The organism is Streptomyces sp. NPDC020299 (assembly GCF_044387825.1).
Lineage (GTDB): Bacteria > Actinomycetota > Actinomycetes > Streptomycetales > Streptomycetaceae > Streptomyces.
On the sequence record NZ_JBIRWL010000014.1, the window covers coordinates 1 to 55108 of the forward strand.

Consider the following 55108-nt stretch of genomic DNA (forward strand, 5'->3'; position numbering starts at 1 on the left):
CCCCCACGGACGCCGCCCTGGCCGCCGACCTCGCGCTGCCGATCGAGGAGCTGGAGCTCACGGTCCGCTCGTACAACTGCCTCAAGCGTGAGGGCATCCACTCCGTGGGTGAACTCGTCGCCCGCTCCGAGGCCGACCTGCTGGACATCCGCAACTTCGGTGCGAAGTCCATCGACGAGGTCAAGGCTAAGCTGGCCGGCATGGGTCTGGCCCTCAAGGACAGCCCGCCCGGATTCGATCCCACGGCCGCTGCCGACGCCTTCGGCGCCGACGACGACGCGGACGCGGGTTTCGTGGAGACCGAGCAGTACTGATCGGTTCCACCTCCGGGGGTCTCGCGTAGACCCCCGGATCTCCGACAGGCGACCGCCTGCTCGGATACTGACCCCGGTACCTGATACGGCCGGGGCAGACACACAGGAGAAGAACTATGCCGAAGCCCACCAAGGGTGCCCGTCTGGGCGGCAGCGCCGCGCACGAGAAGCTGCTCCTCGCGAACCTCGCGAAGGCGCTCTTCGAGCACGGCCGTATCACCACCACCGAGGCGAAGGCCCGCCGCCTGCGCCCGTACGCCGAGCGTCTGGTCACCAAGGCGAAGAAGGGCGACCTTCACAACCGCCGTCAGGTGCTCCAGGTCATCACGGACAAGAGCGTCGTCCACACGCTCTTCACCGAGATCGGCCCGCGCTACGAGAACCGTCCGGGTGGCTACACCCGCATCACCAAGATCGGTAACCGCCGTGGCGACAACGCGCCCATGGCTGTCATCGAGCTGGTCGAGGCACTGACGGTGGCGCAGCAGGCGACCGGCGAGGCCGAGGCCGCCACCAAGCGTGCGGTCAAGGAAGCCGACGAGGCCAAGGTCGAGGAGACCAAGGTCGAGGACGCCGCTCCGGCCGACGAGGCTCCTGAGGAGTCCAAGGACGCCTGAGGCTCTGCCTCGCAGTAGTAGTAGAACGGGCCCACCCCCCAGGGGGCGGGCCCGTTCCGCGTTTCCTGAGAGGATCCAGGAGTGAGTGACGAAGTACAGCCCGGTTGCGTCCGTGTCCGCCTCGATCTGTCCTACGACGGCTCGGAGTTCTCCGGCTGGGCCAAGCAGGCCGGAGGCCGGCGGACCGTGCAGGGGGAGATCGAGGACGCCCTGCGCACGGTCACGCGGTCCAGGGAGACGTACGAGCTGACCGTGGCCGGGCGGACGGACGCCGGTGTGCATGCCCGGGGGCAGGTCGCCCACGTCGATCTGCCGGAGGCGGTCTGGCGTGAGCACCACGAGAAGCTGCTCAAGCGGCTCGCCGGCCGCCTGCCCAGGGACGTACGGGTGTGGGCCCTGAGGGAGGCGCCCAGCGGCTTCAACGCACGCTTCTCCGCGGTCTGGCGGCGTTACGCCTACCGCGTCACCGACAACCCCGGCGGCGTCGACCCGCTGCTGCGGGGCCACGTCCTCTGGCACGACTGGCCGCTGGACGTCGACGCCATGAACGAGGCCGCCCGGCACCTCCTCGGTGAGCACGACTTCGCCGCGTACTGCAAGAAGCGCGAGGGCGCGACCACGATCCGTACGCTCCAGGAGCTGTGGCTGGAAAAGGGTGCCGACGGGATCATCACCGCGACCGTCCGGGCGGACGCCTTCTGCCACAACATGGTGCGCTCGCTCATCGGGGCGCTGCTGTTCGTGGGGGACGGGCACCGCCCGCCGGACTGGCCGGGGAAGGTGCTCGCGGCCGGGGTGCGGGACTCGGCGGTGCATGTCGTGCGGCCGCACGGGCTGACCTTGGAGGAGGTCGGCTATCCCGCGGACGAGCTGCTGGCCGCGCGGAGCAGGGAGGCGCGGAACAAGCGGTCGCTGCCTGGCACGGCAGGCTGCGCAACCTGTTAGTCACCCGGCGCCGCCCTCGAACAGGGTGTCGGCCGAGGATGCGTCGTGCGGCCCCGATATCGTCCTGCACTGACCGATTGGGGACGGCCGAGGGGTACTCGACGCGGACCGCAGGACCGCGACGGGCCGGCGGTTCCGGGCGCTGGGCACACCGGCGCCGCGAGGGGAGAAGGCATGACGGGGCAGGGCAACGGCACACCGATCACCGTGGTGATGCCGACGTACAACGAGGCGGCGAACGTGCCGCGGATGGCCGAGGCGGTGCTCGGGCTGCCGCTGGACGGGCTGCAGCTGAAGATCGTCGACGACTCCAGCCCGGACGGCACCGGGCGGATCGCGGAGGAACTGGCGGAGAAGTACAACGCGGACGGGTCCGGCCGGCGCCGGATGAGCGTGCTGCACCGCACCGAGAAGGACGGGCTCGGGCGGGCCTACACCGCGGGCATGACCGCCGCGCTGGAGGAGGGTGCCGAGTACGTCGTCCAGATGGACGCCGACGGCAGCCACCCGGTGGAGGCCGTGCCGCGCATGCTGGAGGCGGCCGTGAACTCCGGGGCGGGCCTGGTCGTCGGCAGCCGGTACGTCGAGGGCGGCTCGCTGGACGAGGACTGGGGCGCGCACCGCGTCCTGCTCTCCCGCTTCGCCAACCGCTACGCGCGCACCATCCTCGGCAGCCCCATCCACGACATCACCGCCGGCTTCAACCTGTGGTCGGCCGGCACCCTGCGTGACGTGGATCTCGCCTCGCTGGACAGCGCGGGCTACAGCTTCCAGGTGGAGCTGAAGTACAAGGCCGTACGGGCGGGCCACCGCGCCGTCGAGATCCCGATCCGCTTCGAGGAGCGCACGGAGGGGGTCTCGAAGATGACCCTGCGTACGCAGCTGGAGTCGGCGGTGGTGCCGATCAGGCTGCGCCTGAAGCGGCGGCCCTAGTCCGCTGACCGGCTACTGGTTCGCCGCCGCGGAGGCCTGTGCCTCACCCCGGCGGCGGATCTGCCGGAAGGTGAACTCGGCCAGGTCGTCACCGGTGCGGAAGACCTTGGTGTCCTTCGTGGTCACGTTCTTGCCGTTGGTGAAACCTGCGATCGTGAAGTAGGCGTAGCGGCCCAGGGTATTGGTCGTCGAGCGGCAGACCGCGGCGTCGCAGAAGGTCTTGATCCCCTTGCCCGACAGCGACTTCACGATGCTCTTCTTGTCGGCCTCGCCCTTGGCCTTGACGGCCTTGGCCTCGGTGTCGAAGACGGCAACGCCGACGGTCACCGCGACACCGTCCTTGGTGTAGCTCACCCGCAGCAGGCGGGTGCAGCCGTTGGCCGTGAGCACCTTGGGGAGGGTGTTGCCGGCGGCCGAGGCGCAGTTCGTGGTGTCGGCCGTGGCGCCCTTCTTGTACACGGTCTCGCCCATGGTCAGCTGGGTGCCCGGGAAGAGCGTCTCCGCGCTGAGCGGAGCCTTGTCCTTCTTCGCGCTGGCTATGAAGTCCTTCGGGTCCAGCGGTGGCGGCGCGCTGGTGGGATCGAAGGACGGCGCCTGCGCGGAGTCGCTGGGGAGCGAGGCGCTTGCGGGCAGGTTGGAGGGCTGGCCCGAGGCGTTGTTGTCCTTGTTCGCCGATACGACGCTCATCGCGACGGCGGTGCCTATCGCCACCGTGGCGACGACGCCGCCGCCGATGTACAGCACCTTGCGCCGCTTGTTCCGCGCTTCCGAGGCGTCGGCGAGCGCGGCCCAGTCCGGGCCCTGGCCGTCACCGCCGTCGTTCCAAGGCTGCTGCGAGTTCGGTTTCCAGGGATCCCACTGGGACTGGGGTCCCCCCTGCCCATAGCTCATGGGGCGCATCTTAGACGGGGGGCGGGGGGTGCTGGTGCGCGTCTACTAGGTGCGATAGGGCACCTTTCGGTGCAACCCCACCCACGCCAGGCCCGGCCAATCGGGAAGTCGCCCCGCCCTGGGGCTCCGCCCCAGACCCCGCCAGGGGCCTGCGCCCCTGGACCCCGGGGTTTCCCACCCACCCACCCATGACGGCCAACTGGGAGGTTGCCGCCCCCTGGGGCTCCGCCCCAGACCCCGGCGGGGACTGCGTCCCCTGCGCTCCCAGGGGGCTCGTCCCCCACCCCGTAGGCCTCTTCAGCCCCGGTCGGCATTACCCAGCCCGTCCGGCGTTTGAGGACGAGGCCCGTTCAGGGCCGATGCGGGGGTCTGGGGGCGGCAGCCCCCAGGGGTGCGGGCGCCTACACTGGGCGTAAGAACCGGCGGAGCCCAGCGGCAGCGAGCCCGTTTTGACCGGGGCGTGGCGCCGCGGGTATCCTGCCTGTTCGTTGTGTATTGGCTTGCTCATTCTCACGGGACGGGCCCTTACACCGGTCCACCGGGCCGATGACCAGCGACCCCACGTACGCGGTATGCGTCGCCGCCGTGCGGTCCAGGCTGTCGTGATCGTTTCGGTGACCTGTTCAGGACCATTCACTCGAAGCGAAGGCTACGAACCGTGCGTACGTACAGCCCCAAGCCCGGCGATGTGACGCGCCAGTGGCACGTCATCGACGCTCAGGACGTTGTCCTGGGTCGTCTCGCCACCACCGCCGCGTCCCTTCTGCGGGGCAAGCACAAGCCGATCTACGCGCCCCACGTCGACACCGGTGACTTCGTCATCATCATCAACGCCGACAAGGTGCACCTGTCCGGCAACAAGCGGACGCAGAAGATGGCGTACCGCCACTCCGGCTACCCGGGTGGTCTGCGTTCCGTCCGTTACGACGAGCTGCTCGACAAGAACCCTGAGAAGGCAGTCGAGAAGGCCGTCAAGGGCATGCTCCCCAAGAACTCCCTGGGCCGTCAGATGCTCTCGAAGCTGAAGGTCTACAAGGGTGACCAGCACCCGCACGCTGCCCAGCAGCCGGTGCCGTTCGAGATCACCCAGGTCGCGCAGTAAGTCCGGCCACCCCCTAAGACCGAAGAGAATCTGAGGAGAATCGTGGCCGAGACCACTGCCGAGCAGCCGCTCGAAGAGCTTGACATCGACAGCTACACCAGCGAGTCCGAGGTTCCGGTGGAGGGTGAGTACACCTCCGAGTCCCTCGCCTCCCGCTTCGGTGAGCCCCAGCCCGCCGCCGGCCTGGGCCGCCGCAAGAACGCCATCGCCCGCGTCCGGATCGTTCCGGGCACCGGCAAGTGGAAGATCAACGGTCGCACCCTCGAGGACTACTTCCCGAACAAGGTGCACCAGCAGGAAGTCAACGAGCCCTTCAAGGTGCTCGAGCTCGAGGGCCGCTACGACGTCATCGCCCGCATCGCCGGTGGCGGTGTCTCCGGCCAGGCCGGTGCGCTCCGTCTCGGTGTCGCCCGCGCGCTGAACGAGGCCGACGTCGACAACAACCGCGGCCCGCTGAAGAAGGCCGGCTTCCTCAAGCGCGACGACCGTGCGGTCGAGCGCAAGAAGGCCGGTCTGAAGAAGGCCCGCAAGGCCCCGCAGTACAGCAAGCGCTAATCTCAGCTGCCTGCTCGTACTCCGAACGCCCCGGCGGCACGCCACTGTGCCGTCGGGGCGTTCGTTTATCGGAGCGCAACGGCGTATAACGACACAAGCCGCTCAATGGCTAGTGTGATGGGATGTTCAGGCGGCGACCGCCATCGCAACTGACGCTTCCTCAGGAGGACAAGTGGGACGACTCTTCGGTACGGACGGCGTGCGCGGTGTCGCCAACGCGGACCTGACGGCCGAGATGGCGCTCGGCCTCTCCGTCGCCGCGGCGCACGTGCTGGCCGAGGCGGGCACCTTCGAGGGTCACAGGCCCAAGGCAGTGGTCGGTCGGGACCCGCGCGCGTCGGGGGAGTTCCTGGAGGCCGCCGTGGTCGCGGGCCTCGCGAGCGCGGGCGTGGACGTCCTGCGTGTCGGCGTGCTGCCGACGCCCGCGGTGGCGTACCTGACCGGCGCGCTCGGCGCCGACCTCGGTGTCATGCTCTCCGCCAGCCACAACGCCATGCCCGACAACGGCATCAAGTTCTTCGCCCGCGGCGGCCACAAGCTCGCCGACGAGCTGGAGGACCGGATCGAGTCCGTCTACGAGTCCCACCGGCACGGCGAGCCCTGGGAGCGGCCCACCGGCGCGGGCGTCGGGCGTGTGCGCTCGTACGACGAGGGTTTCGAGCAGTACGTCGGTCATCTGCTCGGCGTGCTTCCGAACCGGCTCGACGGGCTGAAGATCGTCCTCGACGAGGCGCACGGCGCGGCCGCCGGTGTCTCGCCCGAGGCCTTCTCGCGGGCCGGTGCCGAGGTCGTCACGATCGGCGCCGAGCCGGACGGCCTCAACATCAACGACGGCTGCGGCTCCACCCACCTCGACAAGCTGAAGGCCGCCGTGATCGAGCACGGCGCCGGCCTCGGCATCGCCCACGACGGCGACGCCGACCGCTGCCTCGCCGTGGACCACACCGGCGAAGAGGTCGACGGCGACCAGATCCTGGCCGTGCTCGCGCTGGCGATGCGGGAGCGTTCCGCACTGCGCTCCGACACCGTCGTCGCGACCGTGATGTCGAATCTGGGCTTCAAGCTGGCCATGGAGCGCGAGGGCATCCACCTCGTGCAGACCGCCGTCGGCGACCGGTACGTCCTGGAGGAGATGAAGCAGCACGACTTCGCCCTCGGCGGCGAGCAGTCCGGCCACGTCATCATCCTCGACCACGCCACCACCGGCGACGGCACGCTGACCGGCCTGCTGCTCGCCGCCCGCATCGCCCAGACCGGCCGTACCCTCCGGGATCTCGCCTCGGTCATGGAGCGGCTGCCGCAGGTGCTGATCAACGTCCGCGACGTCGACAAGTCCCGGGTGAGGACCTCCGCCGACCTCGCCGCCGCGGTGACCGAGGCCGAGCGTGAGCTGGGCTCGACCGGCCGGGTGCTGCTGCGGCCGTCCGGCACCGAGCCGCTGGTGCGCGTGATGGTGGAGGCCGCCGACCTCGACCAGGCCCGCTCGGTCGCCGGCCGCCTCGCCGACGCGGTGAAATCGGCGCTCGGCTAGCCGGGTTTCGGGGCGCGCTCGCGCTGCCTGGCCCAGAACCACTTCTGGGCCAGCAGGGTGAGCGTGCCCGCCAGGACGATGCCCAGCAGGTTCAGCAGGAGCTGCACGGTCGAGCCCCAGGCCTGGTGGTACTCGCTGAAGGCGAAGGCCACGGCCGCGTTCGCGGCGGCCGGGACGGTGGTCACCGAGATCGCCACGCCCACCAGGGCCCCCGACTTCGCCGAGGTCAGCGACAGGGTGCCGGCGGCTCCGGCGAGGACGGCCACGACGAACGAGAAGGCGTCCGGCCGGTAGATGAAGTTGGTGTTGGGCCGCTCGGCCTCCAGCTGCACCTTGGTGAACAGGCCGACGCCGTCCATGAAGTACGTGAAGCCGACGGTCACCAGCATCGCGAAGGCGAAGCCCGCCAGCAGCGCGGTCAGTGAGCGCACCGCCAGGCGCGGGGCGCGCCGTACGAGGGCCGTGCAGATCCCCGCGAGCGGGCCGAACTCCGGGCCCACCGCCATCGCGCCCACGATCAGGATCGCGTTGTCGAGCACCACGCCACAGGCCGCGATCATCGTGGCCAGGGTTATGAAGGCGACGTAGGTCACCGACAGCGTCGACTCCTCGTGCGTCGCCTCGGTCAGGTGCTCCCACAGCACCGCGTCCGCGCCCTCGCCGGGCGCCTCCGCCTCGGCCTTGTCGGCCCGCCTGGACAGCGACAGGTCGATGTTCTCCAGGGCGATGGAGCCGGTGCTGTCGATGCCGAGCCGCTGCAGCCCGGTCAGCAGTTCGTCGCCCGCCTCCCGGGCCACGTCGCACATCACGATGTCCCCGGCCGGATTGCGGGCGGCGCCCGGGACGACGGCGAGATGCGTGGTGCCGACCGTCCTCTCGATCAGGCGCACCACGTCGTCCGTCTTCCCGGCCGGTGTGATCAGACGCAGATGCAGCATGCCCGCAGGGTAGCGGGCCGGTTCTGGGCTTCCGCGGTCTGGGCATGGTATTTGGTGGCATGCTTGCCTGATGCCCTGTCAGTAGTGAAGTGAAGTAGGGAGACTGGATGAAAATTGTCTATGTGGATGAACCTAGTTATCTCCCGGAATTCGCGGTGACCGCTTTACAGGAGCTGGGGGATTTCAAGGTCTACCGCGACCGTCCGACGGGCAAGGAGATCGTCGAGCGGCTGGAGGGCGCCGCCGTGGCGATCGTCGAATGGTCGCATCTACCGCGTGAAGTGCTCGCCGCGTGCCCGTCGCTGAAACATGTGGTGCTGGTGACGACGGGGTACAGCCGGGTCGACGTCGACGCCGCGGCCGAACTGGGCATCGGCGTCAGCAACACGCCCGGTTACTCCCGCCAGTCCGTGGCCGAGCATGTCATGGGACTGTTCCTGGTCTGCGCCAAACGGCTCGTGGACGCCGCGGCCATCGGGCGCGGACCTGGCTCGACCTACCTCGATCACGCCGTCGGCAGGGAGCTGTACGGCGCGACCCTGGGTGTGGTCGGCGTGGGCAGCATCGGCAGCTGGGTGGCCAGGCTGGGACAGGGTTTCGGGATGACGGTGCTGGGCTTCAACCGTTCTCCGGTGGAACTGGAAGGGGTCGAGCAGGTCCCCTTGGAGGAGCTGGCCCGGCGGAGCGACTTCATCGCGCTGTGCCTGCCGGACGGTCCGCAGACCAGCGGTCTGATCTCGGCCGACGCGGTCCGCTCCATGCCGCGAGGCGCCATCCTGGTCAACATCGCAGGCAACGGCTGCCTTGATCAGGCCGCGGTCGCGGAGGCGTTGACCACCGGCGCACTGGGCGGAGTCGGTCTGGACGAACTCCCGGAGGACGAGGCGCTACGGCAGGCTCCCCACCTCGTCGTCACTCCTGGAACGGCCTGGTACACGCAGAACGCGCTCGACCGCAACATCGAGATGGTGGTCGACACCGTGCGCAGCTGTGTCGCCGGGCGGCAACGTTTTCTCGTGAATCGGCCCTGACCGGCTGGGAAGACCCAGCGGTTTTACGCGACCGCTGGGTCTCGAAACGCGGAAAGCCCCGACCAGTCACCGGATTCCACGGCGTCGGCCAAAAGCCCTGCGAGGGTGGGCGCGCAGACAATTCCGTTTCTGAAGAGCCCGTTGAACACCACGGCGTTGGCGGCGTGCGGAAGAGGATGTACCACGGGCAGGCCGGTGACGGAGCGGGGGCGGAGGCCCACGGCCACCCCGGTGAATCTCAGTTCGGGCGGAACACCGAGGTGAGCGCAGACTCTGCCCAGGATCGACGCCAGCCCGGCGATCGTGGCGGTGGGCGCCCTCTCGCCCCACTCACGGGTCGCCCCGATGAGGACGCTGTCGTCATCGCGCTGGATCAGGTCCAGGTCCGCCACGTACACCATGTGCCGCAGCCACGGGCCGGGCATCTCGGCAAGGATCACCTGCCCGCGCATGGCCTCGATCCGGGGCACCGGTCCGTCGCCCGTGTCGAAGGCCGTGGCTCCGGTCGCCAGGACGACGAGGTCCGCACCGAGGGCCTGCCCGGTGGCCAGCATGACGCCGCGGCACACGCCGGCCCTGATGACCAGGGACCGCACCGGCGTTTCCAGCATCACCGTGCCACCGGAACGGGAGAGGGCGGACACCAGGGCCGACGTGAGGCTCGCTCCGTCCGCATGCAGCACCCCTGGATAGGCAATGCCGCCCGCACCCCCCAGAAGCCGGGGCTCGCACGCGGTCATCTCCTCGGGGCCGAGCGCGTGCCCGAGGAAACCGAGGGCCGTGTACGCGGCCGACTCCGCGGAGAGGCGGGCGAGTTCCTCCTGGTCCACGGCCACGTCCAGCAGCGTGCGCTCGGTGAGGCTCAACCGGTCACCTGACGCCTCCGTGATCTCCGCGGCGTACGCCGGATAGGAGCGCCACGCGCTGAAGGAGACGTCGACCATCTCCGGCGGATAGCTGCCAGGACACAAGGGGTAGACCAGTCCCAGCGTCGCCCTGGTGCAGCCGGCGCCGGGCGCGCCCGCACTCTCGCACACCGTCACGCTCCACCCGCGTTTCGCCAGTTCCCAGGCCGCGCTCAGGCCGGCGATACCGCCGCCCACGACTACGGCAGCTTTCACGTGCGCCTCCGGCATCGAGTGATCAGCGGTCGCCCCCGTCACCGGAGCGGTAGATGTCGAAGGTCGTGTCGCCACTGAGCATGTAGTAGGGAAAACGCTCCGCGACCACCGCCCCCGAACAGTGATCGAGCAGGAGGGGGCATATCCGGCCGCCGGTCTGCGCGAAGAAGACGAGGGGCACCTCACCGGCGTCGGCTGCCGTGACGACCTCGCCCACGGTCTCGGTGGTCGTCGTCATCCCGGTCACGACCGCCGCATCCGCCTGTGCGAGGAGCCGGGGGGTCTCCGTTCCGTGGTGCACCCTGACTCCGTGGATGTCCGCGCCGACGACCTGGGGATCGAGGTCCGAAGCCAGCACGGAGTGGCCCCGTTCGGTCAGTACCTCGACCATCGCGGCGGTCACTCCGACGAGCAGGACACGCGCCGGACGACGGGGTGAGAGGACGCGATCCACCTCCGCCGCGACCAACTCGGCCCTGACCCTTCCCTTGCGGTGGGTCGTGCCACGCGCGGTGACCGAATGACTGGGCTCCATGCGGAGGGCGCCCGCGGCGGCGTCCAGGGCCGCTATGTCCACGCACACATGGCCCGAACGCAGGGTGCGGGCGTCCGCGCCGATCGCCCGGCCGTCCAGATGCCTGTCGTGGTGCGGGCAGAAGGCGGACCCCCAGCCCATCGCGGTCTCGACCAGGATGAACTTGTCCACGTAGTCGGAGTCCTCGCCGGCCGGGGCACGCGTGATCACGCCACGGGTCTCCGCCGTGACGGTGAAGGACTCCGTTGGCATGGCCGCGCTGAACTCGGCCACCCGCTCCCGCACCCGCCGCAGCGGGGACGCCGGGCCTTGCCCGCTCCGCTCAGGTCGAGGCATCCGTCGCACCGGCCAAGGTCATGCGCAGCAGCTCGGGCACGCGCTGGAAGTGAGCCGGCTCCCGCGCCAGGGCGATGCGCAGCCGGCGGGCGCCGTGGGCCGGATCGTCCCAGTGGAACGGGGCTCCGGGCAGCACGGCCAGTCCGAGCGAAGCCCACCGCTCACACATGGCGGACGCGTCGTGGTCGTGCAGCGTCAGCCAGGCCACGCTCAGACTGCCTTCGCCCACGCTCACGATGTCCGCCAGCCCGGCGAGGCCCCGCGTGAGGGTCGCACGGTTGCCGTCCGCGATCCGCGCGGCTGTGAGACGGCGCTGAGCCGCGCCTCCGTGCCGGGCCAGGTCGGCCGACATGACGTGCGTCAGTGCGAGGAGCGTGAAGGGGGACACATTGAGCAGCAGCTCGTTGCTCAGTGCGGTCAGCCGGGGAACGAGATCGTCGCTGGCGCAGGTGAAGCCCACCTTCAGCTCCGACAGCGGATACACCTTCCCGGTGTCCTCGATGAACACGAAGCGGAGCCCCGGCACCCGGTGGGCCCGCGCATGCTGGTCCCAGGTGTGCAGGGAGGCGTAGAGACGGAAGCTGAAATCGCACATGAGGAGACGCCCGTCCCGGCCGCACTCGGTCATGAGCCGGGTGAGTTCCTCGTCGGTGGGGCAGTAGCCGCTGGGGTTGTTCGGTGTGACCACGAACAGCGCGTCGCACTGCCGCAGCAGTGCCTGGCGTTCTGGGCCGTGGCCCCAGAGGAGCTGTTCCCGCACCGGTACGAGGGTGAGGCCTGCCCGCCGGAACAGGAGCGGTATGTTGTCGAACGTCGGAGTCACCAGACCCACTCGTTCGACCCCCAGTTCCTTGAGCATCTTCGCGACTATTTCGATCGAAACCGAGCTCGAGTAATGAAACTGAACGGGGACGGCTCCCATGGACTGGCCGGACAACGCACTCATCGTCTCCAGGAAAACGCGCTCCGACGTGCTCTGGTCAAGCGATTCCAAATGCTGTGCCATCTCCGCGATACGGGCGAACTCCGCGGGGAAACGTGCGGCGAGATCGAAATGTGCATGACCATCTGCGACGTTTATCGGTTTCCTTAATCCGAGCCATTCCCAATCGGTGAGGGTCCAGTCCTTCTGCGGTGTCGCCCGGTCTATGTCGTCACTCAATTTATCCTCTCAATGGCTTTGATGAGCGCTCGTTTGCCGCGTGTGCGTGTGGCGCAGATGACTCCGACGAACATGGCCAGCAGAATGACGGCGGGTCCTCCCGTGAACACCCAGGAAAGCTCGTGGACTTTGGTGGAGAGGACTCCGGCGAGACCGAGCATGGTCACGATCGCCGCGGAGAAGGAGCCCAGCTGGATCCAGGGGAACGAGCGGTTGTGCGACCGCATCCGCTGTATCAGGGCGACACGCTCCAGAGAGCCCACGACGGTGCGCTGGTCGAGATCGAACGAAGCGTCGTCGAGGCTCTGGGCTTTGTCGTACCAGGACTGGAGGGCGAACATCTGGAAGACGATGATGATGCTGGCCGCTCCGTAGAGGGAGCCGATGAGCTGTAGCGCGTCTCCTTGGGGTACGGGCCCCGACCCGGATCCGTACATGTCACACCTGGTCCTCGGCCAGCAGGCCGCGCAGTCGCTCGACGTCGACCGTGGCCAGCCGGACCTCCTGCTGCTCGCCCTGCCCCAGGAACGAGGGCACGGAGGACAGATGCCCGCTGACCAGCCGCAACGCCTCCTCCAGCAGGGCACGGTCGGCGGCCCCGATCCGGAACACCTGCCGGGCCGCGTCGCCCCGCAACGCCGCCCTCGTCAGCACGCTGCGGAGCAGCAGAAGGGCCGGGGCCGGGGGAGGGCTTCCCTCCGTGCGGTCGGCCAGCAGTTCCTCGGCGCGGCGGCGAACGATCCGGTAGGGGTCGTGCGTGAGGTCCGCGACGGCGTCCCAGTGTGCGGAGCCGCATCTCACCAGAGCCTCGACGGCCTTCAGCCGCACGACCGGGTCGGCATGTGTGATGAAGGTCGACAGGAAGGGGACGGATTCCCGCTGACCGAGAAGCCCCAGGCACAGCAGACCGTCCTCCAGTACGTACGGCTCCGACTGGTGGGTCAGGAATGCGACGATCACGTCGTGCCAGGCCGAGGCACCCAGCACGCCCAGCGAGTACAGGATGTTGCCCTTGGCGTAACGGCCGCTCTCGTCACCGGTCTCGTTCCGCAGTGCCGCCACGTATTCCCCGGTGACCGAATCGACGACCGACGGGTGGCGTGGCATCATGCGTTTCGCCAGCGTCTGCAGCGACCAGGAGACGGAGTCGCGGTACTTGAATCCATGGTCTTTGAGCAGGCCGACCAGGGGAGGGACGTCGGCCATGTCACCCATCTCGGCGACGGCATTCGCGGCGAACGCCCTGGAACGACAGGGGTAGTCCGGGTCCTGCATGAGATTGCGCAGCAGAGGAAGAGTGGTGTCGCTGCGGATGTCCTTGAGTGCCGCGACTGCCTGATCCTGGATCCTCTCGGGCCATTCGGGAAGCCGGGCGGCTATGTGCCCGGATGCCTGCGCCCGGAGCATGCTCGACGCGTACCGGTACTTGGCGAGCGAGTACAGGGCGTTGGTCACGACGTCCGGTTCGCTGGACGCCGCCGCCTCCAGTAGTTCGTCCAGGGACACGTTGGTGATTTCCCGTGGAACGACCACGGCGTACTTGTCGGTGAAATAGAGAGCGTCCTGGCGCAGCCGCTCCGGGAACTCGGCGCCCAGCCGTCCCATCACCGTCCTGGTCGCCCGCATGAGGTCGTAGTCGAACGGGCGGTCCCAGTTCTTGAACGCGTCCAGGCTGCTCATCAGCAACTCTCCCACGTCGTCCGTGGGCGTGTCCCAGCGGTCCTGGACGCACCGGGCGGCCAGGAGGAGCAGTTCCTGCCTCCTGGAGACGAATGCCAGGTCGATCACCGACCTCGTGGTGAGCCCGGACTCCTCTTCCCGGCCCGCGAGGAACACCACGGCCGGCCACGAGTGCTGGTGCTCGTCCAGGGCCCACTCGTCCATGGAGAAGTCCGGGTCGGATCCCCTGAGGTAGTCCAGGTGGCGGCCCGCGAAGGCGTCACGGAAGGTCAGATGCATGAAAGCGACCTGGTAACCGCCGCGGCCCGGGAGTGAGGCGTGCTTGAGCGGCACATGGTTGGACAGGTAGTTGGCCAGTTCGGCGGCGGACGGACGTGTCGTGCCACCCCACCAGCCGGCCCACACGTCCTGGACCAGCACCTCGGAGAGCCAGTTGGCCAGTTGCGCCATGGGGACCGCGGAGAGTCCCAGACGCAGCATCCGGCAGGCCACCAGAGCGAGGATCCGGGTGCCGAGACCCGCGCTCATCACCTCCTCCAGCGCCCCGCCGACCGGCCTCTTGCCGCGTTCACGCTCGTCCAGCAGCTCAAGGAAGTCGTCGTACAGCTGAGCAGCGGACACGATGTGGAACACGCGCTCCCGTCCGGCCCTGAGCAGTTGCTCGGTCATGCCCAGCATCAGCGGATTGGTACAGAGGTCCACCAGTTCCGCCGCGAGGTCACCGGGGCGTGCCTCGATGGAGCTGTCCGCGACGGCACGGGACAGCACGCCGTAGACCTGCCGTGGACGCAGGGGCAGGACTCGCGCCGACGCGAAGTGCATGGCCGTCCAGGCCGGGAGCTGGGCCAGTCGGCAGCTCGCGACGATCCGTGCCGCGGGGAACTGCCTGGAGAAGTCGACGATCTCCTCGAAGGCTTCGTCGATCTTCCCGCCCCGGCTCTCGTCGAGCGCGTCCAGAACCACCCAGCACCGCTGCTGCAGCAGCACGATGGAAGCGGACTCCGGCGCCAGACCCCAGCCGGCCAGTTGGTCGAGCAGCGGGCGGCCGCGTGACCACAGGCCCATCCGGAGGTGGAAGACCGTCTCGCCCCGCTCCAGCATGCCCCGGGCGAGTTCTTCGAGGAGCGTCGTCTTGCCCGAACCGGGATCTCCGGTGACCACCAGCGGCCGTTCCTCATCGGCGCGCAGCCATTCCGCAAGGCTGCCGGCGCCACTGGAAGCGCTCAGCTCCAGAGGGAAACTGACACGTTCCTCGGAAGCAGGTGTGTCCCGGCCAAGCAGGGTCAGTAACCGCCGTTGGTGTGCTCTCAGCTGCTCGTTCAATGGAAACGGTCCCCCGACCCGGACGGAAGTTCATGCCAATGCGTGGAAGCCGCGATCGCGCAACGCCGCCTCGGCGTCATTGACTCGTTCGGCTCGAACGAAGACGTAGTCGTAGGTGAATGTCGAGATCACCAGCACGGAGATGCCCTGATCGGCGATCGCGGTGCATGCGGCCGCAAGGAATCCGGGGGCCGCGAAGGGCTTGCTGACGCGGAGCCGGAAGGCGCGTAGCGGCCCGTAGTTCTTGTCGTCCCCGGCCGGGGGGTTTTCCGATGCGATGACCCGGGTGTGTTCCAGTCCGTCGTCGAATTCACCCCATGCGGTAGCGGGATCAGAGGTGTTGTCCTGCGACTGGATCATCCAGAAGGTTTTGGTCGAAAGCTCGTAGGGGCTTTCGGCTATGACCTCGTCGAGTTGCGTCATTCATGCACCTCAGTTCGTCAGCCAGTTCGCGGCCAGCCCCACTCCGCCTTCGGACATGGTCATTAGGACGGACTTGGTGTTGGGGTCGAGGTCGAAACCGCCGTCCTGGGTGGTCTTGGTCCTGGTGGCTTCCGACCGGTCTCCTGGTGCCTTCACGGGGCCCGCGCCGTTCCGTGGGGTCGCCTGACGGATCTCCGAGAGCAGTTCGTCGACGCTGCTTGCGGGAGTGAGGGCGGCCGGCGGCCGCATGGCGATGAACACCGCGCCCAGTTGGTACTCGTCGGTGACGGCTTGGCCCATGGCGGCGCCCGCGAGTACTCCGGCGAGCATCTCGATCGCGATGCAGAGCGCCGCGCCCTTGTGCCCGCCGAACGGCAGGACCGCCTCCACCGCTTCAGGGTCGGTCGTGACGTTTCCCGCGGCATCCAGGAAGGCGTTGTCCGGTAGCGGCCGCTCCTCCAGAATCGCCTGGCGGATCTCGCCCCAGACCCGCTCGGCGGTGGAGAAGTCGATCACATAGGGGCTGCCGCCGGCGCGCGGGAAACCGAAGGCGATGGGGTTGGTTCCCATGACGGGCGTGCGTGAACCGTGGGGCGTGACCGCTGCCGGGCCCGCGTTGTTCGCCACCAGTGCGACATGTCCGGACGAGGCGATGGCCCGCGCGTAGGGGGTGAGTCGGCTGAACCTGCCGGCGTTGCGGAGGGTTGCCATCCCCACGCCGTGCGACTCCGCCAGTTCCACGGCGATCTCGGCCGCTTTGCGTGCGGCCAGCTGGCCGACCTCGCGTTGTCCGTCCACCACGGCGACCGCGCCCGACCGGCTCACTTCGATCGGCTCGCCCACCCTGCGCTGCAGAACTTCGTCGATGAGCAGGAACTTGCCGATTCCGTGCGTCAAGTGACCTTCGGCCTGTGCTTCGACGAAGTCGTCGGTGATGAATTCCGCGTCTGCCGTGGACAGACCGCGGACGGTGAGGGCCTGAATCATGAGGGCTCTTACCTGATCGATCGACTCACGCACACTTACCCCCGACGGAGTGACAAGGTGGGCAATTCGGGTCCCGCGTTCACTGTACGCGTAACGGCGCATGCCCGGGGTGCTTTTCATGCGGCCCGGAAGTCGGACTTGCCGTGTCGAGCATGCGTTCGTCGCGCGTTTTTCCACACCGCACCGGATCGGCGGATTCCACTTGTTTATCGCAGTCGGCAGACGAGAAGGGAGAACAGGCCACCGGGCGAGAAGTCGCGTGTTTCGAGAATTTCCAAGATCTCCGCATCGGTCTCGGCGGTGAGCCGATCGGCCACGGTGCGGAGCCGGTCGGGAGAACCGGAACCCGGCTCGTGTTCGACGATCACCGTGCAGGAGGGCAAGACCGCTCCGACCGCGCGCAGGGCGCCCACGAGCAGGTCACCGTAATCACGTGCCGGTGCGGGTGGGCACGGTGCAGGCGGTTCCGGTGCGGTCCCTCCCGCCAGCTCGGCCGCCTCGGCCCGTAACGCGGGTGGGACGCCGGGGCCGGCCCAGTCGTCGAAGAACGGGGGCGACGTGAAGACGACCACCCCCTCGTCGGGCAGCGGCGCCATTCCCTTCCATGTCGCGGGGGCGGTGCAGTCTCCGCAGACCACGGCGCCCCCGGGCACGCGACGGGGCGCTCGCAGCAGATCGTCCGCGATCATCCGGTCGCTGAGCCGGCCGCCTCCGGGAGTGCTCTGCAGCCGGAGCAGCAGACGCAGACACCTGAGCGGCAGTGACTCGCCGGTTTCCGGCCGCTGGAGGAGGGCCTGGCCGTCGGCCGGCCCGCACAGCGATTTCGCGGTGCTCACACAGGCGAGCACCGGGTCCATCTCCACACCGACGAAGGGGACCCCCAGACGGCGAGCCGCCAGGGAGCTGCTCCCCGCGCCGCAGAACGGATCCACCACGGCGGTGGGCGGCACCGGGCAGAGGTCGTTGATGATCTCGGCTATGGCCCGGGAATTCCCCGTGTTGGGCATGGTGAACCAGCGCTCGACGGGTTCCTGCGGGTCCGGGTGGTAGTCGTCCAGGCTGCCGGGGATTCCGTACGCGCGCGTCCGATAGCCCATCGGCCTCTGCCCCCTCGCCGGTCACCGCGGGACTACACAGAATGACGGGCCGTCAGGATGATCGCAAGGGAGCGGTCAGGGGCGGTGGGCGAGGGCGGAGGACGAGGGCGGAGGGATCACAGCTTGCGCAGCCTCAGGCGCTGCACCTTGTGGTCCGGGCCCTTGCGGAGGATGAGGGCGGCGCGGCCCCGGGTGGGGGCGATGTTCTCCTCCAGGTTGGGCTTGTTGATGGTCCGCCACTGCGTCCGCGCGTAGTCGAGGGCCTCCTCCTCGGAGACCTGGGTGTACTTGCGGAAGTAGGAGGAGGGGTTCTGGAAGGCGGTCTGGCGCAGCTTCTTGAACCGGTTGAGGTACCAGCGTTCGATGTCCTCGCCGCTCGCGTCGACGTACACGCTGAAGTCGAAGTAGTCGGCCAGACCGACCCGGGTGCGGCCGTCCTTGCCGGGCAGTGCGGGCTGGAGGACGTTGAGGCCCTCGACGATCAGGATGTCGGGCCGCCGGACGGTGAGCCGCTGGTCGGGCACGATGTCGTAGATGAGGTGGGAGTAGACGGGTGCCGTCACCTCGTCCTTGCCCGCCTTGATGTCGGCGACGAAGCGGGTGAGCGCCCGGCGGTCGTACGACTCCGGGAAGCCCTTGCGCGACATCAGGCCGCGGGCCTGGAGCTCCCTGGTCGGCAGCAGGAACCCGTCCGTCGTCACCAGTTCGACCCGCGGGTGCTCGGGCCAGCGGGACAGCAGCGCCTGGAGCAGACGGGCGACGGTCGACTTCCCGACGGCGACCGAACCCGCGACGCCTATGACGAAGGGTGTGCCCGACTGGGAGCCCCCCTCGCCGAGGAACGTGTTCAGCGCCCCTCTCAGACCGTCCGTGGCGCCGACGTAGAGGTTGAGGAGCCGGGACAGCGGCAGGTAGATGTCCCGCACCTCGTCGAGGTCGATGACGTCGCCGAGACCGCGCAGCTTTTCGACCTCCTCGGCGGTGAGGGGCAGCGGCGTCTTGTCGCGCAGCGCGCTCCACTCGGCACGGGTGAGGTCGACGTAGGGAGTCGCCTCCGGCCTGTGCCGGTGGGCGCTCCGGGGCATCGAGGAGACCGGAGAGATCACATTCCATTGTTAACGGAGTTTGAACGGCGTGGCAGGTGGGCTCGGTCACGCCCAGCCGCGGCTCTAGTGCGGCACATGGCTGTAATCGATCCTGCGAGGGTGGTAAGTGCCCTGAAAATTTCCGATTCCGGGCACGCGGAGACAGTTTTCGACCGGCTTCGGGTCGTAGGCTGCGGCGCATGTGCGGAATCGTGGGATACGTGGGGTCGCAGTCGGCGCTCGAGGTCGTGATGGCCGGGCTGAAGCGGCTGGAGTACCGGGGGTACGACTCGGCGGGCGTCGCCGTGCCGGCGGACGGCGGTCTGGCCGCCGCGAAGAAGGCCGGGAAACTGGTCAACCTGGAGAAGGAGCTCGTCGAGCGGCCCCTCCCGACGGGGTCCACGGGCATCGGCCACACCCGCTGGGCTACACACGGCGGTCCGACGGACGCCAACGCGCACCCGCATCTGGACAACGCGGGCCGGGTCGCCGTCGTCCACAACGGGATCATCGAGAACTTCGCGGAACTGCGGGCCGAGTTGGCGGAGCGGGGTCATGACCTGGCCTCGGAGACGGACACGGAGGTCGTCGCCCATCTGCTCGCCGAGGAGTTCTCCTCCAGCGCCGACCTCGCGGAGGCCATGCGTCTGGTGTGCCGCCGCCTGGAGGGGGCGTTCACGCTGGTCGCGGTGCACGCGGACGCACCGGACGTGGTCGTGGGCGCCCGGCGGAACTCCCCGCTGGTGGTGGGCGTTGGAGAGGGTGAGGCCTTTCTCGCCTCGGACGTCGCCGCGTTCATCGCCCACACGCGGTCGGCGATCGAGCTGGGTCAGGACCAGGTGGTGGAGCTGCGCCGCGACGGCGTGACGGTGACCGGTTTCGACGGCCGTCCCGCGGACGTCCGCTCCTACCACATCGACTGGGACGCTTCGGCCGCGGAAAAGGGGGGTTATGACTACTTCATGCTCAAGGAGATCGCCGAGCAGCCCAAGGCGGTCGCCGATACGCTCCTGGGCCGCATCGACGCGGCCGGCTCACTGACCCTGGACGAGGTCCGGATCAGCGCCTCCGAGCTGCGCGAGGTGGACAAGGTCGTCATCGTCGCCTGCGGTACGGCCTTCCACGCCGGGATGATCGCCAAGTACGCCATCGAGCACTGGACGCGCATCCCGTGCGAGGTGGAGCTGGCCAGCGAGTTCCGCTACCGGGACCCGATCCTGGACGCGCGGTCCCTGGTGATCGCCATCTCCCAGTCCGGCGAGACCATGGACACCCTGATGGCGCTGCGCCACGCCCGCGAGCAGGGTTCCAAGGTGCTGGCCATCTGCAACACCAACGGCTCGACGATTCCCCGCGAGTCGGACGCGGTGCTGTACACGCACGCCGGGCCGGAGGTCGCGGTCGCCTCGACGAAGGCGTTCCTGACCCAGCTGGTGGCGTGCTACCTGGTCGCGCTGTACCTGGGCCAGGTCCGGGGCACCAAGTGGGGCGACGAGATCGGGGCCGTCATCCGCGACCTGTCGCGGATCTCCGCCGAGGTCGAGCGGGTGCTGGAGACCATGGAGCCGGTACGGTCGCTCGCGCGTTCCCTGGCCGCCAAGAACACGGTGCTGTTCCTCGGGCGGCACGTGGGCTATCCGGTCGCCCTCGAAGGCGCCCTGAAGCTCAAGGAGCTCGCCTACATGCACGCCGAGGGCTTCGCGGCGGGCGAGCTCAAGCACGGCCCGATCGCGCTCATCGAGGAGGATCTGCCGGTCGTCGTGGTGGTGCCCTCCCCGCGTGGCCGTTCCGTCCTCCACGACAAGATCGTCTCCAACATCCAGGAGATCCGGGCCAGGGGCGCGCGCACGATCGTGATCGCGGAGGAGGGCGACGAGGCGGTGGTGCCGTACGCGGACCACCTGATCCGCATCCCGGCGACCCCGACGCTGCTCCAGCCGCTGGTGGCGACGGTGCCGTTGCAGGTGTTCGCGTGCGAGCTGGCGACCGCGCGGGGGAACGAGGTGGACCAGCCCCGCAACCTCGCGAAGTCGGTGACGGTGGAGTAGGCGGTCGTAGGCTGCCCGCCATGACCATCATCGGCGTCGGTATCGACGTGGCCGAGATCGACCGGTTCCGGGTGTCGTTGGACCGTACGCCCGGGCTGGCCGACCGGCTCTTCGTCGCGAGCGAGTTGCTGCTGCCCAGCGGGGAGCGCCGGGGCATCGCCTCGCTCGCCGCGCGTTTCGCGGCGAAGGAGGCGCTCGCCAAGGCGCTCGGGGCTCCGCCGGGGCTGCACTGGACGGATGCGGAGGTGTACGTCGAGGACAGCGGCCAGCCGCGGCTGAGGGTGAAGGGCACGGTGGCGGCCAGGGCGGCCGAACTCGGGGTGCGGTCCTGGCATGTGTCGCTCAGTCACGACGCGGGAGTCGCGTCGGCCGTGGTGGTCGCGGAGGGGTGACGCGACACGGCCGGGCCCGGGGTGCGGGTGTGCCCGGATCCGGGGCAGACTCGAACGCATGCGTACCGCGTACAGCGTAGAGACGGTAAGGACAGCCGAGCGTGAGCTCATGGCACGGCTCCCCGACGGCGCCCTCATGCAGCGGGCCGCCGCCGGACTGGCCGCCGCCTGTGCCGACTTGCTGGGGCGGGTGTACGGGCGCCGGGTCGTGCTCCTCGTCGGCAGCGGGGACAACGGCGGGGACGCCCTGTACGCCGGCGCCCGGCTCGCCCGGCGCGGCGCCGGGGTCGCGGCCGTGCTGCTCAGCCCCGACCGCACCCACCCGGGCGGCCTCGCGGCGCTGCGCCGCGCCGGTGGCACCGTCGCCGGCCCCGGCGGCGCCGCCGAGGACCTCGTCGCCCGGGCCGACCTCGTCGTCGACGGCATCGTCGGGATCGGCGGCAAGGGCGGCCTGCGCCCCGACGCCGCGGCGCTCGCGGAGGCCGCCCGCGGCTCCCGCGCCGCCGTCGTCGCCGTGGACCTGCCGAGCGGGGTCGAGGCCGACACCGGCGAGGTGCGCGGGGCCGCGATCCGCGCCGACCTGACCGTGACCTTCGGGACGCACAAGCCGGGCCTGCTGATCGACCCCGCCCGTGAGTACGCCGGGACCGTCCGCCTCGTCGACATCGGTCTCGAGCTGCCCCCCGAGGCCGAACTCGAGGCCCTGCAGCACGCCGACGTGGCCCGGCTGCTGCCCCACCCCGCCGCCGAGAGCGACAAGTACCGGCGCGGTGTGGTCGGTATCGCGGCCGGGTCGGCGCGGTATCCGGGCGCGGCCGTCCTCGCCGTGTCGGGCGCCCTGCGCGGCGGGGCGGGTGCCGTGCGGTACGTCGGGCCCGCCGGGAGCACCGTGATCGCCCGCTTCCCCGAGACCCTCGTCTCCGACCAGGGACCGCACAAGGCGGGGCGGGTGCAGGCCTGGGTGGTCGGGCCCGGCGCAGGGGACGACGCCGCCACCGTCGCCGAGGTGGTGGACACGGACGTGCCGGTGCTCATCGACGCGGACGGGCTGCGCCTCGCGGACCGGGACGCCGTACGGTCCCGTACCGCGCCGACCCTGATGACCCCGCACGCCGGTGAGGCCGCCGCGCTGCTCGGGGTGGCCCGCGAGGAGGTCGAGGGGGCGCGGCTGGAGTCCGCGCGGAAGCTGGCGCTGCTGTACGGGGCGACCGTGCTGCTGAAGGGCTCGACCACGCTGGTCGCGGACGCCGGGGGCGGGGCCGCCAGGGTGAACGCCACGGGCACGCCCTGGCTGGCCACGGCCGGGAGCGGGGACGTCCTGTCGGGGCTGGCCGGATCGCTGCTGGCGTCGGGGCTGACGGCGCTGGACGCGGGGAGCGCGGCGGCGTATCTGCACGGTCTCGCCGGCCGGTACGCGGCGGACGGGGCACCGGCCGGGGCGCACGACGTTGCGGCGGCCATTCCGGAGGCCTGGCGGGACGTACGCGACTGACGTACGGGCCGGCGTCCACCCCTCGGGTGACCTGCCCGCGCGGCTGCCGGGATTCGGGGGAGCGGGCCGCTTGGCTGATCGTGTGAAATATGGACATATTGCTTATCGGGTCGCCGGCTACCGGGTCATCGCCGTGTTCCTGGCCGCCGCCACCGTCCTCCCGACGGCCGGGACCACCCGGGCCGCCGCCGCCCCGGCGTCCCCGCCCCCCGCCGCGGGCGCCACGACCGAACTGGTGCCCGGCGTCCCCCCGGGCCCGCAGCAGCCCTGGCAGTTCGACACCCCGGACCAGATGCTGCCGCCGAGGGTCTACACGCCGACCCCCGAGGAGGACGCCGTCGAGCCGCGGGACGCGGCGCCGGGGACGTACGACCTCATCGAGTACGTGCCGCTCGGTGACGCCGTGGCCAAGGTCGCGTGCAGCAAGCAGGCCGGGCCCTACCAACGGCAGGTCGAGCGGTGGCTGAAGCGGAAGGTGGACGGGAAGCAGTCCGCGGCGGACTGCAAGGCCATCCGGAACTTCCAGAAGAAGCACGGGATCAAGCCCGCGATCGGCTTCGCAGGCCCCGTCACCTGGGCGCAGATGATGCTCATCTCGGCCAGGAAGAACCCCAACGCGGCCAAGAAGTGCCCGGTTCGGACCTACCGGGTCGCCTGCGTGGACCTCGACCGGCAGGTCACCTGGGTGCAGAAGGGCAAGAAGGTGGTGTTCGGGCCGGTGCCGATGCGCAGCGGCCGCAAGGGGTACGCCACCCGCGCCGGCTGGCACACCGTGTACTGGCGGCACAAGAACCACTGGTCGACCCTTTACAACCAACCGATGCCGTACGCCCAGTTCTTCGACGGGGGCCAGGCCTTCCACGCCGTCTACGGCAGCATCCACACCACCGTCGGTTCCTGGGGCTGCGTGAACCTCGAGCTGGCCGACGCGCGCAAGCTGTGGGGCGTGTTGAAGAAGGGCGACCGGGTATTCGTGTGGGGCCGCAGGCCCGGCTCCTGAGCCGTGCGAGGGGCCTGCGCCCGGAGGCCGCCGGGGGCCTCTGAGACACTGGGGGCGCGATGACTGAAAGACCACCTGTGCCGACCGCGCCCCTGCGCGCCCGCGCCGAGATCGACCTGGCCGCCCTGCGGGCCAACGTGCGGGCTCTGCGTGCCCGCGCGCCCAAGTCGGCCCTGATGGCCGTGGTGAAGTCCGACGGGTACGGCCACGGCGCGGTGCACTGCGCCCGCGCGGCCGTCGAGGCGGGCGCGAGCTGGCTCGGCACCGCCACGCCCGAGGAGGCGCTCGCGCTGCGCGCGGCCGGGCTGCCGGGGCCGGTCCTGTGCTGGCTGTGGACCCCGGGCGGGCCGTGGCGGGAGGCGATCGAGGCCGGCATCGACGTGTCGGTCAGCGGGATGTGGGCGCTGCGGGAGGCCGTCGAGGCGGCCCGGCAGGCCGGCCGGCCCGCGCGTGTGCAGCTCAAGGCCGACACCGGGCTCGGCCGCAACGGCTGCCAGCCGGGACCGGACTGGGCCGAACTCGTCGCCGAGGCCCTGCACGCCGAGCGCGAGGGGCTGGTGCGGATCACCGGGCTGTGGTCGCACTTCGCCTGCGCCGACGAGCCCGGGCATCCCTCGATCGACGCCCAGCTCGTCCGCTTCCGGGAGATGCTGGCGTACGCGGAGGGGCGGGGCGTGCGGCCCGAGGTGCGGCACATCGCCAACTCCCCGGCCACGCTCACCCTGCCCCAGACCCATTTCGACCTCGTCCGGACCGGCATCGCCCTGTACGGGGTCTCGCCGAGCCTGGAGATCGGCACCCCCGCGGACTTCGGGCTGCGTCCCGTGATGACCCTGTCGGCGTCGCTGGCGCTGGTGAAGCACGTACCGGGCGGACACGGCGTCAGCTACGGGCATCACTACATCACCCCGGGTGAGACGACCCTCGGCCTGGTGCCGGTCGGTTACGCGGACGGCATCCCCCGGCACGCCTCCGGCAGCGGCCCTGTCCTGGTCGGCGGCAAGTGGCGTACGGTCGCCGGGCGGGTCGCGATGGACCAGTTCGTGGTCGACCTCGGGGGGGACGAGCCCGAGGCGGGAGCGCAGGCCGTGCTGTTCGGGCCCGGCGACCGGGGCGAACCCACGGCCGAGGACTGGGCGCAGGCGTCGGGCACGATCGCGTACGAAATCGTCACGCGCATCGGAACGCGCGTTCCTCGCGTCTATGTGAACGAGGAACAGGACCCGCAGGACGGGTGACCCGCACGGAGGGAACTCGCCGTGGCGTGGCCCCAGTGACACCAGTGGCACCTGTGCCCCTGTGGCACCTGTGAGACCTGTGAGACCTGTGAGACCTGTGACGGCAGCAGCAGTCGTGATGAGGAGCGGTACGTGAGCGAGAGCAGTGCGGAGGTCGTGGCCGACGTGGCGGACGCCGCCGCCGCGGCCGTCGTCGCCTCCGCCGCGGGGGCGGCCGGAAGCTGGCGCAGGGCGACCGGCCTCGCCGGTGCCGCGATAGGTGTGCTCGCCGCGGGCGCGGCGGCCGGTGTCGCCATCGAACGGATGACCGTCGGCCGGGGGATGCGCAGGAAGGCCCGGCTGGCGCTGGACTCGACGGGCCCGTACGGGGCGCTGCGCGGCACCCCGGGCAAGGCGCGCGCCGACGACGGCACCGAGCTGTACTACGAGGTCGACGACGTCGAGCCCGACACCGGCGGCCCGAACCTCTCCCCGCGCCGGCGCCGGCTCTTCGGCCGCAAGGCGCCCGCCCCGGTCACCGTGGTCTTCAGCCACGGCTACTGCCTCAGCCAGGACTCCTGGCACTTCCAGCGCGCCGCCCTGCGCGGTGTCGTACGGACCGTGCACTGGGACCAGCGCAGCCACGGGCGGTCGGCGCGGGGCGTGGGCCAGGTCCAGGACGGGGTGCCCCTCACCATCGACCAGCTCGGGCGCGACCTCAAGGCCGTCATCGACGCGGCCGTGCCCGAGGGGCCGATCGTGCTGGTCGGGCACTCCATGGGCGGGATGACGGTGATGGCGCTGGCCGCGCAGTACCCGGAGCTGATCCGGGACCGGGTGGTCGCCACGGCCTTCGTCGGTACGTCGTCCGGGCGGCTCGGCGAGGTCAACTTCGGGCTGCCCGTCGCCGGCGTCAACGCGGTGCGCCGGGTGCTCCCCGGGGTGCTGAAGGCGCTCGGGCAGCAGGCGGCGCTGGTGGAGAAGGGGCGGCGGGCCACCGCCGACCTGTTCGCCGGGATCATCAAGCGGTACTCGTTCGCGGGGCGGGACGTCGATCCGGCGATCGCCCGGTTTGCCGAACGCATGATCGAGTCCACGCCGATCGACGTGGTCGCCGAGTTCTACCCGGCCTTCACCGACCACGACAAGACCGAGGCCCTCGCCTGCTTCACCGACATGCCGGTGCTCGTGCTGGCCGGGGTCCAGGACCTCGTCACGCCCAGCGAGCACAGCGAGGTCATCGCCGATCTGCTGCCCGAGGCCGAGCTGGTCCTCGTGCCGGACGCCGGGCACCTGGTCATGCTGGAACACCCGGAAGTGGTCACCGACCGCCTCGCCGACCTCCTCACCCGCGCGGGTGCCGTGCCCGCAGGGGCTACGGTAAGTGGCTATGGAAGCACCAGCAGCACCGCACAACCCCGCTGAGACCCAGCTGACCGTCACCTCGCCGGAGCAGATGCGGGAACTGGGCCGCCGCCTGGCCAAGCTGCTGCGCGCGGGCGACCTGGTGATGCTCACCGGTGAGCTCGGCGCGGGCAAGACGACGCTCACCCGCGGGCTGGGCGAGGGGCTCGGCGTGCGCGGCGCGGTCACCTCGCCGACCTTCGTGATCGCCCGCGTCCATCCGTCGCTGGGCGACGGTCCGCCGCTCGTCCACGCCGACGCCTACCGGCTGTCCGGCGGCCTGGACGAGATGGAGGACCTCGACCTGGACGTCTCGCTGCCCGACTCGGTGGTCGTGGTGGAGTGGGGCGAGGGCAAGGTGGAGGAGCTGACCGAGGACCGCTTGCAGGTCGTGATCCACCGCGCTGTCGGAGACACCATCGACGAGGTACGGCACGTGACCCTGACCGGCCTGGGGGAGCGGTGGGCGTCCGTGGACCTGGAGGCGCTGGCGGCCTGAACCGCCCGACACTTTCCGACAAGCCGTCGGCAACATATTGCGCCGGGCCTGGCAGCCGTGGTGACATGGTACCCAGCCCGTAGTTAGGTCTGCCTAACTACACCCGCCCCCCGCACCTCAGGAGGCGCCCCATGCCCGCTCCTCAGCCCACGGTGCCGTGGCGGCCCCCCGTCTCCGCCGGGGTGTCCATGCGCGACCTCCTGGCCTCCTGCACGGCAGCCAAGGCGATCTCGAACCCCCCGCAGCCCCCCGAACCGGGCCGGCAGGAATCGGCGGACCGGCACCGCGACGCGGCCTGAGCGCCGGGCCCGCGGCCAGGCAGGCCGCAACCGGGGCACCCGGCGAGCCCGCGACATTCACGCCGGCCCGCACCACACGGCCGGGCACGGCCCGGGAACCGGCGCCACCGGGGCCGCGCAGGCCTGGCGCGCCCGTGGCGGATCGCGCTGCCATCGCGAGAGCGTGAGCCGGGCCGGCAGGAGTCGGCGGAGCGGCCGTGCGACGCGGCGTCGATGTGGGGCCCGCGGACGGGTGGGTCGGGGCCGGTGCCCGGCGAGTGCGCGTCCGGCGCTCGCATCGCCCGGACCCGCGCATCGGCCCGGCGGGCCGGGTCCCCGCGCCCTACCTGACCACCACGACCGGCACCCCGATCGTCGCGAACATCCACATCGCCTGGCCGTCCGCCCGGGTCTCCCTGATGCCGCCGGTGCGCACGGTCGGGTCCGGGGCCGGGGTCAGGTCCGGGTTCACGGGGGCGCTGAAGCCGATGGCGACGTCGTCCACGCTGGTGAAGCGCACGACGTGCTCGACGGGGACGCCGTCGGTGCCGGTGACCGCGTGCGAGCGGGACGTCACCACGTACGCGCCCGGGAGCGGATCCACCCGGCCGGGGTTCACCCGGAAGGTGCGCAGTACCCGGTTGCGCTCGCTGACCAGCCATACCCGGTCGTCGTCCACCGAGTACACGACACGTTCACCCGATCCGGAGACGGCGGGCAGTGCCGTCGGGTTCCTCCAGTCGCGGGGTGCCTTGACGAGGGGTGACGCGCTCGCCCGCGGCTTGTCGCCGAGGCCGGCCGGGACCGTGGCGGAGGCCTGGTAGGCGAGGAGGCCGACCGTCCCGACGGCCGCCGCGGTGAGGCCGAACACGATTCCCGCGCTGGTCCCTGCCACGTACGCCCACCTCTGTCTCGCGTCGCCGTATCACGATATTTGTCTTACTTCGTACAGAAATTTATGCAGACGGTAGCAGTCGGTGACCACCTGACCGGGACGGCCACCGCGTACGCGCTGGAGCCGTAGGCTGTTCGCGTGCTCTTGCTCGCTCTGGATACCGCCACCCCCGCCGTCACCGTCGCGCTGCACGACGACACGGACGTCATCGCCTCCTCGAGCCAGGTGGACGCGCGCCGGCACGGAGAGCTGCTGCTGCCGGCCGTGGACCGCGTGCTCGCCGAGGCCGGGCTGAAGCTCGACGCCGTCACCGGGATCGTCGTAGGCATCGGACCCGGCCCCTACACCGGGCTGCGCGTCGGCCTGATGACCGCCGACACGTTCGGGCTCGCGCTCGGCGTGCCCGTGCACGGCCTGTGCACGCTCGACGCCCTCGCCTACGCGGCCGACATCGAGAAGGGCCCCTTCGTCGTGGCGACCGACGCCCGCCGCAAGGAGGTCTACTGGGCGAAGTACGCCGACTCCCGCACCCGGCTGACCGACCCCGCCGTCGACCGGCCCGCCGACATCGCCGAGCAGGTGGCGGGACTCCCCGCCGTCGGCGCGGGCGCCCTGCTCTACCCCGACGCCTTCCCGCAGGCCCACGCGCCCGAGCACGTCTCCGCCGCCGCCCTCGCCTCGCTGGCCGCAGGGAAGCTGGCCGCGGGCGAGGAACTCCAGGCTCCCCGGCCGCTGTATCTGCGCCGCCCCGACGTCCAGGTCCCCAAGAACTACAAGGTGGTCACCCCCAAGTGACCGAACCCGCAACCCCACGACTGCGCGAGATGCGCTGGTGGGACATCGACCCCGTGCTGGAGCTGGAGAAGGACCTCTTCCCCGAGGACACCTGGTCGCGGGGCATGTTCTGGTCCGAGCTGGCCCACTCCCGCGGCTCCGAGGCGACCCGGCGGTACGTCGTGGCCGAGACGGGCGACCGGATCGTCGGCTACGCCGGCCTGGCCGCGCAGGGCGAGCTGGCCGACGTCCAGACCATCGCCGTCACCCGCGACCTCCAGGGCACCGGCCTGGGCGGCCTGCTGCTGGCCGACCTGCTGCGGGCCGCGACCGCCTTCGAGTGCACCGAAGTGATGCTGGAGTGCCGCGTCGACAACGTCCGCGCGCAGAAGCTGTACGAGCGCTTCGGCTTCACCCCCATCGGCTTCAGGCGCGGCTACTACCAGCCGGGGAACGTGGACGCCCTGGTGATGCGCCTCACCACGGAACCCGACGGCGGCCCCGCCGCCGGTTCCATCCCCGCACCAGGAACAGAAAGCACAGAGAGCACAGAGGGCACAGAGAGCAATGGCTGACGAACCCCTGGTCCTGGGCATCGAGACCTCCTGCGACGAGACCGGCGTCGGCATCGTCCGCGGCACCACCCTGCTGGCGGACGCCATCGCCTCCAGCGTCGACGAGCACGCCCGCTTCGGCGGTGTGGTGCCCGAGGTCGCCTCACGGGCCCACCTGGAGGCGATGGTGCCCACCATCGACCGCGCGCTGAAGGAAGCCGGTGTCTCCGCCAGGGACCTGGACGGCATCGCGGTGACCGCGGGCCCCGGCCTCGCGGGCGCCCTGCTGGTCGGCGTCTCGGCGGCGAAGGCGTACGCCTACGCCCTCGGCAAGCCCCTGTACGGCGTGAACCACCTCGCCTCCCACATCTGCGTCGACCAGTTGGAGCACGGCCCGCTCCCGGAGCCGACGATGGCGCTGCTGGTGTCCGGCGGCCACTCCTCCCTGCTGCTGTCCTCGGACATCACCTCGGACGTGCGCCCGATGGGCTCGACCATCGACGACGCGGCCGGCGAGGCCTTCGACAAGATCGCCCGCGTGCTGAACCTGGGCTTCCCCGGCGGCCCGGTCATCGACCGCTACGCCAAGGAGGGCGACCCGCGGGCCATCGCCTTCCCGCGCGGCCTGACCGGCCCGCGGGACCCGGCGTACGACTTCTCCTTCTCCGGCCTCAAGACGGCCGTGGCCCGCTGGATCGAGGCCAAGCGGGCGGCGGGCGAGGAGGTCCCGGTCCGTGACGTGTCCGCCTCCTTCCAGGAGGCCGTGGTGGACGTGCTGACCCGCAAGGCCGTACGCGCCTGCAAGGACGAGGGCGTCGACCACCTGATGATCGGCGGCGGCGTGGCCGCCAACTCCCGTCTGCGCGCCCTCGCCCAGGAGCGCTGCGAGGCCGCCGGTATCCGGCTGCGCGTCCCGCGCCCCAAGCTGTGCACGGACAACGGCGCCATGGTCGCCGCCCTCGGCGCCGAGATGGTCGCCCGGAACCGGGCCGCCTCCAGCTGGGACCTGTCGGCGGACTCCTCCCTGCCGGTGACCGACCCGCACGTCCCCGGCCACGACCACGTCCACGAGGTCAGCAAGGAGAACCTGTACTCGTGACGGTCGCCCTGATGTGGGAGGCCCGGGCGGCGGCGGGGCGCGGCGACGCACTGCTGGCCTGGGCCCGGGCGCAGCGGCTCGGCCGGCAGCCACTGCGCCGGGAGACCCTGCGCGCCCCCCAGGACCGCGTCCTCGTCATCACCTGGTGGGACGCGGAGTACGACGCGGAACTGCCCGAACTGCCGGACCCGGACGGGGAATTGGTCACGCGGGCGGTGCACCGCTGGCGGTTCGAGTCGGTCGGTGCCGAGCAATGACCTGAGCCGACGACCGCCCGGACCGCCGAGTGGTGCGCACAGCTGTCCGTACGCTATGATCATCACACGTGAACGGCCGGAACACCGGTCCGGACACAGTGCGTTGGTGGTCCAAGGAAAGACGCCCCGCTTCCTGCGGGGAAATGCAGGTGCAAGGCCTGCCCGGCGCTCCATTTCACCCCCGCCCCGGTTGTCCGGGGCGGGGGTTTTTCGTCAGTCGACCACCGTCACCGCCGTCTCGCACCGCAGCCGCCGCTCGGTGCCGACCGGACGTACCGGGCCCGTGAGGTTCAGCCGTGCCGTGTGCCGTACGTCCGCGCTGGATGCCGCCACCCGCAGTTCCAGCGTCCCCGGTTCGACCACCCGGCGGCCCGAGCGGTCGGTGAACGCCGAGAGGTCGGTGTGGAAGCGGAAGGTGACCCGGGCCGCCTCCCCGGGCTCCAGTGCCACCCGCCGGTAGCCGATCAGGCGGACGTCCGGGCGGGTCACCGAGGCCACCGGGTCGTGCAGGTAGAGCTGGACGACCTCCGCGCCCGCGCGGTCGCCCGTGTTGCGGACCGTGAGCGAGATGTCGTACGAGCCGTCCGTGCCGATCTCCTGCTCCGTGCCCGCGAAGTCGTCCCAGGCGAAGGCCGTGTACGAGTGTCCGTGGCCGAAGGGGTACATGGGCGTCGGGTCGAGGTTGCTGACCTCGTCCGCCAGGCCCAGCGGCGGCTGGAGGTACGTCCACGGCTGGCCCCCGGGGACGTGCGGGACGCTCACCGGGAGGCGGCCCGAGGGGTTCACGCGGCCCGACAGCACTCCCGCCACGGCCGGGCCGCCGCCCTGCCCCGGGAAGAACGCCTGGACCACGGCGGCCAGCCGGTCGTGCCAGCGGCCGAGGGCGTACGGGCGGCCGGTCAGCAGGACCAGCACCACGGGGACCCCGGTGGCGACCAGCGTGTCCAGCAACTCGCCCTGGACGCCCGGCAGCCGCAGGTCCGTGACATCGCAGCCCTCGCCCGAGGTGCCCCGGCCGAACAGTCCGGCCCGGTCGCCGAGCACCGCCACGCACACGTCGGCCTCCGCCGCCCGGGCCACCGCCTCCTGGAAGCCGGCGGGGTCCGGGTCGGACACCCCGCAGCCTTCCGCGAACGTCACCTTGGCGTCGGGGAGTTCGGCGCGCAGGGCCTGAAGGACCGACGGGATGCCGATGCCCGTCGGCACCTCGGGGTGGTGCGTGAGGACATGGGACGGGAAGGAGTAGCAGCCGAGCATCGCCAGCGCGTCGGCCGCGCGCGGGCCGACCACCGCGACACGGGTGCCGGGGGCCAGCGGCAGCAGGCCGTCGGGGTTGTCGAGGAGCACCACCGACTCCTCGGCCAGCCGGCGGGCCAGCGCCCGGTTCGCCGCCGAGTCCAGGTCGACCGGGCCGGCCGGTTCCGGCCGCCAGTCCTCGTCGAGCAGGCCCAGCTCGCACTTCTGCAGCAGGACCCGGCGGGCCGCCCGGTCCACCAGCGCCTCCGGGACGCTGCCCTCCCGTACGGCCGCGACCAGCGGCTTTCCGTAGCACTTGAGGGTGGGCAGCTCCACGTCGATGCCCGCCTCCAGCGCCAGGTGGGCCGCCTCCGCCTCGCCGCCGGCGACCCGGTGCAGGCTCTGGAGGAACCCGATGCCGAAGTAGTCGGCGACCACCGTCCCGGTGAAGCCCCATTCCTCCCGCAGGAGTTCGGTCAGCAGGCGGGGGTCCGCCGAGGCGGGGACGCCGTCCGTCTCGGTGTACGCCGCCATCACCGAGCGCGCCCCGCCCTCGCGCAGCGCCATCTCGAAGGGCGGCAGGGTGACGTCCGCGAACTCCCGGATCCCGGCCCGCACGGGCGCCAGGTTCCGGGCGCCCGCCGAGGACGCGTACCCGGCGAAGTGCTTGAGCGTGGCGACGATCCCGGCCGACTCCAGGCCCCGCACATAGGCCGTGCCGATCGTGCCGACCAGATACGGGTCCTCGCCGATCGTCTCCTCCACGCGGCCCCAGCGCGGGTCCCGTACGACGTCCAGGACGGGCGCGAGCCCCTGGTGGACGCCGACCGAGCGCAGGTCGTCGCCGATGTGCCGGCCCAGCTCCTCGACGAGTGGCGGGTCGAAGGTCGCGCCCCAGGCCAGCGGCACCGGGTAGGCGGTGGCGCCCCAGGCCGTGAAGCCCGCCAGGCACTCCTCGTGGGCGACCGCCGGGATGCCGAAGCGGCCCGCCGCGGCGATCCGGCGCTGGGCGCGGGCCAGTGCCTGCGCGCCCAGCGCCGGGTCCACGGGGGCGGTGCCGAAGGAGCGGGTCAGCTGGCCGAGGCCGAGCGTGATCAGCTCGTCCCAGTCGTAGTCGGAGGTCATCTCGCGCTGGAGCGGGGCGACACCGTCGCCGTCCGTGGCGGCACCCACCCATACGCCGTACAGCTGGGCGGCCTTCTCCTCCAGGGTCATTCTCGCGAGCAGATCGTCGACGCGGGCGGCGGCGGGCAGGGCGGAGTCGCGCCAAGGAGCGGATGTCATGTAACTCCCGTCTCTGCTCACGAATGTCCCGTCACGAATGTTTCGGGATTAACATCGAATGTTCCGGGAACCTATGGCGGGACAAGGTCTTCGTCAAGAGGGTGTGCAGGGATACGATCGCCCGCATGAAGCCTCCGAAGCCCGCAGGAACGCAGACCGCGACCCTCGCCGAAATCGCTCGTCAGGCCGGTGTCTCCGCTCCGACTGTTTCGAAGGTCCTCAACGGCCGTGCCGACGTCGCGCCCGCCACCCGCACCCGCGTCGAGGAACTCCTGCGCGCCTACGGCTACCGGCGCCGCCGCGCCGAGGCCTCCCGCTCGCCGCTGATCGACCTGGTCTTCCACGAGCTGGAGAGCGCCTGGGCGATGGAGGTCATCCGGGGTGTGGAGAACGTGGCCCGGGACGCGGGCCTGAGTGTCGTGCTCAGCGAGAGCGCGGGCCGGCTCACCCCCGGCCGGACCTGGGCCGACCAGGTCGCCGCCCGCCGCCCGCACGGCGTGATCCTGGTCCTCTCCGGGCTCGACGAGTCCCAGCGCGCGCTGCTGACCAGCAGGTCCATCCCGTTCGTGGTGATGGACCCGGCCGGCGACCCGGGTGCCGACGTGCCCTCGATCGGCGCCACCAACTGGCAGGGCGGCCTCGCCGCCACCCGCCACCTCGTCGAGCTCGGCCACACCCGGATCGGCGCGATCAGCGGCCCGTCCCGGATGATGTGCAGCCGCGCGCGCGTGGACGGCTACCGGGCCGCGCTGGAGACCGCCGGGCTGCCCGTCGACCAGGGCATGATCAAGGCGGGGGATTTCCACCACGAGGCCGGCTACCGGCTGGGCCTGGAGCTGCTCGGCCGCCCCGACCGGCCCACCGCCGTCTTCGCGGGCAACGACCTCCAGGCGCTCGGGCTGTACGAGGCCGCCCGTGAGCTGGGGCTGCGCATCCCGGAGGACCTCAGCGTGGTCGGCTTCGACGACCTGCCGGTGGCCCGCTGGGTGGGGCCGCCGCTGACGACCGTACGGCAGCCGCTGACCGAGATGGCCGAGGCCGCGGCCAAGCTGGTGCTGGACCTCGGGCGCGAGGACGCGTCCACGGCGGCGACCCGGGTGGAGCTGGCGACCAGCCTGGTGGTGCGCAGCAGTACGGCGGTGCCTCCGGCGGTTTAGCGGGGGAGTATTGACGGGGGTTCCACGTCCCCCCACACTGCTCCGAAGCCAATCGGTTGTTCAACCGAAACTTTCGGAGGTATCCGCATGCGATCTCTGAGAAAGGGCTTATCCCTCGCGTCGTTCCTGACGGGCATCGCGACGCTCGGCGCCGTGCTGGTCGCGGCACCCGCCCACGCTGCTGACACCCCGTTGAGGGATCTCGCGGCGGCGAAGGGCAAGGTCATCGGCACGGCCGTCACCGGCTCCAAGCTCACCGGGAGCTACGGCGACATCGCGGGGTCGCAGTTCAGCTCGCTCACCCCGGGCAACGCCATGAAGTGGGGCTCGGTCGAGCCCACCCAGGGCGGCTTCAACTGGGCCGAGGCCGACCAGATCGTCGCCTTCGCGCAGGCCCACAACCAGCAGGTGCGCGGCCACACCCTGGTCTGGCACAGCCAGAACCCGAGCTGGCTGACCAACGGCAGCTGGACGTCCGCGCAGCTCAGCAGCCTGCTCCAGAACCACATCAGCACCGAGGTGGGCCGGTACAAGGGGAAGATCGCGGCCTGGGACGTGGTCAACGAGCCCTTCAACGAGGACGGCACCTACCGCTCGACCCTCTGGTACAACGGCCTCGGCGCCAGCTACATCCCAAATGCTCTGACCTGGGCCCACGCGGCCGACCCGGACGCCAAGCTGTACATCAACGACTACAACGTCGAGGGCGTCAACTCCAAGAGCACCGCCCTGTACAACCTGGTCAAGTCCCTGAAGCAGCAGGGCGTTCCGATCGACGGCGTCGGCCTCCAGGCCCATCTGATCCTCGGCCAGGTCCCGTCCACCCTCCAGCAGAACATCCAGCGCTTCGCCGATCTGGGTGTGGACGTGGCGATCACCGAGCTGGACATACGGATGGCGCTGCCCGCCGACAGTGCGAAACTCGCCCAGCAGGCCGCCGACTTCAAGTCGGTCGTGGCCGCCTGCGCGGCGGTCGCCCGCTGCGTCAACGTCACCGTGTGGGGCTTCACCGACTCCGACTCATGGGTGCCGAGCACCTTCCCGGGGTACGGGGCGGCGACACCGTACGACGAGAACTACAGCCCCAAGCCCGCCTACTACGGCATCGCCGAGGCGCTCGGCGGCAGCGGCGGCACGACCCCGCCGCCGACGAACGGCGCCTGCACGGCGACGTACAGCGTCACCAGCCAGTGGAACACCGGCTTCACCGGCCAGGTGAAGATCGCCTGCGCCGGGGCCTCGCTGTCCTCCTGGAAGGCGAGCTGGACCTATGGCGCGGGCCAGCAGATCACCCAGGTCTGGAACGCCAACTGCACCCAGTCCGGTTCGGCCGTGACCTGCGCGAACGCCTCGTACAACGGGACGGTCCCGGACGGCGGCTCGGTGACCTTCGGGTTCAACGCGTCCTGGAGCGGCAGCAATCCGGTGCCCACGGTGACCCTGGGCTGAGCTGAACTGAGCTGAGCTGAGCGGGAGATGAGAAGCGTGAGATTTTCCGAAGAAAACCATCTCGGGCCGATCTCGCTAACACTCTCCTAATAATTCGGACTTACGTTCCTCCTCGTGACGGGACACGACGGGGACAGAGTCGGGGACAGAGTCGGGGACAGACGGACGGGCCGGCGGTCGAGAGCACTGAAGGCCGCCGGCCTCACCCTCGCCGCGGCGCTGGTGCTGGGCGGCGCGACGGCGGGCTGGGCGTACTGGCACCTGAACCACAACATCCGGAGCGTCGACATCAACAGCGCGCTCGGCGACGACCGTCCGGCGAAGGCGGTCGTCACCCCGTCCGTCTCCGCCTCCGCCTCGGCGTCCGCGTCCCCGCTGCCGACCGAGGCGCTGAACATCCTCGTCCTCGGCTCCGACTCGCGCAGCGGCAAGGCGAACAAGGAACTCGGCGGCGGCGACAGCTCCGGCGCCCGCTCCGACACGGCGATGGTCGTGCACATCGACGCCGGCCGCACCGAGGCCACCGTCGTCAGCATCCCGCGCGACACGCTGGTCACCCGCCCCTCCTGCCCGCTGTCGTCGGGCGGTTCGACCTCGGTGGCGTACAACGCCATGTTCAACAGCGCCTATTCGCTGGGCGGCCCGGTGTGCGCGGTGAAGACGGTCGAGTCGGTCACCGACGTCCGCATGGACCACTACATCGAGATCGACTTCTCGGGTTTCGCCAAGCTGGTCGACGCGCTCGGCGGGGTCACCGTCACCACCGGCCAGGACATCGACGACGACAAGAGCCACCTCCACCTCAAGGCCGGCACCCACCATCTGAACGGCAAGCAGGCCCTGGCCCTGGCCCGCACCCGGCACGGCATAGGCGACGGCAGCGACCTCGGCCGTATAGGTCTGCAGCAGAAGCTGGTCAAGGCACTGCTGGAGCAGATCGCCGCCACCGACCTCCTCACCGACCCCGCCAAGCTCTACCAGGTGGCCGACGCGGTCACCGGAAGCCTGACCACGGACACCGGCCTGAACTCGCTGAGCGAGCTGATGCGCCTGGGGCAGAGCCTGAAGGGCCTCACGGCCGACCAGGTGAAGACGGTGATGATGCCGGTCGTCACCGCCCCGTCCGACCCCAACCGGGTCATCGCGAAGGAACCGGCGGCGAGCGCGCTGTGGAAGTCGCTGCGCTGAGTGCAACCTTCACTACGGCCGGTGGGTCTGATGGGGTGACCGAGTTACCGTAACGGGGGGTTACACCTGTGTTATCCGTACGTTCGCATGCCCGATGGGCGGTCCCGCTCACCCTGGCCCTGACCGCTCTCGGTACCGCCGCACCCATGGCCTCCGCGACGAAGACGGCCGCTCCCGTCCGCGACGACTTCAACGGCGACGGCTACGCCGACCTGGCCGTAGGCGCCCCGAACGCCACCGTCGGCGGCAAGAGCAAGGCCGGCTACGTGACCGTGATGTACGGCGGCCCGCACGGCATCTCGACCAGCCGGCGGACCGTCATCAGCCGGGCCACCGCCGGGATCCCGGGCAGCCCCGCCAAGGGCCAGCGCTTCGGCGTCCAGCTCTCCAAGGGCGACCTGGACGACGACGGCTACGCCGACCTGGTCATCGGGGACGGCACCCTGTCCGCCAAGGCGGTCGTCGTCTGGGGCGGCCCGCACGGCCTGTCCGGCGGCACGTCCGTCCCCGCCACCAACACCCAGGCCGGTGACTTCGACGGCGACGGCCGCCTGGACCTGGCGCTGCTCCTCGCGGGCTACGCCCCCGGCGACGACCCGCTCGGGACCAAGGCGACCCTCTGGAAGGGACCGCTGAAGCGGACCGGCACCCCGGCCGCCACCTCCCCCATGGACCCCGACCTCCAGTACGTCGACGTCCACGACGGCGCCACCGGCGACATCAACGGCGACGGCCGCGCGGACCTGGCCCTGTCCGAGTACTGCGGAGACGGCGTGTACTGCAGCGAGTTCTACCTGAGCACCCCCGCCGGCCTCACCCGCGTGCCCGACGCCCCCTCCGGCGACGGCGCCGTGGCGTTCGGCGACCTCAACGGCGACGGATACGACGAACTCGTCACCGGGGACTCCGTGAACGAGCAGGTCCAGGTGGCCTACGGCTCGGCCACCGGCCTGGGCGCACGCGGCACCTGGCGGACGTATTCGCAGAACACCCCCGGTGTGCCGGGCGCCACCGAGGAGGGCGACCTGTTCGGGCGGTCGGTCGCCGTCGGCGACATCACCGGCGACGGCATCGACGACCTGGCGGTGGGCGCGCCAGGCGAGAACCAGTACGAGGGCATGGTCGACGTCCTGCGCGGCAGCCGCACCGGCCTGACCGGCACGGGTGCGCAGGGCTTCACCCAGAACACCACGGGTGTCCCCGGCACCGCCGAGACCAACGACGTCTTCGGTGAGACCGTCCAGCTCCTCGACATCAACGGCAACGGCCACGCCGACCTCTCGGCCGCCGCCACGAACGAGGACGGCGGCAACGGGGCCGTCTGGGAACTGCGGGGCCGCGCCACGGGCCTCACGACGGACGCGGCGCTCGTCTTCGGCGGGAAGAGCGTCGGGGCGCCGTACGCGAAGGCTGCGTTCGGGGCCGAGCTCAAGTAGTGCCAGGTCACGGTCCCCGGAAAAATTCTTCGAGGAATTCCGGGGGCCGTGTCGATCCGGACGTCTCCCGTTCGACGCAGGGGTGAGAGGCGGGGAGAGGCCCCGCCGCCCGGCACCGAGGAGTCACCATGCCCCGCTACCTGTCGCTCGTACGCATCGACGAGTCCACCGCCCCCGCCGAGGGCCCCAGCCCCGAGCTGATGCAGCGGATGGGTGAGCTGATCGAGGAGATCACCAAGGCCGGCGTGATGCTGGACACCGCCGGGCTCACCCCCTCCGCGCAGGGCACCCGGGTCCACTGGGAGGGCGGGCAGCTGTCCGTCACGGACGGGCCCTTCACCGAGTCCAAGGAGGTCATCGGCGGCTATGCCCTCATGCAGTGCAAGGACAAGGCCGAGGCGCTGGAGTGGACGAAGCGCTTCCTGAAGGTCCACGAGGAGTTCTGGACCGTGACCTGCGAGGTCCGGGAGATCGCCGAGGGCTGACCGCTCATTGGCGCGGACCCCGGCCGGGGGTGTTGCATGGTGGGCTGTGGAACAACAGCCCACCGCCACCGCCCAGGCCGCCGCCGAGGCCGTCGGACCCGCCGCGGAGTCCGCTGCCCAGGCCGCTGAGGTCATCGGACCCGCCGTCGAGTCCGCCGAGCCCGCCGTCGAGTCCGCAGCCCAGGCCGTCGAGTCCGCCGCTGAGGCCGCCCGCGCCGTCATCGAGACCGTCTTCCGTCTGGAGTCGCCCCGTCTCATCGCCGGCGTGACCCGGATCGTGCGGGACATCGGGATCGCCGAGGAGCTGGCGCAGGACGCGCTGGTGGCAGCTCTGGAGCAGTGGCCCCGGGACGGCGTGCCGGACAACCCGGGTGCCTGGCTGATGGCCACCGCCCGGCGTCGCGCCGTCGATCTGATCCGCCGCCGCGAGAACTACGCCCGCAAGCTCGCCGAGATCGGCCGCGACCTGGAGACGACGGCCGGGCCGCCGGAACCGGCCGACCCCGACGACATCGACGACGACCTGCTCCGCCTGGTCTTCACCGCCTGCCACCCCGTGCTGTCCCCCGAGGCCCGCACCGCGCTCACACTGCGCCTGCTGGGCGGTCTGACCACGGCCGAGATCGCCCGCGCCTTCCTCGTGCCCGAGCCGACGATCGCCCAGCGCGTCGTCCGCGCCAAGCGCACCCTCGCGAAGCGGAACATCGCCTTCGAGGTCCCCTGCGGCCCCGACCGCGAGGCCCGCCTGGGCTCCGTCCTCGACGTCATCTACCTGATCCACAACGAGGGGTACGCGGCCACCGCCGGCGACGACTGGCTGCGCCCCGGTCTCTGCGAGGACGCCCTCCGCCTGGCCCGCGTGCTGTCCGCCCTGATGCCCAAGGAGCCGGAGGTGCACGCCCTGACCGCCCTCCTGGAGTTCCAGTCCTCCCGCGCCGCCGCCCGCACCGGCCCGCACGGTGAGCCGGTCCTGCTGAAGGACCAGAACCGCCGCCGCTGGAACCGCATGCTCATCGCCCGCGGCATCACGGCCCTCGGCCGCGCCGAGGCCACTGCCACCGGCGCCCCCGGCCCGTACGCCCTCCAGGCGACGATCGCGGCCTGCCACGCGCACGCCTACACCTACGAGGAGACGGACTGGCCGGCCATCGCCACCCTGTACGACCTGCTCGCGGCCCGAGCCCCGTCCCCCGTCGTGGAGTTGAACCGTGCCGTCGCCGTCTCGATGGCGCGGGGCCCGGCCCCGGCGCTGGAGATCGTGGACCGGCTGGCCGCCGAACCCTCCCTCCGCGACTACCACTTGCTGCCCAGCGTCCGCGGCGACCTCCTGACCCGCCTGGGCCGCCCGGCGGAAGCACGCGCGGAGTTCGAACGCGCGGCACGCCTGACCCGCAACGAGCGGGAGCGGGAGATGCTGCTGCGGCGGGCGGGGGAGTGCGCGGGAGTCACCCCAGCGGGTGGCCGATCAGCATCGTCGGCGCCCCCGCCACCCGGGTGAGGAACACCGTCGCCGAGTTCGGGCCCTGGGGCTTGACCTTCCTGCGGAGTTCCTCGGGTTCGACCGCCGAGCCGCGCTTCTTCACGGTCAGGACGCCGACCTCGCGCTCCCTGAGCAGGGCCTTCAGCTTCTTCAGGTTGAACGGGAGCCGGTCGGTGATCTCGTACGCGGAGGCGTACACCGTCGGCCGTGGGGTGTCCGCCGTGATGTAGGCGATGGTCGGGTCGATCAGCCCGCCGTCCAGCTCCTCGGCGACCTCGGCCACCAGGTGCGCCCGGATGACGGCGCCGTCGGGCTCGTACAAGTACCGCCCCACGGGCCGCACTTCGGGGTCGGGCAGGCCCCGGGAGAGCAGGGAGCGAGGCCCCGGCAGCAGCGTGGCCCGCACGGCCGCCCCGCCAAAGCCGCCACCGGCGCCGGTGCCGAACCACAGCACCGCCTCCTTCACATCCCCGCCGTCCGAGATCCACTCGGCCTCGGCCCGCTCGGGGACCGCCTCGTGCGGGATGCCGGGGGCGATCTTCAGGGCGGCCACCCGGGCGGCGGACGCGGCGCCGACCGCCCAGGACAGGGGCGGCGAGTAGGCCTCCGGGTCGAAGATACGGCCCCGTCCGCCGCGCCGGGCGGGGTCGACGAACACCGCGTCGTACCCGGCGGTGTCGACCTCCGTGACATCCGCCTCCCGCACCTCGATGAGGTCCGCCAGCCCCAGCGCCTGAGCGTTCGCCCGGGCCACCGCCGCCGTCAGCGGATCGCGGTCCACGGCGAGGACGCGGATCCCGGCGCGGGCGAGGGCGATCGCGTCGCCGCCGATGCCGCAGCACAGGTCGGCGACGGACGTCACCCCCAGCTCCGTCAGCCGGCCGGCCCGGTAGTCCGCCACGCTCGTGCGGGTCGACTGCTCGACCCCGTTCGGCGTGAAGTACATCCGCTCCGCGTCCTCGGCCCCGAACTTCGCCGCCGCCCGCTGCCGCAACCGGGCCTGGCCGAGGGCGGCCGAGACCAGGTCGGCGGGGTGGTCGCGGCGCAGGCGGGTGGCGACGGCGAGTTCCTCGGCCGGTGCCGTGCCGCGCACCTCGTCGAGGAGGGCGCGGCCCTCGGGGGTGAGCAGGGAGTGGAAGGGGAGCAGGTCGTTCACCGGGTCATTGTGGGCCAGTCGGTGGATGGTGCGCCCGCGGCGGCGGTGTCGGGCGGGTCCGGGACGGGGGTACTGCGAAGATCCAGCACCATGCGAGTAGTAGTACAAAATGACAAAAATGGTGCACGGTGGAGGCGAACGGCCCCCCGAACCGGCCGGGTCGCGCTCGCCGTGGCCGCCGCCGTCGTCACAGTCTCCGGCGGTGTCGTCTCCGGCTGTACGGCACCGGGCACGGCCCCCGACGTCCGGCCCGCCCCCGGCCAGCAGCACCGCCAGGCGCCCGCCGAGGCCCTGGACTCCTACGCCTCCCGGCTGCGCGCCTCCCACGCCGCCCTGGTCGCCGCCGCGAAACGCTGGGGTGTGGACCAGGTCCCCCTGACGCCTCCGCCGCCCCCCGCCCGCAAACCGAGGATCACCGCCCGCGCCGGATTCGAGGTCCACGACCAGGAGGAACTGAACCTGCCCCCGGTCTTCACCACGATCCCCACCAAGCAGAAGGTCGTCTTCCTCACCATCGACGACGGCGCCGAGAAGGACCCGGCCTTCCTGCGCATGATGAGCGACCTGAAGATCCCCTACACCGCGTTCCTCAGCAACTACCTGGTCGAGGACGACTACGGCTACTTCCGCAAGATGCAGGCCAAGGGCATCACCCTCAACAACCACACCCTCACCCACCCCTACCTGCCCGGCCTGTCCTACGACGAGCAGCGGGACGAGATCTGCGGCATGCAGCGGATCATGCGCAAGCAGTTCGGCAAGAGCCCGACCGTCTTCCGCCCGCCCTACGGCAACTACAACCGGGACACCCTCGTCGCCGCCAAGTCCTGCGGCATCAAGTACGCCCCCATCTGGGACGAGGAGGTCTACGTCGACCACTGGGAGTACCGGGAGGACGACCGGAGCCTGCACCCCGGCGACATCGTCCTGACCCACTTCCGGGGGCGGGACGACTGGGACGGCACGATGGTCGACGACATGCGCCGGTTCCTGAACAAGGTCACCCGCGAGGGATACGCCGTGGCCCGCCTGGAGGACTACCTGTGATGCGGCGGTGGCGGCGACACCGGGCCCTGGCCGCCGCCGCGCTCACCGGGGCCGCACTCCTCCTCACCGGCTGCGCCCAGTCCGTCGACCCCATCGAACGGCTGGGCGAGAAAGCGGCCCAGCGGGTACGGCATCCCGCGCCCGCCCGCGACCTGGCATACCGCCACTGGGGCCTGCGGACCCCGCTCGCCCCCGCCCCGGACCCACCCCACCGGAGGGGCCGGTACCTGCCCCCCGTCGTCGACCGCGTCCCCACCCCCGACAAGGTCGTCTTCCTCATCTGCGACGCCACCGCCCAGAAGGACCCGCACTTCGTCGCCATGGTCCGCGAACTGCGCCTCCCGGTCACCGCGTTCCGCACCGACAGCGCCTTCCGTCCGCGAGTCCTCTGGCACGACACCCCCACCTACACCAGGGGCCCCCGCCACCTCCGCCCCGGCGACATCATCGAGCTGCCCCCGGACGAGCCCACCGCCCTGCGGGTCCTGCGCAAGGTCCAGTCCCGGGGCCTGACGGTGGCACGCCTGGAGGACTACATCTGAAGCGGGGGTCTGGATCCGAAGCGGGGGTCTGGGGGCGGCAGCCCCCAGTGGACCCCGCACTGAACCCACCCCCGCTGAGCCCACCCCCGCAGCAGACGCGCCGCACGGCAATTGGCACTCCGCTTGACCGAGTGCTAACCGCAGTCATAGTCTCGGCTCTGGCACTCCCCACTGGAGAGTGCCAACACAGCGACGGGCAGGTCCGGCACCCGCGACGACGGATCGACCTGGTCGCCACCTCAGACAGTTAACCCCGTGAGATCTCCGAAGGGGGAGGTCGGATCGTGACGACCGCCAGCTCCAAGGTTGCCATCAAGCCGCTCGAGGACCGCATCGTGGTCCAGCCGCTCGACGCCGAGCAGACCACGGCCTCGGGCCTGGTCATTCCGGACACCGCCAAGGAGAAGCCCCAGGAGGGCGTCGTCCTGGCCGTGGGCCCGGGCCGCTTCGAGGACGGTAACCGTCTTCCGCTCGACGTTTCCGTCGGCGACGTCGTGCTCTACAGCAAGTACGGCGGCACCGAGGTGAAGTACAACAACGAGGAGTACCTCGTTCTCTCGGCTCGCGACGTGCTCGCGATCATCGAGAAGTAATCACCTCGAGCATTCCTGCTTCGAGCTGCGCCCCCGGCCCCCGCGACCGTTAACAAGCCGGGCGCCGGGGGCGCGTCTCGTTTTACCACCGCATTTGCACCCTAGATTTCCCGAGAGGGCTACGCTCCCATGGCGAAGATCCTGAAGTTCGACGAGGACGCCCGTCGCGCCCTCGAGCGCGGCGTCAACAAGCTCGCCGACACGGTCAAGGTGACGATCGGCCCCAAGGGCCGCAACGTCGTCATCGACAAGAAGTTCGGCGCCCCGACCATCACCAACGACGGCGTCACCATCGCCCGTGAGGTGGAGATCGAGGACCCGTACGAGAACCTCGGCGCCCAGCTGGTGAAGGAGGTGGCGACCAAGACCAACGACATCGCGGGTGACGGTACGACCACCGCCACCGTGCTGGCCCAGGCGCTCGTCCGCGAGGGCCTGAAGAACGTCGCCGCCGGTGCCTCCCCGGCCGCCCTGAAGAAGGGCATCGACGCCGCCGTCGCCGCGGTGTCCGAGGACCTGCTCGCCTCGGCCCGGCCGATCGACGAGAAGTCCGACATCGCCGCCGTCGCCGCGCTGTCCGCCCAGGACCAGCAGGTCGGCGAGCTCATCGCCGAGGCGATGGACAAGGTCGGCAAGGACGGTGTCATCACCGTCGAGGAGTCCAACACCTTCGGTCTGGAGCTGGACTTCACCGAGGGCATGGCCTTCGACAAGGGCTACCTGTCGCCGTACTTCGTGACGGACCAGGAGCGCATGGAGGCCGTCCTCGAGGACCCGTACATCCTCATCAACCAGGGCAAGATCTCCTCGATCCAGGACCTCCTGCCGCTGCTGGAGAAGGTCATCCAGGGGGGTGCCTCCAAGCCGCTGCTGATCATCGCCGAGGACGTCGACGGAGAGGCCCTCTCCACCCTCGTCGTGAACAAGATCCGCGGCACCTTCAACGCGGTCGCGGTCAAGGCCCCCGGCTTCGGTGACCGCCGCAAGGCGATGCTCCAGGACCTGGCGGTCCTCACCGGTGCCACGGTCATCTCCGAGGAGGTAGGCCTCAAGCTCGACCAGGCCGGTCTGGACGTGCTGGGCTCCGCCCGCCGCGTGACGGTCACCAAGGACGACACGACCGTCGTCGACGGTGCCGGCAACGCCGAGGACGTCGTGGGCCGCGTCAACCAGATCAAGGCCGAGATCGAGAACACCGACTCCGACTGGGACCGCGAGAAGCTCCAGGAGCGCCTCGCGAAGCTGGCCGGCGGCGTGTGCGTGATCAAGGTCGGCGCCGCCACCGAGGTGGAGCTGAAGGAGAAGAAGCACCGTCTGGAGGACGCCATCTCCGCGACCCGCGCCGCGGTCGAGGAGGGCATCGTCTCCGGTGGTGGCTCCGCGCTCGTCCACGCCGTCAAGGTCCTCGAGGGCAACCTCGACAAGACCGGCGACGAGGCGACCGGCGTCTCCGTGGTCCGCAAGGCCGCCGTCGAGCCGCTGCGCTGGATCGCCGAGAACGCCGGCCTCGAGGGCTACGTCATCGTCTCCAAGGTGGCCGAGCTCGACAAGGGCAACGGCTACAACGCCGCCACCGGCGAGTACGGCGACCTGGTCAAGGCCGGCGTCATCGACCCGGTGAAGGTCACCCGTTCCGCCCTGGAGAACGCCGCCTCCATCGCTTCCCTCCTCCTCACGACCGAGACCCTGGTCGTCGAGAAGAAGGAAGAGGAAGAGCCGGCCGCGGCGGGCCACGGCCACGGGCACGCCCACTAGGCGCTGCGCTTGGCTTTTGCCGTCAGTGCCCGGTTCCCTGCGGGGAGCCGGGCACTCGGCGTTGTCCCCGGTGGGTTCGCGTCTGCCGGGGCGGGTTCGTTGCCGGGTGCGGGTTCGTCGGGGCTGTTCGCGCAGTTCCCCGCGCCCCTTTGGGGCGCGGTCTCCCGCGCTCCCGTCTGCCGCGCACCGGTTTCAGCGCCTTGCCGAAGACCGTCTACCTGCTGCGTTCGCCGGCCAACGCCGCCCACCTCATGGCGGCCGTCGCCGCCGACAAAGCCGCCGACACTCCAGTCCCTGGCGGAGGACGGGGAGTGAGGGATGTACGGGTCCGTCCCGACGACGGCCCAGACGGTCTTCCCGGGAGCGTCGGCGCGTGGCGTCGCGCCCCACTCCTTGGCCAGGGCCGCGACCAGGACGAGCCCCCGCCCGCCGTCCTCCTCGTCCCCGGCGTCCCGAACCGCGGGCAGCCGCTCACCGCGCGTGTCGCTCACCTCCACCCTCACCTGCCCGTTCTCCTCGCTCAGCCGCAGCTCGGCGTCTCGGCCGGGGACCCTGCCGTGGGTGACGGCGTTCGCGGCCAGCTCGGCGACGATCAGCTCCACGGTGTCGTGGACCGGCGTGCCGTACGCCCAGCCCCAGGCGTCCATCTGGTGGGAGGCGAGACGGCGGGCGAGGCGGGCGCCGCGCGGGGTGGAGGTGAAGCGGAGGGCGAAGGTGGTCATGGCCCGATGGTTCCGGCGCCGACAGGGGTCTGACCAGGAGAAACGGGCCCACAGCGGGTTTCTGTAGAGGCGACGCCGGGGCCTGTGGGGGCTGTCGGTCCCCCGGAGGGCGGCGGGAAGCCTCGGCGCGCTGCCGAGTGCGGCTAGCCGAGAGTGATCCAGTAGCGGCGCTTGACCCCGATCTCGGTGCTGCGTACCTCTTCGAGGACGCCGCCGTTGCTCTCGATGGTGCGCGCCGACCCGAGGTTGCCGTCGTCACAGGTGAGCAGGACCCGGTCCAGGCCGAGCGCCGGCGCCTCGCGCAGAACCGCTCCCAGCGCCCACGTGGCCAGTCCGCGTCGTCTGGCGGAAGGCCGGACGCTGTAGCCGATGTGTCCGCCGCCTTCCAGCAGCACGGTGTTCAGGTAGTGGCGGAGGTCGATGGCCCCGAGGTACGTCTCGCCGTCGACGATCCACCAGTGGGTGGCGTGGACGCGTCCCTCCCCGAGAGGCAGCGACCGGTCCGACTGCTGCCGCAGGCGCTCGACCCATGAGGCGAACCCGTCCGGGCTGTCGAGGTCGTCGTCACCGGCCAGACGCAGGCCGGTCCCGTCCTGGTGGGCACCGGGCTGCCACTCGTCACGCGCCGTGAGCCACGAGGAACGCAACTGTGCCGTGGGAGCGATCAGTTCAGCCATGCGGGGACGATAACACCCCAACTTCCTTTGTGATCAGGCATTTTGAAGGTGGGCGCCGCTGTTCTCGCGTCGGCGCAGCGCGGGCAGAGCGTCTCGTCCTCTCCGTCGGAGTCGACGAGTGGGCCGCGTTCGTTCGGATGGCGTGCGGCTGAAGTGACCGAGAGGGGCGGCCGGTCAGCCCAGGGGCCACAGCAAGGCTGCCGGGCCGGTCGGCCGTACCTCTCGCCGGGTGAAGCCGGTGGCCGTGCAGAACGCCTTCAGGACGGAGCGGACCGGGCGCCCCGGGCCGGCATGGCGGAGCACGACGGGCCCCGCCGCACCCGTGGCGACGACCAGGGCGACCTCATCGCCGGACGCGAGCCGTAGCAGGAGCACGTCCCACTCCCCGCCGTCCTGCTGGACGGTGTCCCACCAGCCGATCCGCGCGCCGATGTGATTGCGGTCCACCGCTATCCGGGCGATGGTCCGGGCGCCGGAGAACTCCTCCGGGAAGCGGTGCCCGTCCAGCCGCAGGTAGGGCGGAACGGACCACGGGCGCAGGGCGTCCATCCGGGCCAGCACCCGCCGCAGGAAGTCCCGGAGGTCCTCGCCGCTGTGCTGCTCGGCGAGCGGGGAGGCGAGATCCGTGCCGGACTCGACCGCCTGGAGAAGCGCCCGGTACTGCTCCTCCGGCTCAAGTCGGTACAGCGGCTGCCTGAGCAGCAGCCCAGTGACCCGTTCGACCACGGCGTCGTCGAGGACCCGATCGAAGATCAGGCAGTACGCGACCCCGCTCACCACACCCCGCCAGTCTTCGACCATCCCCCAGCCCTCCCCCTGGTACACCGCCGTCTTCGGCCTCGACGAGAAGACCGCGATGCGCTACGCGGACTCCGCACGGGCGCTGCTGGAGCAGCCGACGAGCAGACCAGTGAGAACCGGCCGTGGCCTTCTGCCATTCTGCCTGCCATGTCCGCCCGAAATCGAAGACTGCCCCGGCACCGTGCCTGGCCACTGACCACCACCGACATCAACGAGTGTCTCGCCCCTTGTACGACCCGCGTCACGGACCTGCGGTTCCTTACCGGGCATGACAGCGGGACCATCGTCCTGGGAGCAGCGTGGGTTGCTCCGAACCGCCGCAACTACGGCTGCGGCATCCGTCCGGACGTGATCGGCTTCTGCATAGACGTGCACCCCGTCGATGCCACTGAACGTGCTGCCACCCGCGCTGTTCTACGAGCGCAGGCCCTCCCGCAACTCCACGAATGGATCACCCAGGCGATCGCTGCCGATGAGACATGGCAACTGACGCCGCACCAGCACTACTGGCGGCTCACCAACGGCCACCTCACCCACCGCGACGAAGAGTGAACCAAGTCCGGACGACACGCACGGGTGCATGCACAACGAACCCAACAGGCCGCACCCGGGAACCAGGACTCCCAACCCTCAGCAGCGCGGCTCATTCGTCAATTGGTGGATATGGGCCACGGGTGGAGGGCGGGACGGCAGGTCACTCCGCTTCACCCGGCCGGACGGCGTTGGCGGAGTCCACTACGCGTGCGGTCCGGAGACGAAGGTGCCGTTCTTGTCGTAGGGCCAGGCGTTTGCGACGCATCCGTGCAGGCCCTTGATCTGCTGCATCATCACGGGGGCCAGTCGCCCGGGGCCCGCGCAGGTCGTGTGCGTGTAGCCCAGGAAGTGCCCCATTTCGTGGTTGACGATCAGCGCCCGGTAGTCATGGATCGGACCGTCGAACGTGGGCGAGCCCCGCACCCAGCGCTTGAGGTTCACCACCACCCCGTCGGGGATCTCGCAGTTGTACTCGCCGTGCGTGTCCTGGTGAATGCCCGCCCAGCACAGGGCGTCCGCCGTCCCCGGGGTCGCGATCTTCACCTTGAGGTCATAGGGCTGCCCCGCGCCCACCAGCTGGAACGAGGAGACCCCGCTTCGGGTCCAGCCCCGGGGAGCGGCGAGTATGCCGGCGATCTCGTGCGCGGCCTGGTCCGGCGAGATGCCGAGCCCGGTCTCGACCTGCACCGTGTAGCGGAGCAGATGTCTGCCCTGACCGACCTTCGCGCCGCTCGCCTGTGCGGTGACGAACGTGCCGGTGCCGGTCGAGGGGACGTCGCTCTTGGTGGGGGCCGGGGGCGGGGGCGCGCTTGGCTTGGGCTTGGGCTTGGGTGTCGGCGTGGGCTTGAGGGTGGGCGTGGGTGTGGGGCTGACGTGCACCGTGCTCCGCGCACGCGGTGCGGCGCTCGACGCGTCGCTTCGTCCGCGGTCCAGGAAGAACGCCGTTGAGCCCAGCAGGCCGGCGGCCACCAACACGGCGACCAGGTAGGCCCGGCCCCGGCGGCGCGTACCGCCCCGGCGGTGGGAGGACCGGCGGCGGCCACCGCGGCGCGATGCCGCGGTGCTGCCGGTGGGCGATGCGGAGTCCCGTTCTCGTGCCGAATGCATGACAGCTCAAAATGGTCATTTCAGATGATGGCCATGAGCTCAAACGGTCACGAGATGATAACGAACGATCTTCCGGGGTCAGCACAAGGCCTCGGGGTGCTACCGCTCCAGCGCGTCCAGCGCCCCCAGTTGCTGCATCAGGCCCAGCTGGTCTTCCTGCCACCAGGTTTCGGTGATCTTCCCGTTGTCGCCGAAGCGGAAGATGGTCATACCGGTCATGGTGACCCGCTTCCCGGTGGCCGGGATCCCCAGGAAGTCCGCCTTGTGCGTGGCGTTCCACGTCCACCGCGCGCAGATCCGGTCGCCCTGGGCGATCAGGTCGTCGACCGTGAAGGTGAAGTCGAAGGCGGCCCGCCACATCCGGTACTCGCTCCGGGCGGCGTCCAGCCCGATAGTGTCCTGCGGGTTGACCGGATCGTGGCTGTGGATGTCCTCGTCCAGCAGGTCGTTGAGCGGCGGCAGGTCACCCGGGGTGGCGAGGGTCTCGTAGAACCGCCGGACGGTCTGCGCGTACAACGGCTCGTCCCGCACCACGTCCAGGTCGATGAACGTGGGCATCTCGTCGCACAGGGCGACCATGCCCCGGAAGATCCGGTCGGTCTCCGGGAGGTTCGAGTTCCGCATCGCCTCCTCGTACGACGGGAACTCCACCACCTCGACGATGTGCGACGCGTCCGAGCGGTCCTTGCCGACGACCGCGTGCATCGCGGTCCGCTTCCCCTTGGTCTGCTCGACCCAGTCGTCCAGGAGCCGGTTCATCTCGTCCAACCGGCTGGTCTTGCACTCGATGAGCTGTACGAAGGTCATGACGCCGCCTCCGGCTCCCTGGTCCGGTTCCGTGTTCCGTCACGCCCCATTTTCGCACCGGACCGACGGCGTCACCCGTCCGCTACTGAGGCCCGTACTTGCGCCCCGTCTTCGAGCTGATCCCGCCCAGCAGCCCGCGCGGCGCCACCTTCACCAGTCCCATCAGCGCCTTGTAGCGCGGGTCCGGGATGGACAGCGACTTGCCGCGCGCCAGATCGGCCAGCGCCGCCGCGACCAGCTTGTCGGCGTCCAGCCACATCCAGTTCGGGATGTTGTCCGTGCCCATGCCGGCCCGCTCGTGGAACTCCGTGCGCACGAAACCGGGGCACAGCGCCATCAGCCGTACGCCGCTGCCCGCCATGTCCTTCGCCGCGCCCTGGGTGAACTGCACGACCCACGCCTTGGACGCGCCGTACGTGCCTCGTGGCAGGAAGGCCGCCACCGAGGCCACGTTGACCACGCCGCCGCGCCCGCGCTCCCGCATCGCCTCGGCCGCCGCCGACGTCAGCCGCAGGACCGCCTCGCAGTGCACCTTCAGCATCCGCAGCTCGTCGGCCATCGAGACGTCGAGATAGCGGCCCTTGTTGCCGAAGCCCGCGTTGTTGACCAGCAGGTCGACCGGGTTCCTGCGGTCGCCCAGGCGGGCCGCGACCGTCTCGATGCCGTCGTCGGTCGCCAGGTCGGCGGTCAGCACCTCCGCCTCGATGCCGTGCCGGTCGTGCAACTCGGTCGCCTGCTCGCGCAGCCGCTTGGTGTCCCGCGCCGCCAGGACCAGATCGTGCCCGTCCGCCGCCAGCCGCCGTGCGAACGCGGCGCCGATGCCCGCGGTCGATCCCGTAATCAGAGCCGTTGTCATGGCCCAAGGGTAGTTACCCGGACTGACGGCGTCCGCTCCCGTGACAGGCCCTCAGCGGCCCCGATCGGCCATGTACTTGCGGGCCGCCGCCAGCGTCTCCGAGTGCAGCGCCGCACCGGCGACGAGCAGGCGCGGCAGCAGCTCCCGCTCCGTGGTGGTCGCACGGAACTCCATCGCCGCCGTCACCTCGTGGTCCGGCCGGTGCACGATCTCGATCGGATCGCCCGCCCGTATCTCACCCGGCTCGATCACCCGCAGGTAGGCACCCGTCGCGGCCTTTCGGGTGAACCTCTTCACCCAGCCCCGTTCGCCCATGTGGCCCTGAAAAGTACGGCAGGGGATCCGCCCCGAGGTCACCTCCAGGATCACCTCGGAACCGATCCGCCAGCGCTCGCCGATCAGCGCCCCGGAGACGTCCAGACCGCTCGTCGTGAGGTTCTCGCCGAAGCGGCCGTTGGCCAGCGACCGGTCCAGTTCCCTTTCCCAGGCGTCGAGGTCCTCCCGCGCGTACGCGTACACCGCCTGGTCGTCCCCGCCGTGGTGGCGCAGCTCGCACACTGTGTCGCCGGCGAGCCCGCTCCCGCCCACCCCCTTGGGACCCGGGGCCGCCACCCGCACCGGTCCGTCGGCCGGGCGCTTGTCGATGCCCGTCACACCCTCGGGCTGGTCCGTGTACGGCACCGCCCGCGGAAGGCCCAGATTGACCGAGAGAAGCTTCATGCCCGCACGGTACGGGAGCGCTTCCCAAAGCGTCCACGCATTATTGGGCGTCACACCCAAGGTGGGCTTATGGTTGTGGCGTGATAGAGGCCCGTCATCTCCGCGTCCTGCGCGCCGTCGCCACCACCGGCTCCTTCTCGGCGGCGGGGCGCGAGCTGGGCTGCACCCAGCCCGCGGTCAGCCAGCAGATGAAGGCCCTGGAGGCGTCGGTCGGCACCCCGCTGCTGATCCGCAGCGGCCGGGAGATGCGCCTGACCCAGGCCGGCGAGGCGCTCGTCCGGCATGCGTCCGGGATCCTGGCCGGGCTCACCGCAGCCGAGGAGGAGGTCGCCGCGATCGCCGGGCTGCGGGCGGGCCGGGTACGGCTGGTCTCTTTCCCCAGCGGCAGCTCCACCCTCGTCCCCACCGCCCTCGCCGCCCTGCGCGCCGCCCACCCCGGCACCAGGGTCTCCCTGGAGGAGGCCGAGCCCCCGAAATCCGTCGAACTGCTGCGCGAGGGCGACTGCGATGTGGCGCTCGCCTTCCGGTACGAGGGGGCCACGGGCGCCGAGGAGTGGGACGACCTCGTCGTACGGCCGCTGCTGACGGACCGCCTGGTGGGCCTCGTACCCGAACGGCACCGCCTCGCGCGCGCGGAGTCAGTGGCCATCGGCGAACTGGCCGGGGAGCCCTGGATCGCGGGCTGCCCGCGCTGCCGGGGGCAGCTGGTGGAGGTCTGCGAAGGCGCGGGCTTCACACCCCGCATCGACTTCGCCACCGACGACTACCCGGCGGTGGTCGGCCTGGTGGGCGCGGGTCTGGGGGTCGCCGTGCTGCCCCAGCTCGCGATCGAGTCCGTACGGCCCAGGGGTGCCCGCGTCCTCGCCCTGGAACCGGCGGTGCGCCGGGAGATCGTCGCCCTCACCCTGCCCGACCTGGCCCAGGTACCGGCGGTGGCGGCCACGCTGGAGCAGCTGGGCCGGGCCGCGCGTCGCTGAGACAGAGACGTCACTGAGACAGGGAAATGGGCACGCGCATGCGTGCCCATGGGGCTGGGGCAGAAATATGCAGAAACGTTCCTTCAGTTGTTCGGGGCGGTGTCCCCGCTGGCCGACGACGCCGACACCAGCCGGTTCCGTGCCCGCCCCATGAGCTCCTCGCGCTCGTCCTCGGTCAGGCCGCCCCACACGCCGTACGGCTCGCGCACCGCCAGGGCGTGCGCCGCGCACTGCGCGCGGACCGGGCACCTCATGCAGACCTCCTTCGCCGAGTTCTCTCGAGCGCTCCGAGCCGCCCCGCGCTCGCCCTCCGGATGGAAGAAGAGCGAGCTGTCGACCCCGCGGCAGGCAGCCAGGAGCTGCCAGTCCCACAGGTCCGCGTTCGGTCCGGGAAGGCGGGAGAAATCTGCCATTACGTGACCCCTTGTAACCGTTCTGGGCGGATACCGTGCCATCGACCGTACATCTCCGGTCTAAGGAGATGAAAATATGACTCATTGCGAATCTAGCCCCAGACACCGAAAAACGGTACGAAAAAGGGCTGAATGGGGCATGGGTTGTGATGAAAAGTCGAAGGTCCGCCGAGCATGTCTCCACCGTGTCGGTCCCCTCACGTAGAGTGCCGAAGACGGCATGCAGCCCCGTAACTCTTTCGAGTGACCGTCGTTGAGAGTGCGGAGGCGGTTGAAGACACAAGTGCTCGGGCAGGCGTCCGAGACGTTCGACCGCACAGGTGACGATTCCGTACCAGCCTGGAGGCTCAAGGTGACGTGCATCAGCTGCGGAGGGCGGCCATGACATCCGTCCTCGTCTGCGACGACTCCCCGCTTGCCCGAGAGGCGCTGCGCCGCGCGGTCGCGACCGTGCCCGGCGTCGAGCGCGTGACGACCGCGGCCAACGGCGAGGAGGTCCTCCGCCGCTGGGGCGCGGACCGCTCGGACCTCATTCTGATGGACGTGCGCATGCCCGGCCTGGGCGGCGTCGAAACCGTGCGCCGGCTGCTGTCCGCCGACCCGGGCGCGCGCATCATCATGCTCACCGTCGCCGAGGATCTCGACGGCGTGGCCCTCGCCGTCGCCGCCGGCGCCCGGGGCTACCTGCACAAGGACGCCTCCCGCGCGGAGCTGCGGGCCACGGTGACCCAGGCCCTCGCCGACCCGACCTGGCGGCTGGCCCCGCGCCGGCTGCGCTCCGCCGAGATGGGTGCCGCGCCCACGCTCACCGCGCGCGAGATCCAGGTCCTGGAGGGCATGAGCCACGGCCGCTCGAACGCCGAGATCGGCCGCGAGCTGTTCCTCTCCGAGGACACCGTCAAGACCCACGCCCGGCGGCTGTTCAAGAAGCTCGGCGCCTCGGACCGGGCGCACGCGGTCGCGCTCGGTTTCCGGTGGGGACTGGTCCGGTAGGACGGTGACCCCCGGGGCCTGTGACGAAAATCCCGTCGCCCGCCCACAAGGCGGGCCCGGCACCCCTCACGACGAGGGTGCCCCCGGCCGAAGGCTGGGGGCGTGCCGACGTGCAGGTCCCGCGCACCCACGGGGACTTTCGCGACAGGCCCTGACGGGGGTGCCCGGCGGCTCTCGGAGCCGCCCGGTGAAGTGGCCTGTCGGGTTGACCGACGCTTGTTTCGGCGCGGATGCCGCATCCTTGAGGTGTGGAGTTCCTCGGGGACGAGTCGGTCGAGCGGAAGGGGAGGGCGCAGGGAATGAGTGCCGGCGCACCTGCTCATAACGCTTCGGTGCACAACCACGAGCACGATGCGACGGACCAGACGGCCGCAAGGCACCATGGACCGATGCGCGACGACGAGGCGGGCACGGCTCAGGGGACGTTCGGTGCGCTCGTGCATCGCGCCGTCGACGGGGACGAGCAGGCCACGCACGACCTGCTCGCCCATGTACACCCCCTCGCGCTGCGCTACTGCCGCACCCGTCTGTCCCGGCTCCCGGGCGACGCACGCCACTTCGTCGAGGACCTCGCGCAGGAGGTCTGCGTCGCGGTCCTGCTCGCCCTGCCGCGCTACCGGGACACCGGCCGCCCCTTCGAGGCCTTCGTCTTCGCCATCGCCTCGCACAAGGTCGCCGACCTCCAGCGCGCCGCGATGCGCCACCCCGGCTCGACGGCCGTCCCCTCGGACGAGATGCCGGAGCGCCCGGACGACTCCCTCGGCCCGGAGGAGCGCGCCCTGCTCAGCAGCGACGCCGAGTGGGCGAAGAAACTGCTGGCCAACCTCCCCGAGAACCAGCGCGAGCTGCTGCTGCTGCGCATCGCGGTGGGCTTGACTGCGGAGGAGACGGGCCAGATGTTGGGAATGTCACCCGGGGCGGTCCGGGTGGCCCAGCACAGGGCACTGAGCCGGCTGCGGGCGCTCGCCGAGCAGTGAGCAACCGCCGGTGGCCCACGGGGCCGTGAGCGCCTTCCTCCGGCCGGATGAACAGGCGACCGGCCCATTCCGTACGAATATACGAAGCTCGAGGTCCTCCGGAACCGTGGAATTTGCTAGCCGCGCTTCCCGTTAGCATGGACATCCGCACCGATCAAGGCCATTTGGGGAAGGTGTCATGACTGCCAACGTCGACGGAGT

The 55108-nt window shown here is 70.7% G+C and carries 57 protein-coding genes (1 of these 57 cut by a window edge); 35 read left to right on the forward strand and 22 right to left on the reverse strand.

The window, feature by feature from the left end; translation table 11 throughout:
• The 4 genes from ACH45E_RS30985 to ACH45E_RS31000 all read left to right on the forward strand — a co-directional run.
• Window positions 1-314: DNA-directed RNA polymerase subunit alpha C-terminal domain-containing protein (locus tag ACH45E_RS30985; RefSeq protein ID WP_308812713.1), on the forward strand; the 314-nt coding region annotated here is incomplete at its 5' end.
• Window positions 315-430: 116 nt separating this feature from the next.
• Entirely contained in the window at window positions 431-931 is a 501-nt protein-coding gene (gene rplQ, locus ACH45E_RS30990) for a 50S ribosomal protein L17 (RefSeq protein WP_361447820.1), read from the forward strand.
• A gap of 81 nt (window positions 932-1012) precedes the next feature.
• Complete coding sequence (truA, locus tag ACH45E_RS30995) at window positions 1013-1876, forward strand: tRNA pseudouridine(38-40) synthase TruA (RefSeq protein ID WP_361447823.1); 864 nt, start codon at window positions 1013-1015, stop codon at window positions 1874-1876.
• A 174-nt stretch (window positions 1877-2050) separates the two neighbouring features.
• Window positions 2051-2809, forward strand: a complete 759-nt coding sequence (locus ACH45E_RS31000; protein ID WP_361447826.1) for a polyprenol monophosphomannose synthase — start codon at window positions 2051-2053, stop codon at window positions 2807-2809.
• Window positions 2810-2821: 12 nt separating this feature from the next.
• Here the strand turns inward: ACH45E_RS31000 and ACH45E_RS31005 are convergent, their stop codons facing one another.
• Window positions 2822-3700: a hypothetical protein gene (locus ACH45E_RS31005; RefSeq protein ID WP_361447829.1), complete on the reverse strand. Its 879-nt coding sequence runs from the start codon at window positions 3698-3700 to the stop codon at window positions 2822-2824.
• Between the two features lie 658 nt (window positions 3701-4358).
• Here ACH45E_RS31005 and rplM point away from each other — a divergent pair.
• The 3 genes from rplM (at window position 4359) to glmM (ending at window position 6888) form a co-directional block, all read left to right on the forward strand.
• Window positions 4359-4802: a 50S ribosomal protein L13 gene (rplM, locus tag ACH45E_RS31010; RefSeq protein ID WP_361447832.1), complete on the forward strand. Its 444-nt coding sequence runs from the start codon at window positions 4359-4361 to the stop codon at window positions 4800-4802.
• 42 nt (window positions 4803-4844) lie between these two features.
• Complete coding sequence (gene rpsI, locus ACH45E_RS31015; RefSeq protein WP_361447835.1) at window positions 4845-5357, forward strand: 30S ribosomal protein S9; 513 nt, start codon at window positions 4845-4847, stop codon at window positions 5355-5357.
• 172 nt (window positions 5358-5529) lie between these two features.
• Complete coding sequence (gene glmM / locus ACH45E_RS31020) at window positions 5530-6888, forward strand: phosphoglucosamine mutase (protein ID WP_361447838.1); 1359 nt, start codon at window positions 5530-5532, stop codon at window positions 6886-6888.
• Here glmM and ACH45E_RS31025 read toward each other — a convergent pair.
• Window positions 6885-7826 (reverse strand): DUF389 domain-containing protein, encoded by a 942-nt coding sequence (locus ACH45E_RS31025; protein ID WP_361447841.1) that lies wholly within the window; start codon window positions 7824-7826, stop codon window positions 6885-6887. The genes glmM and ACH45E_RS31025 overlap by 4 nt on opposite strands.
• A gap of 107 nt (window positions 7827-7933) precedes the next feature.
• Here ACH45E_RS31025 and ACH45E_RS31030 point away from each other — a divergent pair, with 107 nt between their 5' ends.
• Complete coding sequence (locus tag ACH45E_RS31030) at window positions 7934-8857, forward strand: NAD(P)-dependent oxidoreductase (RefSeq protein ID WP_361447844.1); 924 nt, start codon at window positions 7934-7936, stop codon at window positions 8855-8857.
• 23 nt (window positions 8858-8880) lie between these two features.
• On the opposite strand, the gene ACH45E_RS31035 is transcribed toward ACH45E_RS31030, so the two are convergent.
• The 9 genes from ACH45E_RS31035 to coaA all read right to left on the reverse strand — a co-directional run bounded on the left by ACH45E_RS31035 (window position 8881) and on the right by coaA (window position 18606).
• Window positions 8881-9978 (reverse strand): FAD-dependent oxidoreductase, encoded by a 1098-nt coding sequence (locus ACH45E_RS31035; protein WP_361447847.1) that lies wholly within the window; start codon window positions 9976-9978, stop codon window positions 8881-8883.
• 22 nt (window positions 9979-10000) lie between these two features.
• Complete coding sequence (locus tag ACH45E_RS31040) at window positions 10001-10849, reverse strand: Rossmann-like domain-containing protein (RefSeq protein WP_361447850.1); 849 nt, start codon at window positions 10847-10849, stop codon at window positions 10001-10003.
• A complete protein-coding gene (locus ACH45E_RS31045; protein ID WP_361447853.1) occupies window positions 10836-12011 on the reverse strand; it encodes an aminotransferase class I/II-fold pyridoxal phosphate-dependent enzyme in 1176 nt (391 codons plus the stop codon). Before ACH45E_RS31045 ends, ACH45E_RS31040 begins: the two co-directional genes overlap by 14 nt.
• Entirely contained in the window at window positions 12008-12448 is a 441-nt protein-coding gene (locus tag ACH45E_RS31050) for a hypothetical protein (RefSeq protein ID WP_361447855.1), read from the reverse strand. Before ACH45E_RS31050 ends, ACH45E_RS31045 begins: the two co-directional genes overlap by 4 nt.
• A 1-nt stretch (window position 12449) precedes the next feature.
• Entirely contained in the window at window positions 12450-14852 is a 2403-nt protein-coding gene (locus ACH45E_RS31055) for a HEAT repeat domain-containing protein (protein WP_361447857.1), read from the reverse strand.
• A 192-nt stretch (window positions 14853-15044) separates the two neighbouring features.
• The gene (locus ACH45E_RS31060) at window positions 15045-15437 is read right to left on the reverse strand and encodes an ACT domain-containing protein (RefSeq protein ID WP_361447860.1); all 393 of its coding nucleotides are present in this window, start codon (window positions 15435-15437) and stop codon (window positions 15045-15047) included.
• Between the two features lie 9 nt (window positions 15438-15446).
• On the reverse strand, window positions 15447-16526 hold the full coding sequence (locus ACH45E_RS31065; RefSeq protein WP_361447863.1) for an Ldh family oxidoreductase: 1080 nt from the start codon (window positions 16524-16526) through the stop codon (window positions 15447-15449).
• Window positions 16527-16630: 104 nt separating this feature from the next.
• Window positions 16631-17521 (reverse strand): hypothetical protein, encoded by an 891-nt coding sequence (locus ACH45E_RS31070; RefSeq protein ID WP_361447866.1) that lies wholly within the window; start codon window positions 17519-17521, stop codon window positions 16631-16633.
• Window positions 17522-17637: 116 nt separating this feature from the next.
• Window positions 17638-18606, reverse strand: a complete 969-nt coding sequence (gene coaA / locus ACH45E_RS31075; protein ID WP_399042006.1) for a type I pantothenate kinase — start codon at window positions 18604-18606, stop codon at window positions 17638-17640.
• 200 nt (window positions 18607-18806) lie between these two features.
• Between coaA and glmS the strand changes: the two genes are divergently transcribed.
• The 8 genes from glmS (at window position 18807) to ACH45E_RS31115 (ending at window position 26957) form a co-directional block, all read left to right on the forward strand.
• Window positions 18807-20654: a glutamine--fructose-6-phosphate transaminase (isomerizing) gene (gene glmS / locus ACH45E_RS31080; protein WP_361447872.1), complete on the forward strand. Its 1848-nt coding sequence runs from the start codon at window positions 18807-18809 to the stop codon at window positions 20652-20654.
• 20 nt (window positions 20655-20674) lie between these two features.
• On the forward strand, window positions 20675-21046 hold the full coding sequence (locus ACH45E_RS31085; protein WP_361447875.1) for a holo-ACP synthase: 372 nt from the start codon (window positions 20675-20677) through the stop codon (window positions 21044-21046).
• A 58-nt stretch (window positions 21047-21104) separates the two neighbouring features.
• A complete protein-coding gene (locus tag ACH45E_RS31090; RefSeq protein WP_361447878.1) occupies window positions 21105-22538 on the forward strand; it encodes an NAD(P)H-hydrate dehydratase in 1434 nt (477 codons plus the stop codon).
• Window positions 22539-22671: 133 nt separating this feature from the next.
• Window positions 22672-23538, forward strand: coding sequence for a L,D-transpeptidase family protein (locus ACH45E_RS31095; protein ID WP_399042008.1), 867 nt, complete (start codon window positions 22672-22674; stop codon window positions 23536-23538).
• Between the two features lie 59 nt (window positions 23539-23597).
• Entirely contained in the window at window positions 23598-24776 is a 1179-nt protein-coding gene (alr, locus tag ACH45E_RS31100) for an alanine racemase (protein WP_361447884.1), read from the forward strand.
• 132 nt (window positions 24777-24908) lie between these two features.
• A complete protein-coding gene (locus ACH45E_RS31105; protein ID WP_361447887.1) occupies window positions 24909-26180 on the forward strand; it encodes an alpha/beta hydrolase in 1272 nt (423 codons plus the stop codon).
• On the forward strand, window positions 26146-26658 hold the full coding sequence (tsaE, locus tag ACH45E_RS31110) for a tRNA (adenosine(37)-N6)-threonylcarbamoyltransferase complex ATPase subunit type 1 TsaE (protein WP_361447890.1): 513 nt from the start codon (window positions 26146-26148) through the stop codon (window positions 26656-26658). The genes ACH45E_RS31105 and tsaE overlap by 35 nt, the downstream gene beginning before the upstream one ends.
• A 131-nt stretch (window positions 26659-26789) precedes the next feature.
• Window positions 26790-26957 (forward strand): hypothetical protein, encoded by a 168-nt coding sequence (locus ACH45E_RS31115; RefSeq protein WP_361447893.1) that lies wholly within the window; start codon window positions 26790-26792, stop codon window positions 26955-26957.
• Between the two features lie 322 nt (window positions 26958-27279).
• Here ACH45E_RS31115 and ACH45E_RS31120 read toward each other — a convergent pair whose 3' ends face one another.
• Window positions 27280-27831 carry a hypothetical protein gene (locus ACH45E_RS31120; protein ID WP_361447896.1) on the reverse strand — a complete coding sequence of 184 codons (552 nt, stop codon included), beginning with the start codon at window positions 27829-27831 and terminating at the stop codon, window positions 27280-27282.
• A gap of 138 nt (window positions 27832-27969) precedes the next feature.
• Between ACH45E_RS31120 and tsaB the strand changes: the two genes are divergently transcribed.
• From tsaB to ACH45E_RS31140, 4 genes are read left to right on the forward strand one after another with little or no spacing between them, the layout of a single operon-like run.
• The gene (gene tsaB, locus ACH45E_RS31125; protein WP_361447899.1) at window positions 27970-28626 is read left to right on the forward strand and encodes a tRNA (adenosine(37)-N6)-threonylcarbamoyltransferase complex dimerization subunit type 1 TsaB; all 657 of its coding nucleotides are present in this window, start codon (window positions 27970-27972) and stop codon (window positions 28624-28626) included.
• Complete coding sequence (gene rimI, locus ACH45E_RS31130) at window positions 28623-29180, forward strand: ribosomal protein S18-alanine N-acetyltransferase (RefSeq protein ID WP_361447902.1); 558 nt, start codon at window positions 28623-28625, stop codon at window positions 29178-29180. The genes tsaB and rimI overlap by 4 nt, the downstream gene beginning before the upstream one ends.
• Window positions 29173-30258: a tRNA (adenosine(37)-N6)-threonylcarbamoyltransferase complex transferase subunit TsaD gene (tsaD, locus tag ACH45E_RS31135; RefSeq protein WP_361447905.1), complete on the forward strand. Its 1086-nt coding sequence runs from the start codon at window positions 29173-29175 to the stop codon at window positions 30256-30258. Before rimI ends, tsaD begins: the two co-directional genes overlap by 8 nt.
• Window positions 30255-30515, forward strand: coding sequence for a hypothetical protein (locus ACH45E_RS31140; RefSeq protein WP_361447908.1), 261 nt, complete (start codon window positions 30255-30257; stop codon window positions 30513-30515). The genes tsaD and ACH45E_RS31140 overlap by 4 nt, the downstream gene beginning before the upstream one ends.
• Before the next feature lie 213 nt (window positions 30516-30728).
• On the opposite strand, the gene ACH45E_RS31145 is transcribed toward ACH45E_RS31140, so the two are convergent.
• On the reverse strand, window positions 30729-33035 hold the full coding sequence (locus tag ACH45E_RS31145) for a glycoside hydrolase family 3 N-terminal domain-containing protein (protein WP_361447911.1): 2307 nt from the start codon (window positions 33033-33035) through the stop codon (window positions 30729-30731).
• 125 nt (window positions 33036-33160) lie between these two features.
• Here ACH45E_RS31145 and ACH45E_RS31150 point away from each other — a divergent pair, with 125 nt between their 5' ends.
• From ACH45E_RS31150 to ACH45E_RS31175, 6 genes are all read left to right on the forward strand, one after another.
• A complete protein-coding gene (locus tag ACH45E_RS31150; RefSeq protein ID WP_361447914.1) occupies window positions 33161-34192 on the forward strand; it encodes a LacI family DNA-binding transcriptional regulator in 1032 nt (343 codons plus the stop codon).
• Between the two features lie 87 nt (window positions 34193-34279).
• Window positions 34280-35641 carry an endo-1,4-beta-xylanase gene (locus tag ACH45E_RS31155; RefSeq protein WP_361447917.1) on the forward strand — a complete coding sequence of 454 codons (1362 nt, stop codon included), beginning with the start codon at window positions 34280-34282 and terminating at the stop codon, window positions 35639-35641.
• Window positions 35642-35755: 114 nt separating this feature from the next.
• The gene (locus ACH45E_RS31160; RefSeq protein ID WP_361447920.1) at window positions 35756-36829 is read left to right on the forward strand and encodes an LCP family protein; all 1074 of its coding nucleotides are present in this window, start codon (window positions 35756-35758) and stop codon (window positions 36827-36829) included.
• Window positions 36830-36975: 146 nt separating this feature from the next.
• Window positions 36976-38265: a VCBS repeat-containing protein gene (locus ACH45E_RS31165; RefSeq protein WP_361447923.1), complete on the forward strand. Its 1290-nt coding sequence runs from the start codon at window positions 36976-36978 to the stop codon at window positions 38263-38265.
• A 128-nt stretch (window positions 38266-38393) separates the two neighbouring features.
• On the forward strand, window positions 38394-38750 hold the full coding sequence (locus ACH45E_RS31170) for a YciI family protein (RefSeq protein WP_361447926.1): 357 nt from the start codon (window positions 38394-38396) through the stop codon (window positions 38748-38750).
• Between the two features lie 220 nt (window positions 38751-38970).
• Window positions 38971-40248: an RNA polymerase sigma factor gene (locus ACH45E_RS31175; protein WP_361448389.1), complete on the forward strand. Its 1278-nt coding sequence runs from the start codon at window positions 38971-38973 to the stop codon at window positions 40246-40248.
• On the opposite strand, the gene ACH45E_RS31180 is transcribed toward ACH45E_RS31175, so the two are convergent.
• Window positions 40196-41494: a methyltransferase domain-containing protein gene (locus ACH45E_RS31180; protein ID WP_399041924.1), complete on the reverse strand. Its 1299-nt coding sequence runs from the start codon at window positions 41492-41494 to the stop codon at window positions 40196-40198. The genes ACH45E_RS31175 and ACH45E_RS31180 overlap by 53 nt on opposite strands.
• Between ACH45E_RS31180 and ACH45E_RS31185 the strand changes: the two genes are divergently transcribed.
• From ACH45E_RS31185 to groL, 4 genes are all read left to right on the forward strand, one after another.
• Entirely contained in the window at window positions 41477-42433 is a 957-nt protein-coding gene (locus ACH45E_RS31185) for a polysaccharide deacetylase family protein (protein WP_361447932.1), read from the forward strand. The two genes, ACH45E_RS31180 and ACH45E_RS31185, sit on opposite strands and share 18 nt — an antisense overlap.
• Window positions 42433-42975, forward strand: coding sequence for a hypothetical protein (locus ACH45E_RS31190; protein ID WP_361447935.1), 543 nt, complete (start codon window positions 42433-42435; stop codon window positions 42973-42975). Before ACH45E_RS31185 ends, ACH45E_RS31190 begins: the two co-directional genes overlap by 1 nt.
• A gap of 284 nt (window positions 42976-43259) precedes the next feature.
• On the forward strand, window positions 43260-43568 hold the full coding sequence (gene groES / locus ACH45E_RS31195; RefSeq protein ID WP_132856129.1) for a co-chaperone GroES: 309 nt from the start codon (window positions 43260-43262) through the stop codon (window positions 43566-43568).
• Window positions 43569-43697: 129 nt separating this feature from the next.
• Entirely contained in the window at window positions 43698-45323 is a 1626-nt protein-coding gene (gene groL, locus ACH45E_RS31200; protein WP_361447937.1) for a chaperonin GroEL, read from the forward strand.
• Here groL and ACH45E_RS31205 read toward each other — a convergent pair.
• The 3 genes from ACH45E_RS31205 to ACH45E_RS31215 form a co-directional block, all read right to left on the reverse strand.
• The gene (locus ACH45E_RS31205) at window positions 45320-46045 is read right to left on the reverse strand and encodes an ATP-binding protein (protein WP_399041927.1); all 726 of its coding nucleotides are present in this window, start codon (window positions 46043-46045) and stop codon (window positions 45320-45322) included. The genes groL and ACH45E_RS31205 overlap by 4 nt on opposite strands.
• Window positions 46046-46188: 143 nt before the next feature.
• Window positions 46189-46722, reverse strand: a complete 534-nt coding sequence (locus ACH45E_RS31210) for a GNAT family N-acetyltransferase (RefSeq protein WP_361447939.1) — start codon at window positions 46720-46722, stop codon at window positions 46189-46191.
• Window positions 46723-46896: 174 nt separating this feature from the next.
• A complete protein-coding gene (locus ACH45E_RS31215; protein ID WP_361447942.1) occupies window positions 46897-47523 on the reverse strand; it encodes a hypothetical protein in 627 nt (208 codons plus the stop codon).
• Between the two features lie 147 nt (window positions 47524-47670).
• Between ACH45E_RS31215 and ACH45E_RS31220 the strand changes: the two genes are divergently transcribed.
• Window positions 47671-48075: a hypothetical protein gene (locus ACH45E_RS31220; RefSeq protein ID WP_361447945.1), complete on the forward strand. Its 405-nt coding sequence runs from the start codon at window positions 47671-47673 to the stop codon at window positions 48073-48075.
• Window positions 48076-48258: 183 nt separating this feature from the next.
• Here the strand turns inward: ACH45E_RS31220 and ACH45E_RS31225 are convergent, their stop codons facing one another.
• The 4 genes from ACH45E_RS31225 to ACH45E_RS31240 all read right to left on the reverse strand — a co-directional run bounded on the left by ACH45E_RS31225 (window position 48259) and on the right by ACH45E_RS31240 (window position 51547).
• Window positions 48259-49164, reverse strand: coding sequence for a DUF3152 domain-containing protein (locus ACH45E_RS31225; protein ID WP_361447948.1), 906 nt, complete (start codon window positions 49162-49164; stop codon window positions 48259-48261).
• 99 nt (window positions 49165-49263) lie between these two features.
• Entirely contained in the window at window positions 49264-49971 is a 708-nt protein-coding gene (locus ACH45E_RS31230; protein WP_361447951.1) for an ester cyclase, read from the reverse strand.
• 82 nt (window positions 49972-50053) lie between these two features.
• Window positions 50054-50827, reverse strand: coding sequence for an SDR family oxidoreductase (locus ACH45E_RS31235; protein ID WP_361447954.1), 774 nt, complete (start codon window positions 50825-50827; stop codon window positions 50054-50056).
• 51 nt (window positions 50828-50878) lie between these two features.
• Window positions 50879-51547: an MOSC domain-containing protein gene (locus ACH45E_RS31240; protein ID WP_361447957.1), complete on the reverse strand. Its 669-nt coding sequence runs from the start codon at window positions 51545-51547 to the stop codon at window positions 50879-50881.
• Between the two features lie 80 nt (window positions 51548-51627).
• On the opposite strand from ACH45E_RS31240, the gene ACH45E_RS31245 reads away from it, so the two are divergent.
• Entirely contained in the window at window positions 51628-52524 is an 897-nt protein-coding gene (locus tag ACH45E_RS31245) for a LysR family transcriptional regulator (protein WP_361447960.1), read from the forward strand.
• An 83-nt stretch (window positions 52525-52607) separates the two neighbouring features.
• Here ACH45E_RS31245 and ACH45E_RS31250 read toward each other — a convergent pair whose 3' ends face one another.
• Entirely contained in the window at window positions 52608-52937 is a 330-nt protein-coding gene (locus tag ACH45E_RS31250) for a WhiB family transcriptional regulator (protein ID WP_361447963.1), read from the reverse strand.
• A gap of 381 nt (window positions 52938-53318) precedes the next feature.
• Between ACH45E_RS31250 and ACH45E_RS31255 the strand changes: the two genes are divergently transcribed.
• The 3 genes from ACH45E_RS31255 to guaB form a co-directional block, all read left to right on the forward strand.
• Window positions 53319-53930, forward strand: a complete 612-nt coding sequence (locus tag ACH45E_RS31255) for a response regulator transcription factor (protein ID WP_003948568.1) — start codon at window positions 53319-53321, stop codon at window positions 53928-53930.
• A 389-nt stretch (window positions 53931-54319) separates the two neighbouring features.
• Window positions 54320-54907 carry a sigma-70 family RNA polymerase sigma factor gene (locus ACH45E_RS31260; RefSeq protein WP_361447966.1) on the forward strand — a complete coding sequence of 196 codons (588 nt, stop codon included), beginning with the start codon at window positions 54320-54322 and terminating at the stop codon, window positions 54905-54907.
• A gap of 178 nt (window positions 54908-55085) precedes the next feature.
• Window positions 55086-55108 carry the beginning of an IMP dehydrogenase gene (gene guaB / locus ACH45E_RS31265; RefSeq protein WP_361447969.1) on the forward strand. Its footprint extends 1483 nt past the window's final position, so 23 of the gene's 1506 nt are visible here — the first part of the coding sequence; the start codon lies at window positions 55086-55088; its stop codon lies off the right edge, out of view.

What these genes read in the sequence shown, in the direction of transcription:
- ACH45E_RS31260 (WP_361447966.1), top strand. Translation starts at nt 54,320, where the DNA reads ATGCGCGACGACGAGGCGGGCACGGCTCAGGGGACGTTCGGTGCGCTC.
- ACH45E_RS31230 (WP_361447951.1), bottom strand. Translation starts at nt 49,971, where the DNA reads ATGACCTTCGTACAGCTCATCGAGTGCAAGACCAGCCGGTTGGACGAG.
- ACH45E_RS31065 (WP_361447863.1), bottom strand. Translation starts at nt 16,526, where the DNA reads ATGCGCCGTTACGCGTACAGTGAACGCGGGACCCGAATTGCCCACCTT.
- ACH45E_RS31220 (WP_361447945.1), top strand. Translation starts at nt 47,671, where the DNA reads ATGTCCGCCCGAAATCGAAGACTGCCCCGGCACCGTGCCTGGCCACTG.
- ACH45E_RS31205 (WP_399041927.1), bottom strand. Translation starts at nt 46,045, where the DNA reads ATGACCACCTTCGCCCTCCGCTTCACCTCCACCCCGCGCGGCGCCCGC.
- ACH45E_RS31155 (WP_361447917.1), top strand. Translation starts at nt 34,280, where the DNA reads ATGCGATCTCTGAGAAAGGGCTTATCCCTCGCGTCGTTCCTGACGGGC.
- ACH45E_RS31185 (WP_361447932.1), top strand. Translation starts at nt 41,477, where the DNA reads ATGCGAGTAGTAGTACAAAATGACAAAAATGGTGCACGGTGGAGGCGA.
- ACH45E_RS31005 (WP_361447829.1), bottom strand. Translation starts at nt 3,700, where the DNA reads ATGAGCTATGGGCAGGGGGGACCCCAGTCCCAGTGGGATCCCTGGAAA.
- tsaD (WP_361447905.1), top strand. Translation starts at nt 29,173, where the DNA reads ATGGCTGACGAACCCCTGGTCCTGGGCATCGAGACCTCCTGCGACGAG.
- tsaE (WP_361447890.1), top strand. Translation starts at nt 26,146, where the DNA reads ATGGAAGCACCAGCAGCACCGCACAACCCCGCTGAGACCCAGCTGACC.
- ACH45E_RS31030 (WP_361447844.1), top strand. Translation starts at nt 7,934, where the DNA reads ATGAAAATTGTCTATGTGGATGAACCTAGTTATCTCCCGGAATTCGCG.
- ACH45E_RS31170 (WP_361447926.1), top strand. Translation starts at nt 38,394, where the DNA reads ATGCCCCGCTACCTGTCGCTCGTACGCATCGACGAGTCCACCGCCCCC.
- coaA (WP_399042006.1), bottom strand. Translation starts at nt 18,606, where the DNA reads ATGCCCCGGAGCGCCCACCGGCACAGGCCGGAGGCGACTCCCTACGTC.
- rplQ (WP_361447820.1), top strand. Translation starts at nt 431, where the DNA reads ATGCCGAAGCCCACCAAGGGTGCCCGTCTGGGCGGCAGCGCCGCGCAC.
- ACH45E_RS31210 (WP_361447939.1), bottom strand. Translation starts at nt 46,722, where the DNA reads ATGGCTGAACTGATCGCTCCCACGGCACAGTTGCGTTCCTCGTGGCTC.
- ACH45E_RS31190 (WP_361447935.1), top strand. Translation starts at nt 42,433, where the DNA reads ATGCGGCGGTGGCGGCGACACCGGGCCCTGGCCGCCGCCGCGCTCACC.
- ACH45E_RS31215 (WP_361447942.1), bottom strand. Translation starts at nt 47,523, where the DNA reads ATGGTCGAAGACTGGCGGGGTGTGGTGAGCGGGGTCGCGTACTGCCTG.
- alr (WP_361447884.1), top strand. Translation starts at nt 23,598, where the DNA reads ATGACTGAAAGACCACCTGTGCCGACCGCGCCCCTGCGCGCCCGCGCC.
- ACH45E_RS31225 (WP_361447948.1), bottom strand. Translation starts at nt 49,164, where the DNA reads ATGCATTCGGCACGAGAACGGGACTCCGCATCGCCCACCGGCAGCACC.
- ACH45E_RS31250 (WP_361447963.1), bottom strand. Translation starts at nt 52,937, where the DNA reads ATGGCAGATTTCTCCCGCCTTCCCGGACCGAACGCGGACCTGTGGGAC.
- ACH45E_RS31165 (WP_361447923.1), top strand. Translation starts at nt 36,976, where the DNA reads ATGGCCTCCGCGACGAAGACGGCCGCTCCCGTCCGCGACGACTTCAAC.
- glmS (WP_361447872.1), top strand. Translation starts at nt 18,807, where the DNA reads ATGTGCGGAATCGTGGGATACGTGGGGTCGCAGTCGGCGCTCGAGGTC.
- ACH45E_RS31025 (WP_361447841.1), bottom strand. Translation starts at nt 7,826, where the DNA reads ATGCTGCATCTGCGTCTGATCACACCGGCCGGGAAGACGGACGACGTG.
- ACH45E_RS31240 (WP_361447957.1), bottom strand. Translation starts at nt 51,547, where the DNA reads ATGAAGCTTCTCTCGGTCAATCTGGGCCTTCCGCGGGCGGTGCCGTAC.
- ACH45E_RS31040 (WP_361447850.1), bottom strand. Translation starts at nt 10,849, where the DNA reads ATGCCTCGACCTGAGCGGAGCGGGCAAGGCCCGGCGTCCCCGCTGCGG.
- ACH45E_RS31235 (WP_361447954.1), bottom strand. Translation starts at nt 50,827, where the DNA reads ATGACAACGGCTCTGATTACGGGATCGACCGCGGGCATCGGCGCCGCG.
- ACH45E_RS31150 (WP_361447914.1), top strand. Translation starts at nt 33,161, where the DNA reads ATGAAGCCTCCGAAGCCCGCAGGAACGCAGACCGCGACCCTCGCCGAA.
- groL (WP_361447937.1), top strand. Translation starts at nt 43,698, where the DNA reads ATGGCGAAGATCCTGAAGTTCGACGAGGACGCCCGTCGCGCCCTCGAG.
- ACH45E_RS31000 (WP_361447826.1), top strand. Translation starts at nt 2,051, where the DNA reads ATGACGGGGCAGGGCAACGGCACACCGATCACCGTGGTGATGCCGACG.
- ACH45E_RS31085 (WP_361447875.1), top strand. Translation starts at nt 20,675, where the DNA reads ATGACCATCATCGGCGTCGGTATCGACGTGGCCGAGATCGACCGGTTC.
- ACH45E_RS31050 (WP_361447855.1), bottom strand. Translation starts at nt 12,448, where the DNA reads ATGTACGGATCCGGGTCGGGGCCCGTACCCCAAGGAGACGCGCTACAG.
- ACH45E_RS31255 (WP_003948568.1), top strand. Translation starts at nt 53,319, where the DNA reads ATGACATCCGTCCTCGTCTGCGACGACTCCCCGCTTGCCCGAGAGGCG.
- ACH45E_RS31145 (WP_361447911.1), bottom strand. Translation starts at nt 33,035, where the DNA reads ATGACATCCGCTCCTTGGCGCGACTCCGCCCTGCCCGCCGCCGCCCGC.
- ACH45E_RS31060 (WP_361447860.1), bottom strand. Translation starts at nt 15,437, where the DNA reads ATGACGCAACTCGACGAGGTCATAGCCGAAAGCCCCTACGAGCTTTCG.
- ACH45E_RS31070 (WP_361447866.1), bottom strand. Translation starts at nt 17,521, where the DNA reads ATGGGCTATCGGACGCGCGCGTACGGAATCCCCGGCAGCCTGGACGAC.
- ACH45E_RS31090 (WP_361447878.1), top strand. Translation starts at nt 21,105, where the DNA reads ATGCGTACCGCGTACAGCGTAGAGACGGTAAGGACAGCCGAGCGTGAG.
- ACH45E_RS31115 (WP_361447893.1), top strand. Translation starts at nt 26,790, where the DNA reads ATGCCCGCTCCTCAGCCCACGGTGCCGTGGCGGCCCCCCGTCTCCGCC.